Annotated in this window: 57 protein-coding genes (1 of these 57 only partly in view); 36 read left to right on the top strand and 21 right to left on the bottom strand. The window is 40.0% G+C overall.

The window, feature by feature from the left end:
• Positions 1–17 precede the first annotated feature (17 nt).
• The 7 genes from ribH to AS4_RS00445 all read left to right on the top strand — a co-directional run bounded on the left by ribH (position 18) and on the right by AS4_RS00445 (position 7,006).
• A complete protein-coding gene (gene ribH / locus AS4_RS00475) occupies positions 18–488 on the top strand; it encodes a 6,7-dimethyl-8-ribityllumazine synthase (RefSeq protein WP_004718750.1) in 471 nt (156 codons plus the stop codon).
• A 3-nt stretch (positions 489–491) separates the two neighbouring features.
• Entirely contained in the window at positions 492–941 is a 450-nt protein-coding gene (gene nusB, locus AS4_RS00470) for a transcription antitermination factor NusB (protein ID WP_004718751.1), read from the top strand.
• 11 nt (positions 942–952) lie between these two features.
• The gene (thiL, locus tag AS4_RS00465; RefSeq protein WP_096732512.1) at positions 953–1,870 is read left to right on the top strand and encodes a thiamine-phosphate kinase; all 918 of its coding nucleotides are present in this window, start codon (positions 953–955) and stop codon (positions 1,868–1,870) included.
• 22 nt (positions 1,871–1,892) lie between these two features.
• Complete coding sequence (locus AS4_RS00460) at positions 1,893–2,369, top strand: phosphatidylglycerophosphatase A family protein (RefSeq protein WP_016539097.1); 477 nt, start codon at positions 1,893–1,895, stop codon at positions 2,367–2,369.
• Between the two features lie 21 nt (positions 2,370–2,390).
• A complete protein-coding gene (glmU, locus tag AS4_RS00455; RefSeq protein WP_096732510.1) occupies positions 2,391–3,755 on the top strand; it encodes a bifunctional UDP-N-acetylglucosamine diphosphorylase/glucosamine-1-phosphate N-acetyltransferase GlmU in 1,365 nt (454 codons plus the stop codon).
• 12 nt (positions 3,756–3,767) lie between these two features.
• A complete protein-coding gene (glmS, locus tag AS4_RS00450; RefSeq protein ID WP_096732509.1) occupies positions 3,768–5,606 on the top strand; it encodes a glutamine--fructose-6-phosphate transaminase (isomerizing) in 1,839 nt (612 codons plus the stop codon).
• Positions 5,607–6,034: 428 nt separating this feature from the next.
• A complete protein-coding gene (locus tag AS4_RS00445) occupies positions 6,035–7,006 on the top strand; it encodes a cation diffusion facilitator family transporter (RefSeq protein ID WP_004718779.1) in 972 nt (323 codons plus the stop codon).
• Between the two features lie 111 nt (positions 7,007–7,117).
• Here the strand turns inward: AS4_RS00445 and AS4_RS00440 are convergent, their stop codons facing one another.
• From AS4_RS00440 to AS4_RS00430, 3 genes are all read right to left on the bottom strand, one after another.
• Positions 7,118–7,438 carry an ArsR/SmtB family transcription factor gene (locus tag AS4_RS00440; RefSeq protein ID WP_004718782.1) on the bottom strand — a complete coding sequence of 107 codons (321 nt, stop codon included), beginning with the start codon at positions 7,436–7,438 and terminating at the stop codon, positions 7,118–7,120.
• Positions 7,439–7,578: 140 nt separating this feature from the next.
• On the bottom strand, positions 7,579–7,848 hold the full coding sequence (locus AS4_RS00435) for a DUF4031 domain-containing protein (RefSeq protein WP_004718783.1): 270 nt from the start codon (positions 7,846–7,848) through the stop codon (positions 7,579–7,581).
• Positions 7,849–7,970: 122 nt separating this feature from the next.
• Positions 7,971–8,582, bottom strand: a complete 612-nt coding sequence (locus AS4_RS00430) for a TetR/AcrR family transcriptional regulator (RefSeq protein WP_096732507.1) — start codon at positions 8,580–8,582, stop codon at positions 7,971–7,973.
• A gap of 138 nt (positions 8,583–8,720) precedes the next feature.
• On the opposite strand from AS4_RS00430, the gene AS4_RS00425 reads away from it, so the two are divergent.
• From AS4_RS00425 to AS4_RS00415, 3 genes are all read left to right on the top strand, one after another.
• A complete protein-coding gene (locus tag AS4_RS00425; RefSeq protein ID WP_096732505.1) occupies positions 8,721–9,338 on the top strand; it encodes a nitroreductase family protein in 618 nt (205 codons plus the stop codon).
• A gap of 326 nt (positions 9,339–9,664) precedes the next feature.
• Positions 9,665–10,183, top strand: a complete 519-nt coding sequence (locus AS4_RS00420) for a GNAT family N-acetyltransferase (protein ID WP_096732503.1) — start codon at positions 9,665–9,667, stop codon at positions 10,181–10,183.
• A complete protein-coding gene (locus tag AS4_RS00415; protein WP_171478412.1) occupies positions 10,183–10,653 on the top strand; it encodes a DUF523 domain-containing protein in 471 nt (156 codons plus the stop codon). Before AS4_RS00420 ends, AS4_RS00415 begins: the two co-directional genes overlap by 1 nt.
• Before the next feature lie 328 nt (positions 10,654–10,981).
• Here AS4_RS00415 and AS4_RS00410 read toward each other — a convergent pair whose 3' ends face one another.
• Together AS4_RS00410 and pncA are read right to left on the bottom strand one after the other, a co-directional pair.
• Complete coding sequence (locus tag AS4_RS00410) at positions 10,982–11,935, bottom strand: bile acid:sodium symporter family protein (RefSeq protein WP_004718792.1); 954 nt, start codon at positions 11,933–11,935, stop codon at positions 10,982–10,984.
• A 93-nt stretch (positions 11,936–12,028) separates the two neighbouring features.
• Positions 12,029–12,664, bottom strand: a complete 636-nt coding sequence (pncA, locus tag AS4_RS00405) for a bifunctional nicotinamidase/pyrazinamidase (protein WP_096732499.1) — start codon at positions 12,662–12,664, stop codon at positions 12,029–12,031.
• 485 nt (positions 12,665–13,149) lie between these two features.
• On the opposite strand from pncA, the gene dapA reads away from it, so the two are divergent.
• The 3 genes from dapA to purC are packed head-to-tail and all read left to right on the top strand — an operon-like array spanning position 13,150 to position 15,427.
• Positions 13,150–14,046, top strand: coding sequence for a 4-hydroxy-tetrahydrodipicolinate synthase (dapA, locus tag AS4_RS00400; RefSeq protein ID WP_096732497.1), 897 nt, complete (start codon positions 13,150–13,152; stop codon positions 14,044–14,046).
• Positions 14,047–14,061: 15 nt separating this feature from the next.
• Positions 14,062–14,670 carry a lipoprotein-34 precursor (NlpB) gene (locus AS4_RS00395; RefSeq protein WP_096732495.1) on the top strand — a complete coding sequence of 203 codons (609 nt, stop codon included), beginning with the start codon at positions 14,062–14,064 and terminating at the stop codon, positions 14,668–14,670.
• A 37-nt stretch (positions 14,671–14,707) separates the two neighbouring features.
• Complete coding sequence (gene purC, locus AS4_RS00390; RefSeq protein ID WP_004818291.1) at positions 14,708–15,427, top strand: phosphoribosylaminoimidazolesuccinocarboxamide synthase; 720 nt, start codon at positions 14,708–14,710, stop codon at positions 15,425–15,427.
• Positions 15,428–15,478: 51 nt separating this feature from the next.
• Here the strand turns inward: purC and AS4_RS00385 are convergent, their stop codons facing one another.
• On the bottom strand, positions 15,479–16,039 hold the full coding sequence (locus tag AS4_RS00385) for a DUF4303 domain-containing protein (protein WP_227548105.1): 561 nt from the start codon (positions 16,037–16,039) through the stop codon (positions 15,479–15,481).
• A 237-nt stretch (positions 16,040–16,276) separates the two neighbouring features.
• On the opposite strand from AS4_RS00385, the gene AS4_RS00380 reads away from it, so the two are divergent.
• The 3 genes from AS4_RS00380 to AS4_RS00370 all read left to right on the top strand — a co-directional run bounded on the left by AS4_RS00380 (position 16,277) and on the right by AS4_RS00370 (position 20,195).
• Positions 16,277–16,465 (top strand): heavy-metal-associated domain-containing protein, encoded by a 189-nt coding sequence (locus AS4_RS00380; RefSeq protein ID WP_004818287.1) that lies wholly within the window; start codon positions 16,277–16,279, stop codon positions 16,463–16,465.
• Positions 16,466–16,891: 426 nt separating this feature from the next.
• Entirely contained in the window at positions 16,892–19,294 is a 2,403-nt protein-coding gene (locus AS4_RS00375; protein WP_096732491.1) for a TonB-dependent receptor plug domain-containing protein, read from the top strand.
• A 367-nt stretch (positions 19,295–19,661) separates the two neighbouring features.
• Complete coding sequence (locus AS4_RS00370) at positions 19,662–20,195, top strand: hypothetical protein (protein ID WP_096732489.1); 534 nt, start codon at positions 19,662–19,664, stop codon at positions 20,193–20,195.
• A 1-nt stretch (position 20,196) separates the two neighbouring features.
• Here AS4_RS00370 and AS4_RS00365 read toward each other — a convergent pair whose 3' ends face one another.
• The 4 genes from AS4_RS00365 to AS4_RS00350 all read right to left on the bottom strand — a co-directional run bounded on the left by AS4_RS00365 (position 20,197) and on the right by AS4_RS00350 (position 25,499).
• Positions 20,197–22,545, bottom strand: coding sequence for a glycerophosphodiester phosphodiesterase family protein (locus tag AS4_RS00365; protein WP_096732487.1), 2,349 nt, complete (start codon positions 22,543–22,545; stop codon positions 20,197–20,199).
• A gap of 144 nt (positions 22,546–22,689) precedes the next feature.
• The gene (locus AS4_RS00360; protein WP_096732485.1) at positions 22,690–23,964 is read right to left on the bottom strand and encodes a replication-associated recombination protein A; all 1,275 of its coding nucleotides are present in this window, start codon (positions 23,962–23,964) and stop codon (positions 22,690–22,692) included.
• Positions 23,965–24,034: 70 nt separating this feature from the next.
• Complete coding sequence (locus AS4_RS00355) at positions 24,035–24,964, bottom strand: alpha/beta hydrolase (protein WP_167468920.1); 930 nt, start codon at positions 24,962–24,964, stop codon at positions 24,035–24,037.
• Between the two features lie 82 nt (positions 24,965–25,046).
• Positions 25,047–25,499, bottom strand: a complete 453-nt coding sequence (locus AS4_RS00350; RefSeq protein ID WP_004718814.1) for a YcgN family cysteine cluster protein — start codon at positions 25,497–25,499, stop codon at positions 25,047–25,049.
• 189 nt (positions 25,500–25,688) lie between these two features.
• Between AS4_RS00350 and AS4_RS00345 the strand changes: the two genes are divergently transcribed.
• The 8 genes from AS4_RS00345 to ahr all read left to right on the top strand — a co-directional run bounded on the left by AS4_RS00345 (position 25,689) and on the right by ahr (position 30,922).
• Positions 25,689–25,847, top strand: coding sequence for a DUF1328 domain-containing protein (locus AS4_RS00345; RefSeq protein ID WP_004718815.1), 159 nt, complete (start codon positions 25,689–25,691; stop codon positions 25,845–25,847).
• A gap of 183 nt (positions 25,848–26,030) precedes the next feature.
• The gene (locus AS4_RS00340) at positions 26,031–26,768 is read left to right on the top strand and encodes a dienelactone hydrolase family protein (protein WP_096732481.1); all 738 of its coding nucleotides are present in this window, start codon (positions 26,031–26,033) and stop codon (positions 26,766–26,768) included.
• Positions 26,769–26,831: 63 nt separating this feature from the next.
• The gene (locus AS4_RS00335) at positions 26,832–27,200 is read left to right on the top strand and encodes an HIT family protein (protein WP_096732479.1); all 369 of its coding nucleotides are present in this window, start codon (positions 26,832–26,834) and stop codon (positions 27,198–27,200) included.
• Between the two features lie 135 nt (positions 27,201–27,335).
• Positions 27,336–28,370: an A/G-specific adenine glycosylase gene (mutY, locus tag AS4_RS00330; RefSeq protein WP_004718819.1), complete on the top strand. Its 1,035-nt coding sequence runs from the start codon at positions 27,336–27,338 to the stop codon at positions 28,368–28,370.
• 76 nt (positions 28,371–28,446) lie between these two features.
• Complete coding sequence (locus AS4_RS00325) at positions 28,447–28,995, top strand: M23 family metallopeptidase (RefSeq protein WP_004818257.1); 549 nt, start codon at positions 28,447–28,449, stop codon at positions 28,993–28,995.
• Between the two features lie 30 nt (positions 28,996–29,025).
• The gene (locus AS4_RS00320; protein WP_056517037.1) at positions 29,026–29,271 is read left to right on the top strand and encodes a hypothetical protein; all 246 of its coding nucleotides are present in this window, start codon (positions 29,026–29,028) and stop codon (positions 29,269–29,271) included.
• A 42-nt stretch (positions 29,272–29,313) separates the two neighbouring features.
• Complete coding sequence (locus tag AS4_RS00315; RefSeq protein WP_004818255.1) at positions 29,314–29,868, top strand: DNA-3-methyladenine glycosylase I; 555 nt, start codon at positions 29,314–29,316, stop codon at positions 29,866–29,868.
• A 31-nt stretch (positions 29,869–29,899) separates the two neighbouring features.
• Positions 29,900–30,922: an NADPH-dependent aldehyde reductase Ahr gene (gene ahr / locus AS4_RS00310; protein ID WP_034614740.1), complete on the top strand. Its 1,023-nt coding sequence runs from the start codon at positions 29,900–29,902 to the stop codon at positions 30,920–30,922.
• An 85-nt stretch (positions 30,923–31,007) separates the two neighbouring features.
• On the opposite strand, the gene AS4_RS00305 is transcribed toward ahr, so the two are convergent.
• Positions 31,008–32,444 carry an aminotransferase-like domain-containing protein gene (locus tag AS4_RS00305; RefSeq protein ID WP_004718828.1) on the bottom strand — a complete coding sequence of 479 codons (1,437 nt, stop codon included), beginning with the start codon at positions 32,442–32,444 and terminating at the stop codon, positions 31,008–31,010.
• A 110-nt stretch (positions 32,445–32,554) separates the two neighbouring features.
• Here AS4_RS00305 and AS4_RS00300 point away from each other — a divergent pair, with 110 nt between their 5' ends.
• On the top strand, positions 32,555–32,962 hold the full coding sequence (locus AS4_RS00300) for a hypothetical protein (protein WP_096732477.1): 408 nt from the start codon (positions 32,555–32,557) through the stop codon (positions 32,960–32,962).
• On the opposite strand, the gene AS4_RS00295 is transcribed toward AS4_RS00300, so the two are convergent.
• On the bottom strand, positions 32,922–33,812 hold the full coding sequence (locus tag AS4_RS00295) for a LysR family transcriptional regulator (RefSeq protein WP_096732475.1): 891 nt from the start codon (positions 33,810–33,812) through the stop codon (positions 32,922–32,924). The genes AS4_RS00300 and AS4_RS00295 overlap by 41 nt on opposite strands.
• A gap of 123 nt (positions 33,813–33,935) precedes the next feature.
• Here AS4_RS00295 and dkgB point away from each other — a divergent pair, with 123 nt between their 5' ends.
• A complete protein-coding gene (gene dkgB, locus AS4_RS00290) occupies positions 33,936–34,748 on the top strand; it encodes a 2,5-didehydrogluconate reductase DkgB (protein WP_096732473.1) in 813 nt (270 codons plus the stop codon).
• A gap of 276 nt (positions 34,749–35,024) precedes the next feature.
• The gene (locus AS4_RS00285) at positions 35,025–36,200 is read left to right on the top strand and encodes an MFS transporter (RefSeq protein ID WP_096732471.1); all 1,176 of its coding nucleotides are present in this window, start codon (positions 35,025–35,027) and stop codon (positions 36,198–36,200) included.
• A gap of 172 nt (positions 36,201–36,372) precedes the next feature.
• On the opposite strand, the gene AS4_RS00280 is transcribed toward AS4_RS00285, so the two are convergent.
• Both AS4_RS00280 and dapB read right to left on the bottom strand, forming a co-directional pair.
• On the bottom strand, positions 36,373–37,023 hold the full coding sequence (locus AS4_RS00280; protein WP_096732468.1) for an START domain-containing protein: 651 nt from the start codon (positions 37,021–37,023) through the stop codon (positions 36,373–36,375).
• Between the two features lie 57 nt (positions 37,024–37,080).
• Positions 37,081–37,896, bottom strand: coding sequence for a 4-hydroxy-tetrahydrodipicolinate reductase (gene dapB / locus AS4_RS00275; protein ID WP_004718838.1), 816 nt, complete (start codon positions 37,894–37,896; stop codon positions 37,081–37,083).
• 288 nt (positions 37,897–38,184) lie between these two features.
• Here dapB and AS4_RS00270 point away from each other — a divergent pair, with 288 nt between their 5' ends.
• Positions 38,185–38,376 carry a hypothetical protein gene (locus tag AS4_RS00270; RefSeq protein WP_096732466.1) on the top strand — a complete coding sequence of 64 codons (192 nt, stop codon included), beginning with the start codon at positions 38,185–38,187 and terminating at the stop codon, positions 38,374–38,376.
• A 446-nt stretch (positions 38,377–38,822) separates the two neighbouring features.
• Positions 38,823–39,011 carry a hypothetical protein gene (locus AS4_RS00265; RefSeq protein WP_227548104.1) on the top strand — a complete coding sequence of 63 codons (189 nt, stop codon included), beginning with the start codon at positions 38,823–38,825 and terminating at the stop codon, positions 39,009–39,011.
• Between the two features lie 68 nt (positions 39,012–39,079).
• Here the strand turns inward: AS4_RS00265 and dnaJ are convergent, their stop codons facing one another.
• The 4 genes from dnaJ to AS4_RS00245 all read right to left on the bottom strand — a co-directional run bounded on the left by dnaJ (position 39,080) and on the right by AS4_RS00245 (position 45,048).
• On the bottom strand, positions 39,080–40,192 hold the full coding sequence (gene dnaJ, locus AS4_RS00260) for a molecular chaperone DnaJ (protein WP_004718844.1): 1,113 nt from the start codon (positions 40,190–40,192) through the stop codon (positions 39,080–39,082).
• Positions 40,193–40,284: 92 nt separating this feature from the next.
• Positions 40,285–40,662: a hypothetical protein gene (locus AS4_RS00255; RefSeq protein ID WP_004718846.1), complete on the bottom strand. Its 378-nt coding sequence runs from the start codon at positions 40,660–40,662 to the stop codon at positions 40,285–40,287.
• Between the two features lie 136 nt (positions 40,663–40,798).
• Positions 40,799–43,945 carry an efflux RND transporter permease subunit gene (locus AS4_RS00250; protein ID WP_096732462.1) on the bottom strand — a complete coding sequence of 1,049 codons (3,147 nt, stop codon included), beginning with the start codon at positions 43,943–43,945 and terminating at the stop codon, positions 40,799–40,801.
• 2 nt (positions 43,946–43,947) lie between these two features.
• Entirely contained in the window at positions 43,948–45,048 is a 1,101-nt protein-coding gene (locus AS4_RS00245) for an efflux RND transporter periplasmic adaptor subunit (RefSeq protein ID WP_004818239.1), read from the bottom strand.
• A gap of 145 nt (positions 45,049–45,193) precedes the next feature.
• On the opposite strand from AS4_RS00245, the gene AS4_RS00240 reads away from it, so the two are divergent.
• From AS4_RS00240 to AS4_RS00230, 3 genes are all read left to right on the top strand, one after another.
• The gene (locus AS4_RS00240) at positions 45,194–45,814 is read left to right on the top strand and encodes a TetR/AcrR family transcriptional regulator (protein ID WP_096732460.1); all 621 of its coding nucleotides are present in this window, start codon (positions 45,194–45,196) and stop codon (positions 45,812–45,814) included.
• Between the two features lie 226 nt (positions 45,815–46,040).
• Positions 46,041–48,731, top strand: a complete 2,691-nt coding sequence (gene ppc / locus AS4_RS00235; protein WP_096732458.1) for a phosphoenolpyruvate carboxylase — start codon at positions 46,041–46,043, stop codon at positions 48,729–48,731.
• A gap of 335 nt (positions 48,732–49,066) precedes the next feature.
• Positions 49,067–50,368, top strand: coding sequence for a solute carrier family 23 protein (locus AS4_RS00230; RefSeq protein WP_096732456.1), 1,302 nt, complete (start codon positions 49,067–49,069; stop codon positions 50,366–50,368).
• Positions 50,369–50,418: 50 nt separating this feature from the next.
• Here the strand turns inward: AS4_RS00230 and AS4_RS00225 are convergent, their stop codons facing one another.
• Both AS4_RS00225 and AS4_RS00220 read right to left on the bottom strand, forming a co-directional pair.
• On the bottom strand, positions 50,419–51,135 hold the full coding sequence (locus tag AS4_RS00225) for a nucleotidyltransferase domain-containing protein (protein ID WP_096732454.1): 717 nt from the start codon (positions 51,133–51,135) through the stop codon (positions 50,419–50,421).
• Positions 51,136–51,316: 181 nt separating this feature from the next.
• Positions 51,317–52,447 carry a TDT family transporter gene (locus AS4_RS00220; protein ID WP_096732452.1) on the bottom strand — a complete coding sequence of 377 codons (1,131 nt, stop codon included), beginning with the start codon at positions 52,445–52,447 and terminating at the stop codon, positions 51,317–51,319.
• 207 nt (positions 52,448–52,654) lie between these two features.
• Between AS4_RS00220 and ribF the strand changes: the two genes are divergently transcribed.
• The 4 genes from ribF to AS4_RS00200 all read left to right on the top strand — a co-directional run bounded on the left by ribF (position 52,655) and on the right by AS4_RS00200 (position 57,568).
• Positions 52,655–53,656, top strand: coding sequence for a riboflavin biosynthesis protein RibF (gene ribF / locus AS4_RS00215; RefSeq protein ID WP_004718869.1), 1,002 nt, complete (start codon positions 52,655–52,657; stop codon positions 53,654–53,656).
• A 61-nt stretch (positions 53,657–53,717) separates the two neighbouring features.
• Positions 53,718–56,558, top strand: a complete 2,841-nt coding sequence (gene ileS / locus AS4_RS00210; RefSeq protein ID WP_096732450.1) for an isoleucine--tRNA ligase — start codon at positions 53,718–53,720, stop codon at positions 56,556–56,558.
• On the top strand, positions 56,551–57,090 hold the full coding sequence (gene lspA / locus AS4_RS00205) for a signal peptidase II (RefSeq protein ID WP_004718873.1): 540 nt from the start codon (positions 56,551–56,553) through the stop codon (positions 57,088–57,090). Before ileS ends, lspA begins: the two co-directional genes overlap by 8 nt.
• The gene (locus AS4_RS00200) at positions 57,083–57,568 is read left to right on the top strand and encodes an FKBP-type peptidyl-prolyl cis-trans isomerase (RefSeq protein WP_004818226.1); all 486 of its coding nucleotides are present in this window, start codon (positions 57,083–57,085) and stop codon (positions 57,566–57,568) included. Before lspA ends, AS4_RS00200 begins: the two co-directional genes overlap by 8 nt.
• Positions 57,569–57,640: 72 nt before the next feature.
• Here AS4_RS00200 and AS4_RS00195 read toward each other — a convergent pair whose 3' ends face one another.
• A protein-coding gene (locus AS4_RS00195) for an aspartate/glutamate racemase family protein (protein WP_096732448.1) crosses the window boundary here: on the bottom strand, positions 57,641–57,671 show its 3' end. The gene runs 659 nt beyond the window's last position; only the last 31 of its 690 coding nucleotides appear in the window; its start codon lies off the right edge, out of view; it ends in the stop codon at positions 57,641–57,643.

The following is a 57,671-nucleotide window of genomic DNA, read 5'->3' as shown; positions in this document are numbered from 1 at the left end:
AAATTATCGAGGTTGCCATGGCGATTCGCCGAATTGAAGGTTTATTACATCTCGCGAGCGAAGACCGTTACGCGATTTTAGTTGGTCGTTTTAACAGCTTTGTTGTTGAACATTTATTAGAAGGTGCAATTGATACATTGCATCGTCATGGTGTAAGCGACGATAATATCACTGTCGTTCATGCACCGGGCGCATGGGAACTTCCAGTTGTGGCTAAAAAACTAGCAGCTTCTGGTAAATTCGATGCAGTGATTGCACTTGGCGCAGTGATTCGTGGTAGTACGCCACATTTCGACTTCGTTGCAGGTGAATGTGCCAAAGGTTTAGGTGTGGTTGGTTTAGATACTGGCCTACCTGTAATCAATGGTGTATTGACTACGGATAGTATTGAACAGGCGATTGAACGCTCTGGTACAAAAGCAGGTAATAAAGGTGGTGAAGCTGCCCTTACTGCTATTGAAATGGTTAACCTGTTAAAGGCAATTTAAAGCATGTCGCAAACACTCCAAGCTACTTATGCAGCAAAACGTAAAGCACGTCGCTTTGCTGTACAAGGGATTTATGAATGGCAAATGAGCCACAACCCAGTGCATGAAATTGAAGCACGTACCCGTGTTGAAAACGCAATGCATAAAGTGGATCTCGGCTATTATCATGAGTTGCTCACAGCCGTGATCGCAAACCATGAAGCATTGGATGCTTTACTTGTTCCTGTTCTGGATCGTGAACTGAGTGCATTAGATGGTGTAGAACTTGCTACATTACGTTTAGGTGCATACGAACTCAAAGACCATCTTGAAGTCCCTTATCGAGTTGTACTCGATGAAGCCATTGAGCTGGCAAAACACTTTGGTGGTGCTGACAGTCATAAATACATCAATGGTGTATTAGATCGTTTAGCAACAAGCCTGCGTGAAGCAGAAAAGCAACAAAGCAAATAAGTTGTTTTTACATGGCTGAGTTTTCAATTATTGAGACCTATTTCAATCGTCAGCAGCAAAATGATGTTGATTTAGGCGTCGGTGACGACTCAGCTCTGCTCTCCCCACCTTTGAATCATCAATTGGTGATTTGCACAGATACCCTTGTCGCTGGTCGACATTTTCCCTTAGAAACTTCTCCACATGCGATTGGCTGGAAATCTGTTGCTGTCAATCTGTCAGATATTGCTGCAATGGGTGCGAAACCCCACAGTATTTTACTCGCATTGAGCCTATCCCAAATTGATCATGACTGGCTAAAACAATTTAGTCAGGGTTTATATGATTGTTGCGATCAATTTGGCGTACGTTTAATTGGTGGTGATACCACGCAAAGTCCACATCTCACCATTACCGTCACCGCACTGGGCTGGATTGAAACAGGCAAAGCCATTACCCGTTCTGGCGCACAAGTCGATGATTTAATTGTAGTCAGTGGCTCGATTGGTGACGCCGCTTTTGGGCTAAAACATTTAGGACATCCCCTACAACAACGTCTAGATTACCCAACACCGCGCTGCGAATTAGGCGCCATGTTAAAAGACTTGGCGTCCAGTATGATTGATGTTTCAGATGGGCTTGCTCAAGATCTCGGGCATATCTTAGATGCCTCTGGTGTCGGTGCAAAAATAAATTTAAATCAACTCCCGATTCAGCCAGCTTTAAGGCAACTCAGCGACAATGAGCAATGGAAATATGCTTTAGCGGGCGGAGATGATTATGAGTTATGCTTTACAATAACTATGCAAAATTATGCTAAACTTTTGCAATTAAAACCAAATGTAACCACTACAATCATCGGCCAAGTTACACAAAAATCTGGGATTGTATTTGAGAAAGATGGCTTAGACCATCCACTTCAACTTCAAGGGTACCAACACTTTGCATAAACCTCCGATTGTCTTTAAAAGTATGACATGGGCTGAACGCTTTATTGTGTTCTGCGGTGTGGGCTTTGGTTCAGGCTTAGCGCCTAAAGCACCAGGTACATTTGGCTCAGCATTTGCGCTTTTGTTTATTCCGATTTGGCTTGCAATTGGTTTTTATGGCTCCATATTGGCCATCATAATCATGTCATTGGTCGGTATTTGGATTTGTGGGAAAACCGCAGAGATTATCCATGTGCATGATGATGGGCGTATTGTTTGGGATGAATTTGCTGGGCAATCAATCACCTTCCTGCCTTTGATTTATTTAGGGCAAATGAATTGGATTTGGGCACTGGTTGGATTTGCACTGTTCCGTTTATTTGATGTCTGGAAACCATGGCCTATTCGTGTCATTGACCAAAAAGTTGATGGTGGCTTTGGGATCATGCTTGACGATATTATTGCAGGCCTCTGGGCAGCAATATGTATCGTGATTTATTTATATTTTAAAATGGCTTAAGCCAGATCTGTTAGGTGTGATATGTCTACAACTGTGATCATTCTTGCTGCAGGTAAAGGAACACGTATGCGTTCTAGTTTACCCAAGGTACTCCAACCGTTAGCAGGACGCCCACTACTCGGTCATGTGATTGAAACAGCAAAACAATTACAAGCAAAAAATATCATTACAATCTTTGGTCACGGTGGTGATCTGGTTCAAAATGCATTTGCTCATGAAAATATTCAATGGGTAGAGCAAACAGAACAACTTGGTACAGGTCATGCAGTTAAAGTGACTTTACCAGTTTTACCCCAAGACGGCATTTCTTTGATCCTTTCTGGTGATGTGCCTTGTGTACAACAAAGTACCCTACAACGTTTGCTTGATGTATCCAGTCAAACAGGCATCGGTTTAGTCACATTAACGCTTGAAGATTCTACAGGCTACGGTCGTATCGTACGTAAGGATCGAAAAATCCAAGCGATTGTTGAACATAAAGATGCTTCTGATGAACAACGTCAAATTAAAGAAATCAACACAGGTATTTACTGTGTCAGCAATGCCAAATTACATGAATGGTTACCGAAACTCAGCAATGACAATGCTCAAGGCGAGTACTACCTGACCGATATCGTGGCAATGGCTTTAGCGGATGGTATGGAAATCGCATCCATTCAACCAGAATTGGCTTTTGAGGTTGAAGGCGTAAATGATCGCATTCAACTTGCAGCATTAGAGCGAGAATTCCAAAACTATCAAGCCAAATCACTGATGCAGCAAGGCGTGCATCTGATTGACCCTTCACGTTTTGATTTACGTGGTCAACTCACGGCGGGTACTGATGTTCGTATTGATATTAATGTGATTATTGAAGGTCAATGTACTTTCGGAAATGGCGTTGAAATTGGTGCAGGATGTATTATTAAAAACACCCAAATTGCGGCAGGAACCAAAGTTCAACCGTATAGTGTTTTTGAAGATGCGGTAATTGGTGCAGATGTACATATTGGTCCTTTTGCACGACTACGTCCAGGTGCAAAATTGGCAGATGAAGTTCATATCGGTAACTTTGTTGAAGTGAAAAACTCTTCTGTTGGTCTAGGTTCAAAAGCCAATCATTTCACCTATTTAGGCGATGCAGAAATTGGTGCGGGTTCAAATATCGGTGCAGGTACAATTACCTGTAATTATGATGGCGCCAATAAACATAAAACCATCATTGGTGATAATGCCTTTATTGGAACCAACAACTCACTGGTTGCACCGATTAAAATTGGTCATGGCGCAACCACAGGTGCGGGTTCAGTGATTACCCATGATGTAGCAGACAACAGTCTTGCATTTGAACGTGCAAAACAAATTTCGAAAGAAAATTATCAACGTCCCCAAAAGGTCAAGAAATAAGAGGATATTATTATGTGCGGTATTGTTGGTGGCGTTGCTGAACGAAGCATTACAAATATTTTAATTGAAGGCCTAAAACGTCTTGAATATCGTGGTTATGACTCTGCGGGTGTTGCACTGGTTGATCAGGGGCAAATCTTACGTGAACGTCGTGTTGGTAAAGTTGCAAATTTAGAAGGCGCGGTTGCAGAGTCGAATATTTTAGGTTCTGTGGGTATTGCACACACACGTTGGGCAACCCATGGTAAACCAACTGAAAATAATGCCCATCCGCATATTTCTGGCCATGTTGCAGTGGTACATAACGGTATTATTGAAAACTACCAAGAGCTTAAAGATGATCTTGAAGCTTTGGGTTATGTGTTTACATCACAAACCGATACTGAAGTCGTTGCTCACTTAATTACTGAAGCACTGAAATCATCACCAAATCTATTAAAAGCCGTTGAAGAAATCGTACCTCAACTGAAAGGCGCTTATGCACTGGGGATTGTGCATACCGATTACCCAGATGAATTAATTGCTGTTCGTGAAGGCTCACCTTTAGTCATTGGTGTCGGTATCGGTGAGAACTTTATTAGTTCAGACCAATTGGCACTATTGCCTGTGACCAACCGTTTTATCTATCTTGAAGAAGGTGATATTGCGCGTTTAACTCGTGAAACGATTGAAGTTTTTGTTAATGATCAATTGGTTGATCGTCCAGTGAAAGAGCTGGATGCAACCGTGAGTAATGCCTCTAAAGGTGAGTATAAACACTACATGCTCAAAGAAATTTTTGAGCAACCTGAAGCAATTCAACAAACGATTTCTCAAGCTTTGAATGGCAATACTCTACGAGAAGATTTCTTACAAAATGCAAACATAGATTTTAAAAATGTTCAGCAAATTCAGGTGCTTGCTTGTGGTACCAGCTACCATGCTGGAATGATTGCAAAATATTGGTTTGAACAACTGATTGATTTACCTTGCCAAGTTGAAATTGCCAGCGAGTTTCGTTATCGCTCGCCTGTGATTGTAGATAACACCTTGTATGTCTGTATTTCCCAATCAGGTGAAACTGCAGATACCTTGGCTGCATTACGTGATACACAAAAGCGTGCTAAAGCAAAAGGTTTAAATATCTACACCATGACGATTTGTAATGTCGCGACCTCGTCTATGGTTCGTGAAACAAATCATCATTTATTAACTCTGGCTGGTCCTGAAATTGGGGTCGCATCAACCAAAGCGTTTACCACACAGCTCGCAGCTTTGATGCTATTGACCCTTAAACTTGGTCAGGTTAAGCAAACCATTTCAGCTGAACGTCTTGATGAAATCACTTCTGCGCTGTGGCATATCCCTAAAGTCATTTTGGATACCTTACAAAATGATGCAGAAATTTTACGTTTGTCTGTTCTGTTTAAAGAGAAACAGCATTGCTTGTTCTTGGGTCGCGGTACAGAATTCCCAATTGCACTTGAAGGCGCATTAAAACTTAAAGAAATTTCATATATTCATGCTGAAGGTTATGCTGCAGGTGAATTGAAACATGGCCCACTGGCATTGGTCGACAATGATATGCCTGTGGTGATTCTTGCACCGAATGATGACATGCTGGATAAACTTAAATCCAATATGGAAGAAGTCCAAGCACGTGGTGGTGAACTGTTTGTTTTTGCAGATGAAAATAGCGGTATCGTGGCTAAAGATCGTCAACATGTTGTCTATATCCCAACAGTAAATACTTGGTTAGCACCGATTGCTTACAGTATCCCAGTACAGTTACTGTCTTATCATGTTGCGGTATTACGTGGTACTGACGTAGACCAACCAAGAAACTTAGCAAAATCAGTTACGGTTGAATAATCAATCAGTTACTTATTGTAGTGTATGAAATAAATTAAGTTTCATACATATATCAATAGCTTAAGTAATCCACACAAAGCATGCGCTAAAATTGCATGAATGTGTGGATTTTTTATGCCTAATTTTTATAGATACATCAATTTAAAATAACCTAAACAGAAACCATCTTCTTAAACTTGAACCAACAAGATCCTTTAGCGAAAAATAGCCTCCTTTTTTACTTCACATCAAAATGAAAATAAATAAGTTCGAAAGTGAATAGTCTGTTTTAAAAACTTTATTCTGTTTTATTAAACCTAAGTGCCTTATGGCATCAGTTTTTTGAATTTTTTGATTCACAATGCAATAAAAAATTAACATGAAGCTATTTGACAAAACAAACATATGAACATATATTCATATGTAAATAATCCAATTCAGAGGTCCTTATGGGACACAATCATAATCACCCCCATAATAGCCATAGTGATCACAACCACGCACATGTACCTGAAGCAACTACAGGAAATGAAAGAAAAATTCTGATTTCTTTCTTCATTATTTTCAGTTTTATGCTTGTTGAAGCTGCTGGGGGAATCATATCTGGTTCACTGGCACTGTTAGCTGATGCAGGCCATATGATGACGGATGCACTTGCATTAGGATTAGCATATGCAGCGTTTCGCTTTGGGCGTCGTACTGCGGATAAATCACGTACTTTCGGCTATATGCGCTTTGAAGTAATTGCAGGTCTGATCAATTCTCTAACTCTGTTTGGGATTGTTGGATGGATCGTCTATGAAGCGATTGTACGCTTTCAATCACCTCAACCCGTACTTGCAGGACCGATGTTTATTGTCGCAATTGTTGGTATGTTGGTGAATATCTTTGTTTTATGGTACCTCACACGAGATGATACGGATCATGTAAATATCAAAGGTGCGATTCTGCACGTGATGGGTGACTTATTGGGTTCTGTTGCTGCAATTATTGCTGCAATCGTCATCTGGTACTCAGGCTGGACACCGATTGATCCTATTTTGTCTGTGCTTGTATCATTACTTGTATTGCGCAGTGCATGGTCTTTGTTTAAACAAACCATTCATATTTTATTAGAAGGTGCGCCTGCCAATGCGAATACAACAGATATCACCACTCACTTATTAAAATCAGTTCAAGGCATTCAGAAAATTAGCCATATTCATGTATGGATGATTACTTCAGGAAGAGCAATGGCAACATTACATGTCCAACCTGAAGCAGGTGTTGATATCAAGACACTCACCGAACAAATTGAACATGAATTAAAAACCAAATTTGATATTGAACATCCAACTGTCGCGATTGATTGGCAAGGTGATAGCAGCTGTAGCCTTGAAAAACCGACAAAAATTGATCCTCATGCTGGACATAGCCATTAAGATCAATATGGGTCAAGCACAAATTGCCACAAGGTCATTGATTGTTGCCTTGTGGCATCCACATTTTGAAATTTACTTTGCTTTTGATAATCGATTTGAAAAATAGAAAATTTAACCACACTGCTCTTCTGCAATATGTTTTGCCATATCAGACAAAACATGACTGACATGCGTATCAGCGATTTCATATAATACTTGTTTGGCCTGACGCTCACTTTTCACCAAGCGTGCTGAACGTAATAAACGTAAATGATGACTAACCAAAGATTGCGACAAATCGAGTGCTTCACAAATATCACCAACTGGACTAGGTCCACGCATACAGAATAAAAGAATTCTGAGACGTGAGGCATCTCCTAAAAGTCGAAAAGTTTCAGCCAGAATAATAATCTCGTCTTGCGATATTTCTGTTGAGCCGTCTTTAAAAGTCATATATTAATCACAATCGTTGTTCATAATTTTTCATCATAAAAGATTCTACTCTTGTGCTTCTCATAAGGACAAGACTTAATCGCGATAAAGTATTTTTCTGGAGGTGCGGTTTTATCAAGCTTAAATAAAAAACCAATATTTTATAAAGATTGATTGAGTTGTAGCTTCAGCTTTTTTCCACAGGCAATAATGGTTTTTCGATCGGCATCAATTGCGCCATAAGCAATCGCCATTACACGCATTTGCAGGGTAATATCATAATGCGGATAAGAAGCTGAGCGATGAAATAAACGGGCATCGATTTCCAGCATTTGCGCAAAGTGATGTAATTCCTCCAGTGTATCTGCCATCAAATGACACCATTCTTGGCCTTTAAACGGAACTTTTGCGCGATCGACATACACACTCATAACAAGATTCATTTTCCCTATTTCAGATTGATTATCCCATGAAATTCATCCATAAATGAATAAGGACAACTCATATGGATAATAGGTCAATAAAACTGAACTAAGTTGGGACTTTAGACGACCTAACGAGTTGTATGTTCTTCCCAATTCCGCATGATTTCAGTGATTGCATCATGAAGTACTTGATGAGATAAACCATCACGAGCCAAGACCGTAATCCCTTGTAGAAAACCATTAAATACCGCAGCAAAGGCTTCAACCTTGGTTTCGACTACAAGCTCACCTGAATCAACTGCACGTTGAATACATTGTTCAAATCCCGCTCGTGTAAGTGCACGTTGTTCAGCCAATAAGCTTTGAACATGCTGATGTTCAGGTGAACAGGTATTTGCTGCAATTACAATAAAACATCCTTTAGGATGTGTTTTCTCTGTCTGCATTTTGGCAGAACGTCGTAAAGCCAGTTCAATCGCATCACGAGGTGGTAGATCTTGATCCCATAAGCTGAGATTGACCTGACCATAAGTTGTTGTGTAACGTTCAACGACTTCCTGAAACAATTTCTCTTTTGAACCAAAAGCTGCATAAAAACTAGGAGCTGTAATCCCACCCCCAATATTTTCTTTTAATAAAGCCAATGAAGTAGATTCATAACCATACTCCCAAAACAAATGCATCGCCTGTTGAATCGCCTCATCTCGGTCAAACGCACGGGGACGGCCCATTTTAGCCATTAAAAGCTCCTACTTCTATCCACTTATATACTAATCGATATAAAAGTTATTGACAACTTGAGTAACCGCACTTACATTTATATCGTTCGATACATAATTAATTAAAAAATGCTCAGCTCCCCAATGAGAGGAATCATCATGACTAACGACATTATCAAATCTATCATGAGTCGTACAACAACTAACCTATACGACCCAAGCATCACCTTGAGCGATGAACAAATTTATGAACTGGTAAAAATCGCCACGACTGCACCGACATCTTTTAATTTCCAGAACTGGCGTTTTATTGCAGTACGCACAGCCGAAGCCAAAGCTCGGCTGCGTAAAATTGCTTGGGATCAGCCTAAAATTACTGATGCTGCTGTGACGTTCATCATTTGTGGTCAATTAATCGATTACCGCATACTGCCAGAGCGTCTAACACCAGCCGTAGAAGCTGGTTTCATGCCAGCAGAAATGGTATCGGTGCTGGAAAATGCTTCACGTGGTCTATATTTTGAGCAACCGCAGCGTCAACGTGATGAGGCCATACGTACTGGGAGTATTGGTGCAACAGCACTTATTTATGCAGCTCATTCACTGGGCCTAGGCTCAACACCCATGATCGGTTTCGATGCTGATGCTGTGACCAAAGAATTTTCCTTATCTGATAACGAAATCCCTGTTCTACTTCTTTCTGTAGGTAAAGCCCTCCCTGAAAACTGGCCACAAAAACCACGTCGCCCAGTTAACGAAGTGCTGGATTTTATTTAATCAAATAGGTGAGAAACCATTATTACCATGATATATGTATTGCGTATTTAAACTAATAGTCTTCATCCTCCTCTGTTGCTATACAGTGAGGTGAAATGATAAGTCTAATGAGCGACAACGTGGATTGAAGCCCACTTCTAGGATCTAGAGCGATAATATAGTTTTGGTTGGTCATAGTAGAAAGCTCTGCGAAATAGATCTTTCTTGGAAAGCGCTAGTCACACTTCCTGAAGCCGATATAATCAGCTAAGATTATCCCATGAAATTCATCCATGATTGAATACAAATTCAAGCTATAGCAAAGCGTCATTTGATGACAAAATATAATGAAAATTTATCCAGCCACACCAACCCATCTCAAGCAACTCAATCAGCTTGCTTGCACCACATATCGCCAACATTTTGCTGATCTTTGGTCAGAACAAGGCCTACAAAACTTTCTCAATCAAAATTTTAGTTTAGAAAATTTGTCCGAATCTCTGCGAGATCCTGATCAAATTTGGTTATTGCTTGAAAATGAACAAGGGCAAATTATTGGATTTGCCAAGTTAAATCTCAACCAATATGAACCACATTTAGATATTACTGGTACAGAATTACAGAAAATTTACTTGCTTAAAGAAGCGGTTGGGAAAAATTTTGCATCTTCACTTATGCAAAATGCGATTGATATTGCACGTGAACATCAACAAGCTTCTGTATTTTTGGAAGTATTAACAACCAACACCCGTGCAAAAAAATTCTATCAAAATTTTGCTTTTACAGAGAAATTAAGCATCGACTTTAAAACAGATTTATATGATATTGGTATGGATTTAATGCAACTCGAATTAACCTCAAGATAATGAAAAAATATCTGATTAGTGCATGTCTTGTAGGTGAAAATGTTCGCTACGATGCTAAGAACTGCCTACAACACAAGCTTAAACAACTACTAGACACTCAACAAGCCGTGGTGATTTGTCCTGAAGTTTCAGGCGGCTTAAGTACACCTCGACAGCCTGCTGAAATCGTAGGTGGTGATGGTTATCAGGTTTTAAGGGGACAAGCCAAAGTAAAAGATGCCAATGGTGATGATGTTTCAGCTGAATTTATTCTAGGTGCAGAAAAAACCCTAAAACTCGCCCAATACCATCAAGTGACACATATTATTTTAAAAGCCAACAGTCCTTCTTGTGGTTCACAGATGATTTATGATGGATCATTTTCAGGACATAAAATATCAGGCAAAGGGGTTACTGCAGCCCTACTTGAACAACATGGCTTTAGCGTACTCACTGAGGATGAATTTTTAAAACAGTTAGCGCATGAATAAGCACTATAAATAAAAAGAGAGCCAAGGCTCTCTAAATGAAAGGTAAATTTTAAAATAGTATTAGGGTCTGTTGACAATTCGTCTATGTTTGCGACTACGTGTGTTTTTTAGGCGATACTAGGCGCGAAATACGAAATTTAGTTATTCTAAATGAGTGGTTCGTAACGACGTAGCAGCAAAAAACACGCTAGTCCCGAAGGGTTGTGGCTAAAATTATCTCAGCCTTCGTTATGAAACTCGAAAATAGTCTCGCTATTCTCTTCGTTTCATGCCTTGCCTGCTCAATTTTAACCTACAACGCAAGCCATTTATGAAATGTCTACAGACCCTATTGTTTATTTTCAGCCATTTTATCTGCTTTCGCTGCCCAATACGTGGCTAAAACAGGCCCTGAAATATTATGCCATAAACTAAAAATAGCACTTGGCACTGCGGTTATTGGAGATGCAGCAAAATGTATCGCTGCTAAGGTCACACCTAAACCAGAATTTTGCATTCCCACTTCAATCGCAACAGCTTTGGAGTCAGGGTAAGATAAGTTGAATAGACGACTTGCCCAATACCCTAATAAAAAGCCTAAACCATTATGTAAAATCACCACACCCAAAATCAGCAAGCCCGATTGCAAAATTGAAGCCTTACTGGCTGCAATAATTGCTGCCACGATCACCACAATGGCAACCACAGAAATCAAAGGCATCACTTGAATATATTGCTCAGTCTTTTGTTTAAATAGGCTTCTTAAAATCACGCCCAAAATAATTGGAAAAATCACCACTTTAAGAATATCGATAAACATTGAACCCGCATCAATCGGAATCCACTGGCTGGCTAACACATAGAATATTGCAGGTGTCAAAATAGGCGCTAAAAACGTTGAAACAGATGTGCATGTGACGGATAAAGCTGTATTTCCTTTGGCCATATAGGTGATGACATTGGATGCTGTCCCTCCAGGGCAACAGCCGACAAGGATTACCCCTACCGCAATTTCGGGTGGTAAATTAAAAACTTTACAGAGAAAGAATGCCACACTGGGCATCACCACAAAATGTGCAACGACACCGATCACAACTGCTTTGGGATTTGACAAGACATTCTTAAACTCATCTACGGTCATGGTCATACCCATTCCCAGCATGATAATCCCTAAAACCCATGGAATATATGCTTTCATCCAGACAAATGCTGCTGGAAAACATAAGGCAATAAAGGCAAAGACCACGACCCACAGGGCAAAAGTTTTTTGTACAAACTGACTAAAACGTAAAATTGCTGACATTGTCCCTACCCAAGCAGATTGAGGATTTCGGCTTATCTTAAAGCAAGATGTTTTAAAGCAGTAATATTTCTCAAATGATGCAAGTCTTGGTGCTTATACTGCGTTGAGAATCTCTTTTGAGATCATGCGTTTTACACCGACAGCCAGCATTTCCTGCCATGCGTGTTGTAAAGAACCGTGTAAATCAATCGCTTTGGTCGCGTCCGAAATCACAAAGGCTTTAAAGCCTAACTTGGCAGCATCCATGGCCGTCCATGCGACGCAGAAATCTGTTGCAATCCCCACGATATACACCGTATCTATACCGCGTTCTTTAAGATAGCCCGCCAAGCCTGTAGTGGTTTTATGATCGGCTTCCATAAAGGCTGAATAGCTGTCAATTTGAGAACGAAAGCCTTTACGAATGATCAGTTGTGCAGTTGGTATGTTTAGATCAGGATGAAATTCAGCATCTTTACTCCCTTGTACACAGTGTGATGGCCACAATACTTGCGGGCCGTAATCTAACTGAATCAGCTCATAAGCTTTACGGTTGGGATGATTCTCAACAAATGAAATATGGTTTTCAGGATGCCAATCTTGGGTCAGTACAATATTGTCAAAATGTCGTGCCAATTGATTGATGGTAGGAATGATTTGCTCAGCATGGGCAACTTCTAAATTTCCACCAGAAGTAAAACCATTTTGTACATCAACAACGATCAAGGCGCTACGCTCAGATTGCAACATTTCCCTACCCTTATATTGGCCAAATGACTATTATTTTAATCGTAAAAATTTAAACACTCGATGACTCAACATACAATATAACAGCGTACATTTGCGAGCGTCTTATCAAAATCAACCAAGAAATCATCTAGAACGGTTCGCTAGATTCTAAACGGCGAGACTCCGCTACCCAATAGAAAATTGTTTTCTAGTGCGAATAGATTTTATCCGGCATTGGGATTAAAACCGCACGCTGTTCATGTTTGATAAAAAACTGAAAATTAAAAAAAATTGCTTGGAAATGTGAGTGATTTGTTGCTTTTGTTAAAGAATTTCTAAGCTTTGACTAAAGCATATTGTTCTGACACGCTGAATCAGTCATAATTTGCATAAGCATTAGGCAATCTTTAAGATGATTGTTTCACGCTCAAATCAAAATACTGCAACCATCCCAATCCTTGTTTACTCAAACGCATGTGGATGGAAAAATAGGATATTTTTTTAAAATGACTCAGCAAGCACAGACCATTCAAGGCTCAATTGTCGCAATCGTCACCCCTATGTTTGAAGATGGCAGCGTAGATTGGAAGGGTCTCGAGAAGCTCGTTGAGTGGCACATAGAACAAGGCACTAATAGTATTGTTGCTGTCGGTACAACTGGCGAAGCATCTACTCTTAGTATGGCAGAACACACAGAAGTAATTAAAGAAATTATCCGTGTTGCCAATAAACGTATTCCAATTATTGCCGGTACTGGTGCAAACTCGACACACGAAGCGATTGAACTCACCAAAGAAGCCAAACAACTCGGCGCAGATGCCGCACTTTTAGTTACCCCTTATTATAACAAACCAACGCAAGAAGGTTTATTCCAACACTATAAGGCAGTTGCCGAAGCTGTTGATTTACCTATCATTCTTTACAACGTACCTGGTCGTACTGGTGTAGATCTGCACAACGACACCGCGATTCGTTTAGCAGATATTCCTCAAATCGTAGGAATTAAAGATGCGACTGGCGATGTTCCCCGTGGTAAAGAGCTGATTGATGGCTTAAAAGGCAAAAACATGGTGGTGTATTCAGGTGATGATGCGACTGCGAGTGAATTGATTCAGTTAGGCGCCCACGGCAATATTTCAGTAACAGCAAATATTGCACCGAAAATCATGAGCGAACTTTGTGCTGCTGCAATTGCAGGTGATGCTGCAACAGCGAAAAGCAAGGATGACCAAGTTGCAAAATTAAACAATATTCTATTTTGCGAATCGAACCCAATTCCAGTGAAATGGGCACTTCATGAAATGGAATTAATTGGTACTGGCATTCGCTTACCATTAACTCCCCTAGCAGAACAATACCGTGCACCGCTGCGTGAAGAACTCAAAGCAGCGGGTCTCATTTAATAAGAGCTTAGTATTATGCAATTACGTTTAGGTTTAACTCTTGCCATTTCAGCTTTAAGCTTGGCGGGTTGTAGTTCCCTTGGAATCAACAATGGTTCTTTAGATTATAAAAACACGACCACCGTAGAGCCACTTAGCTACCCTGAAGGTTCAACAGTTAGACCTGCAACGCCAATGTATCCAGCTCCTATTGTTGACCCTCTTGCACTTCAGCATGCACCAAAATTTGAAAATAAACGAGGCAACCGTTATGAGGTTCCTCGTCCAGATGTTGCTCAAATCAGTGCACCTGCTGATGAAGTTTCTGCATCAACTGAAAGTGTTGGTCGTCCTCAAATTTTAACTGATGGAAATGGCAATCCACTGATCAAAATTGATGGAAATTCTGCTACAATTTGGCAGTACGCACTTGCGACCCTCAGTAGCTTAAATCATAAGGTTATCGGCCAAAGCAAAAATGCCAATGAGGCAACTGTAAAAATCGATAATTCAACTTATGTATTGAAGCTTAATTCTGTAGGTTCAAGTAACACACTTGCTGTGTTTAACGCCGATAATAGCTTTGCAGACAAAGAAAAAGCTGCAGAACTATTAACCCAGATTTACCAAAACTGGCCAGCCTAGTCGTTCTAGGCAATTTTTTTTTGCAAAAGGTTCCCCCATGTTAAAACAAACCTTGCTCTATACTGGTAAAGCGAAATCTGTGTATGAAACAGATAGCGCGGATCATCTAATTCTAGTTTTCCGTGACGATGCTTCTGCATTTAATGGCGAAAAAATAGAGCAACTAGACCGTAAAGGTAAGGTGAACAACCGTTTTAATGCCTTTATCATGGAAAAACTGGCTGCAGCTGGTATTGAAACACACTTCGAAAAACTTCTTTCTCCAACTGAAGTTCTAGTGAAAAAATTGCAAATGATCCCTGTTGAATGTGTAATGCGTAATTATGCTGCAGGTTCATTATGCCGTCGTTTGGGTGTTGAAGAAGGTTTAGAGCTTGTTCCACCAACATTTGAATTGTTCTTCAAAGATGACGCTTTAGGCGATCCTATGGTGAACGAGTCTCAAGCAATTGCATTGGGTTGGGCAAATGCTGAACAATTGGCGCAAATGAAAGAATTGACTCAAAAAGTCAATGTTGTGCTGAAAGATTTATTCGCTCAAGGCAACATGCTTCTTGTTGATTTTAAACTTGAATTTGGCGTGTTCCATGACCGTATCGTTTTGGGTGACGAATTCTCTCCAGACGGTTGCCGTCTATGGGATAAAGACACCAAGAAAAAACTCGACAAAGACCGTTTCCGTCAAGGTTTAGGTGGTGTTGTTGAAGCTTATGAAGAAGTGGCTACTCGCATTGGTGTAGATCTTTCAGATATCTAATTTTAGATACTGATTCTTCAGAAACCGAGCTTTTTAGCTCGGTTTGTTATTTTAAGATGCTGATTTTTCTAATAGGTAATCATATAAATTTTCACCAGCTTTTTTCTGAAAGCGGTTTTCAAATAAAGGCACTAAAAACTCAGGATTAATTTGTGGGAAACTGATGTCCTCAAAATCTTCATCGGATGAGTCTGCATATTGAATAATGACAATAATTTCTTCACCCTGTTGGTTTTTTAATTTTCCTTGTGTTCTTAAATCTTGTAATGCTTGAATAATGGTCTTTTGATAGTGCGCTTGCAATTCGCTATATTGCTCATCTGTATAATCCTCTCCCAAGTCCTGATACAAAGCCGTGATTGCATCGTGAACACGATTATTGGCAGTACTTGAATAACTCCATTCTGAAATCCACCATGCTTCATAGACGTCTTCAAAAGTTTTTAATTGTTCTAATGTGCATCCTACATAAAAGAAACCACAGAAATCCTCAACCATTCCCAAACCAATAGCACATAGATGCTGATCTTGTGTAAGCTGCTGAATCTCAGCGAAAGCATCTTGAATGTCTTGGTAAATCACTGAATATAAATGGTCTTTGTTCATCATCATGTTCTTATCATTCACAATTTCAATGCAGAGTTTACTATCAAAGCATAAATTCTGTATATAAACCATTCGCCTATGTTGGCATTTAGCATTCGTAAAAAATTGAGCAATCGATGGCTTAAAAATACTGTAAATTATTTTTGAAAAAGCGTTGCGATGAAACTTTAAACATTAAAACTTGACCTTACAATTATGGTAAGGTTTATCTTAAGTTTAAGTCTTCTTAGAGCAGGGTGAGATATGGAATTTTATATTGAAAATATGACCTGTGGTGGTTGTGCACGTGGTGTAACCAAAGCAATTCAATCTGTAGATGAAAATGCTAAGGTGATTGCCGATCCACCAAGTCACAGTGTTAAAGTTGAAACAACAGCAACACAGCAACAAGTGGTTGATGCTTTATCAGAAGCGGGCTTTCCTCCACGCTAAGCTGATTGGATAAGGTGAAAAGGGCTATCAATTTAAGGTAGCCCTTTTGCATTAAAGCAAATATAAACTGATCAAACTGGGCTCTGTCATGGGATTTATATGTCTATATAGCATTGATCAAACCCAGCTTTTGCTGATGTGAATTGTTGATCATCACTATATTTCATCAACTTAATTCAATATCACAGCCTCATCACTGAGCCAATCAAAATCATACGCTTTATCAATAATTTCAAAAGATTGTGTATCAAACTTCCCATAAAACATTGCATGATAAAATCTAGATTTCTAAACTGAGAACACTTTAAATAACCATACACTTTGCAGATTTTATTCTATTTATATTTTTAAAAGTTGTTTTCTAAATAATCTCAAGCTCACTATGATCACAACAAACCGTTACAAAAAGAGCTACAAAATAGAGTTATGCGTACATTATCAAAACGATATTCATTAAGCCTGACCGCCAGCTTAGTTTTTACATTTCTGTATCCACATGCATACGCTGCGGAACAGATTCCAGCCACCCAAGAAGTTAAAACACTTGATACCATTGTTGTTACAGGTACACGTTCGCTAAAACGTTCTAAAACAGATTCCTTACAACCGATTGATGTGATTAGTGCAGCGGAATTGACAGAACGTACAGGTTCAAGTGAGTTAGGTACGGCGCTGGCTAAAATTATCCCCTCGATTAACTTTCCTCGTCCAACTGTTGTCGATGGAACAGAACTCGTTCGCCCAGTGCAACTAAAAGGGCTTTCTCCTGATCAAGTTTTGGTTTTAGTGAATGGCAAACGTCGCCATACAGGGGCATTTATTAACCTTGGGGGCACCATTGGACGCGGTTCAGCACCGACCGATTTAAATGCCATTCCGATTTCTGCCATCAGCCGTATTGAAGTACTTAGAGAAGGTGCGTCTGCTCGCTATGGTTCAGATGCAATTGCTGGTGTTGTCAACATTATCTTAAAGTCTGATCCTAAAACAGGTGATGCAGGTATTCGCTACGGTATTTATGACAAAGGTGATGGTGAACAAAAACAATCCTATGTTTCGGGCGGTACTCAACTGGGCAATTATGGTTATGCCATTTTTTCTGGTGAATGGCAGGACAATGAAGCAACCAATCGCGCAGGTTTAGACCTTCGTGATCCAAACGCCACTACATACGGACAAAGAACTTTTCGTTTTGGTGATCCAAAATCAGATGAGGTAAAAGCTTCTGTTAATGCTGGTTTTGACCTTAGTGATACTGTTGAATTATATGGTTTTTCAACCTATAGCCATCGCAATGCAGAAACTGCTGGATTCTATCGTTTGAGTAATGCCTCGAACAATGTACCTGCATTATTTCCAAATGGTTATTTACCCCTGATTCGCGGTCAATTAGATGACTTTAGTGCCGTTGCAGGCTTACGTGGGGAAGTCGCAGACTGGCGCTATGATGTTTCAGCCAATTATGGCTTAAACCAATATGATGTAAATACAAAAACCATCAATGTCGATCTATACAAAGATACAGGTTCAACACCAAATTCATTCCATAATGGACAGTTAAAGAATACTCAAGCTGTTTATAATATTGATCTGTCAAAAGAATTTGAGATCTCTGCTTTTGCAAGTCCATTAAATGTCGCGTTTGGTGCTCAGTATTTAAATCAACAATATCAAATCAAAGCAGGCAATCCTGCCTCTTATTATAAAAGTGGTTCTTCAGGTTTATCAGGCTTTCGTCAAGCCGATGCTGGGAAATGGACACGTGACAGTTATGCAGGATATCTTGATTTAGAAACAGATATTACCCAAAAACTTTCAGCATCTACAGCCTATCGTTATGAGAAATATGATGACTTTGGGGACACCAATAATGCATCTCTTTCGTTACGTTATAAGCTTTTACCTCAAGTTGCGGTACGTGGCTCAGTTTCTACAGGCTTTCGAGCACCGAGTCTGGCACAACAATATTTCACTCAAACTTCTTCGCAATTGGTCAATGGACAGTTTGTTGAGGCTGGAACATTTCCAAGTTCTTCACAAGTTGCACAATTGCTCGGCGCAGAAGACTTAAAAGCTGAAAAATCAAAGAACTATAGCCTTGGCTTGGTATTTACCCCGACTAAAAACCTATATGTGACTTTGGATGCCTACCAAATTGATATTGATGACCGCATTAGCTTATCTTCAAATATCAATGCCAGCAGCCCCGCTGTTCGCGCTTATTTAGTATCTAAAGGGATTACCGATACCAATTTCAGCACGGTTCGTTTCTTTAATAATGCCAGTAATACCCGCACTCGTGGTGTAGATTTAGTTGCCAATTACCAATGGCAAAACCTGCCTTATGGCGAGTTAACCACATCTTTGGCATATAATTTTAATCGCAATAAAGTCACCGATGTCGATAAAAACCCTGAGATTTTAAATGCCTTGGGTGTCAACCTCACCCGTTTAGACCGTCGTGAACAATATGGTCTATTGGCAGGAAGCACGCCTGAACATAAGTTCAGTTTAGCCAATGATTATAAAATTGGAAATTTTGGTATCAATACCAATATCACGCGTTATGGTAGCTTCGAAACTTACAGTAACTCAGGTGCTGCCAGTGATCAGAAATTTTCTGCAAAATGGCTGTTGGATTTAGCACTGACATACCAATTAAACAATTGGAAATTTACTGTTGGGGGAGACAACATTACCAATGTTTATCCTGATAAAGATGTTTATGACATCAACAAACCTACTGGCGGAAGTTTGCAATACAGCCAGTTCTCACCGTTTGGCTTTAATGGTGCGTTCTATTACGGCAAAATTAATTATAATTGGTAGGAGTTAAAGTTAACCAGGGGCTTCAAACCGAGTTGAATGACTCGGTTTTTATGCTTATCGTTATTGGGTATATCCCCAACCTGTTTAGAAACGCATAGACTAGAATATAATTTTCTTCATTCATAATTTTAATAAAATCAATTCTATGGGCAAATAAGTTGTTTAATTTTAAAAACATTCATTGCACACTTTGCTTTGAAAGTTTAAATCAATTTGCGTAGGAGCTGCCTAACTTTTCAGAAATGAACAGAGACGAGTAACAAAATCTCCTGTTGGATCAGCGAGTATCGGTAAGCTTGGATTGCTGATGAACTTTTTTTAAGAAACTTATATACTCAAAACAAACGATATTCAGATTTAATCCAACATGATAAAAACAATTTATGCTGTCATTTTATTCTTGATCATTTTAAATCCTGCACAGGCTGAAGAGTTAAGCTGTCAGCAAGATTATCCTAAAATTATTGCGCCTGACTTAGATCAATTAGGACAAGATTTAAAGAAAAATGATTATTCATTTATGCAACAAAAAACCCATCCATCTCTGATCAATTATGTTGGTGGTGCAGAAGCTTATCAACAGCTGCTTCAATACGCTCAAAATCTGCTTACCAAATCACAGGTAGAAATTGTCAATGTACAATCAAAGCCGCCACTTTATAGCTATATCGTAGATCGTGAAGAAATTTGCTTTGTACCCAAAACCATCACCATGAAAGTTGCGGGTCAAATTCAAGCAGCATCGCTCTCATTTATGGTCGCCATTCGTTCACTACAATCACATCAATGGACCTATCTGGACGGTGCAGGACTAAAGAATAATCCTCAAATGTTGTTTACACTTTTTCCAAATTTCCCCAAAGATGTAAAACTCCCATTTCAAACAGATGCCATAAAATAAGCTACTGGATGATGACCTTTATAGGGGCTGAAAAGATTTGATAGTAGTTTTGTGCATCAATCTGATATTTATAACCTGCCAAAACATATGCAGTGCCCTTTTCAGAGAAACTCAACTGACCATTTTTAATCTCATGTTTTGCAGAACCAGATAAAACGACAAAATTACTGAGTTGTTGATTGAGTTTCACGCCATCTTGCTGAACCAATTGCGCATTGAGTAATACCGGCTGTTCAGCTTTTACTTTGACATTTTTGGGTGCTTGAATATCAACGATGTATTTTGCATAAAGTTGCGCAGAATTGGTGGTTATCCCGTAGGTCCCTGCAATATATAATTTTTTAAATGTTTCATCATTCAATGCCCAAGGCCAAAAACTGATTCCACGGTGCTTGGTCGTTTCTAAAAGATTGATCAAATCAGCACGATAAGCAGGGTTATACGTTGAATTATATTTCTGAACATCGGCATTGATTTGTTTGGCGGCAATTAAAGTATTGCGACTATTGGGCATGCTTCCAACCAATAACCCTCGCGGTATCTCAGACAATTGTGACTGTGCACGTGCAACTTGATCTGCATTAAATGAGGTCGTGACGACTTGATTTTCAACTTGGTGCTTTTTAATTTCATCCTGCATTTTTGCAACCAATGCTGGATTGGCACTTTTCATTTCGATCATCAGTACAAAGTTTGGATTGTGCTTAAATGTAGTGAAATATTCTGCAAGGGTCGGTATTGGATAAGCTTTGTTTTTAGATTTTAATTGCTGAACCTGCGCAAGGCTCATTTCTTCAATTTTACCTGTTGAACGCGTAGTGCGATCCACTGTTGCATCATGCATCACTACAAGATGCTGGTCTTTGGTTAAATAAATATCGTTTTCAACAATATCTGCACCCAAAGCAACTGCATGTTTTGCACTTTCTAAGGTATTTTCATCTTCTAAACTGGGTACACCACGATGCCCAATAATAAAGGGTTTACGTAATAGTGTATTTTTTGGAAACTGCTTTAAAACACTGGCAAATAGCGTACTTTGTGTTGTAATAATCCCATTCACACCTGAAGTCAAAATACTGGCGACATCCTGTGGATCATTTGCTGGTGTATCAACCCACACTATCATTAAATGACGTTGAATAAAGCTGACACTCGGTTTGTTGGCAAGGCTATGCGGAAGAACCACGATGCGTGCATAGGCCTGATTAGTACGACGCATAATTTCAGAAAGACCGACATGACTCTCCTTTAAATTTTCGCGACTTAAATCTAATGCTGTTCGAAGCGTAGGTACAATTTGATGCGCAGACTTGAGTAAATCATCACTTTTGGACAATACAGTAATATCACTAATATCATGAGATTTAGAGAGTAATTTTAAGGCTTCAATGCTTTTGGGATCTTTGATTTCTAAAACAGGAATGGTATTGCGCTGTGGATTCACCAAATATTGTTGTAATGTTTCAACCACCTGCCCTGTCTGATCAAGCAAGTTTAAATTGGCATCTAATTGATAATATAACTGATTCGCTGAATTTAATGGACTGCTGGTATTTTTAACTTTTTGAATCAGCGTCGGTGCTAAAGCGACATTAGTTTGAATTTCTTGCACTTGGGTGACTTTATTGGCTAAGTCTGGCAATGCACTGGTTTGTTCAGAGACTTGAATATTTTTAACTTTTAAGACTAGGCCTGTTGCTGAAAGCCCGATGCCGCCTTTGGCAGATCCTTGGTCAAGTTCTACATCTTGCATTAACTGGTGGTTTAAATAGTGTTGTACCCGTTGTCCAGAGACCACAATGCTGGCTTTATACCATTGATTTGCTTTGATGTTCTCCGAAAATGCTTTCGTTTCAGAGACCTCCCACTGCCCGTTACTTTTATGACGACCAAACTCCGTACCATTTTTTGCAGTGGTATCTGTTCTGAGGGTAAATTGATAATAACTGCTTGGAATCACCCCCTGAGTTTCTGTGACATCATAAATCACACTGCCCCAACGCGAGTTATTGACAGCTTGGTCTAAAGTAAATTCGAGATCAATGCGATAATTTTGCTGTTTTTCAAGATTTTGCGGTAATAAAATTGAGGTCGGACTGACTGAATTTGCTCGACCATCAATATGAAGCATCCCATTCTCAACATAGACATTGCCGGCATTGTTGCCAGGAATACGCCAGCCTTGAGGAATTGTTTTTTGCTGAACAAAACTTTGTTGATAAAGTGTTTTAAGCTGTTGCGAAGCAAGTTTAGGCTGATTTTGGGTCGAAATTTTACTTGCAAGCTCAGCATGGCTCAACATCGGCAAAGAAATTAAAACAGCAAAAGATAAAACGGATAATTTCATAAAATTTCTAAACCATTTAGAAGCACTTTGCTCAAGCGTATTTCTAAAATGGTGTCAGCCTAATTTAAATTTTGCCGATATTTTAAACCTTTATATAAAATAGAACATCTATTTAAAAGATGCCTAAGCAAATAAACTTCACAACTATTGTTGCTGCTGTTCTTGTTGCCAACGACGTTGCTGTAAACGCTCACCTTCAACTTCACGCTTATTACGAGCAGACTCATATAATTTTGTGCCTTTCAATTCAGGTGGTAAATATTCCTGTAGCACAAAATTTTCAGGGTAGTTATGAGGATAAAGATAATCCACACCATAGCCTTGTTGTTTCATGAGCTTGGTCGGTGCATTACGTAAATGGAGTGGCACAGGTAGGTTAGACGTTTTTTCTGCAAGATCTAAAGCTTTATTGATCGCCAAATAAGTGCTGTTACTCTTTGCACTGGTTGCCAGATAAACTGCGCATTGGCCTAAAATAATTCGACACTCAGGCATGCCTATCGCTTGAACCGAGCGGAAACATTCGCCCGCTAAAAGCAAGGCATTTGGATTTGAGTTACCAATATCTTCTGAAGCAGCGATCAACATACGACGAGCGATAAAAACCGGATCTTCACCGCCTTTAAGCATACGTGCCATCCAATACAACGTTGCATCAGGATCACTACCTCGAATAGATTTAATAAACGCAGACACAAGATCATAATGCTGCTCACCTGACTTGTCATAGCGTGCAATGTTCTGTTGCGCAACTTTGACCACGATCGCATTGGTCACAATATTTTCAATATCGGACTCAAAGGTACTGGCAATTAAATCGATTAAATTAAGTGCCTTACGTGCATCACCCGCAGCAAATTGAATCAATGCATCAAATTCTTCAATCTGGATATGGCGGTCTTTTAAAAATTTATCTTGTTGAATCGCGCGTAAAATGAGTTCTTGAATCGCCTCATTACTTAATCCATTTAAGGTATACACCTGACAACGAGACAGCAAAGCACTGTTGACTTCAAATGAAGGGTTTTCAGTGGTCGCACCGATCAGGGTAATTTTGCCTTTTTCAACCGCATTCAATAAGGCATCTTGTTGCGACTTATTAAAACGATGAATTTCATCAATAAACACCACCGGTGTTAATAAATCACCGCTGTCAGCAATCACCTCACGGAGCTCTTTTACCCCTGTATTTAAGGCAGATAAGCTAATAAATGTACGATCGACTGCTTGAGCCAATAACAATGCGATGGTGGTTTTTCCAACACCAGGCGGCCCCCAAAAAATAATCGAGGGTAAATGCCCTTGATCAATCATTTGACGGAGTGGTGCTGCAACACCGAGTAAATGATCTTGCCCAATAATTTCAGACAAATCACGTGGACGTAAACGTTCTGGAAGCGGAATTTGAGTGTCTGACATACTGCTTTTTTAATTGATGAATGCTGTCCTTAGTCTACTATGGAAAATCATCAATATTGCACTTTCAGCTTTAAAATAATCGATTCTGCAAAACATCCATTAATGAGGCCTGAAATACTTGACCATGACTGAGGTGTGGATAAAGCATTAATTTTGCATCTACGCCTTTACTGGCCAAATCTAAAACCAATTGACGGTTATTTTGAATCATGTCCCGATCTGCATTTGGGCTGATTGGTCCAGTTGTAGACTGAATAATGTCACCTTCCATCACCCATAATTTTTTATTTTTTAATTGCTCAGGTGGGGCTTTTTCAACGGCTTTGAGTAATCGAGAATCTGCCCATGTGAGAGATGGACTGGCTGAAAAATAGTGTGAAAACTTATTATCTGTGCTTTGACTATTTAAAAGGGTATCTAAAACAAATAAACCAGCATAAGAATGTCCCCATAATGCGGTACGTTGCTTATCCAGTTTTACTTGCGTATTGACCCACGGCATAATTTTTTCAAACAGCACCTGTCTAAATTGTGCACTACCGCCTGCCATACGTTCAGGATTGCGTGGGTCAGCCGACACTTTCCCAGATTCATCGGCAGGTGTGTAGTCTACAGACCGTGAAGCGGACTCAAACGGTAACTGGGTTTGATAGCCTATAGCTACCAACACGGGGCTGTCTTGTTCGGATAGTTTTTTTAACAGTGACTCATCTAAACGCGCCATAGCAGAGTTGCCATCTAACATATAAACAGCAGGTAAGATCTTATTTTTATTGATGTGTTTAGGGATACCGACCCAAACTTTATAATGCCGTTGTTGATCTGCGGATTGAAAATTTTTTACTTGAAATTGATAGTAACTGGAGCCTTGCTCCGCAATATTTGGCCCTAAAGCTTGCAAATCTGGTTTTGCATAAACATTGGAGTGAATACCGAAACTCAGGCTGATTACACATACACAGAATGCACTTTTTTTGAATAACCAAGATAAAGCAAACATTTTAAAACACATCAAATTGAAGAGTTTGCCTATCATATTACTATTTGATAATGATTATCAATTCAAAATTGATTCAAATGATTTACCGCACCCATCTTACTATGTATTCATCAATTTCTTCTTCATTGACTTCTGTTTCTGAGATACAGCGCCCAGCAGCAGATTTTCTGGCTTTAATCACATTGCTTCTTGAGCCTGTGATCAGATAGTGCCATGCCGGTAAATTTTTACCTTCATTCACCCGACGATAAGCACAACTTGAAGGCAACCAATGAATATTGGCTAATTTTTCAGGGCTTAATTGAATACAGTCAGGTACATAATCTAAACGATTAGGATAGTCAGAACACTGCGCGGTAGTACAATCGAGGAGTTTACAAGACACTTTGGTATAGGCTATTTCATGTGTGTCATCATCTTCTAATTTTACCAAACAGCACAGCCCACAACCATCGCACAACGCTTCCCACTCGGTCGGATTTAACTCAGACAGTGTATAATTCTTCCAAAACTGGGGGCGGATCTCAAAGGTCATGGCATAACATTAAAGTCATTTAAGGCGAAATAATTATATCAGTATATAAGCAGAAATTAGAAAATTTAAAACAGAACAAACCTTTACATATTGCTTTATTAATCACACTTTTTAAACACAACTTCACAAGTCCCTTAGATTTTTCTGCCTATACTGAAAATACATAACAAAAATATGGAGATGAATCTTATGTTTCGTTGGGCAATTATTTTCGCTGTGATCGCCTTAATCGCAAGTTTATTTGGTTTTGGTGGTGTTGCGGGAATGTCTAAAGACTTCGCAGTCATTCTTCTCGTCGTCGCAGTAATCCTCGCGATTGTTGGTTTTATTTCGAGAGGAAAAGTTTAGCTTTTCCTGATCAATTTTCATGAAAGAGAAGAACCTTGGTTCTTCTCTTTTTCATTTGAAAACGACCTTTTTCATTCATAAATTTTCACATTTCTATTGTAAATATTCGAAATTTAGTCATTTGAATCTTATATATTTATGCTTTAATCAATCTCATTCTCGCCGATACACAAGGATTAACAGATGGCTCTTGCAATCAAAACTCGTGAAATTCAATACCAAGCAAAAGATGGAACAACTTTAATCGGTTATTTTGCTGCGCCTGAATCCGCACAACCAGTTGCAGGTGTAATTGTTGGTCCAGAATGGTGGGGCCGAAATGAGTATTCTGAACAACGTGCTCGAGAGTTGGCACAACATGGTTTTGCTGCACTGGCAATTGATATGTATGGCGATAAAAAAACTACGGCTGTTGCGACTCAAGCCCATGAGTGGATGATGCAAACCTTCCAACATGAGCAGACCATTGTTGAACGTTCAGCTGCGGCTTTGGCTGCTTTAGCAGCACAACCAGAAGTCGATGCAACGCGTTTGGCTGCGATTGGATTCTGTTATGGTGGTAAAGTGATATTAGATTTGGCACGCTCAGGTGCTGACTTAAAAGCTGCGATTACTTTCCATGCAAATTTATCTGCGCAAAAAGCAGCGGAAGCAGAAAAATTTAAAGCGCAAGTGTTAGTGCTACATGGTGAAAAAGACAGCATGGTGTCTTTGGCAGATGTCGAATCGTTTAAACAAGAAATGCAGCATGCTCAGGTAAAATCTGAAGTGATCATCCTCAAAGATGCTAAACATGGCTTTAGTAACCCACAAGCAGATGAAAAAGCAAAAGCCAATGGCGTAGATCTAGGTTATAACGCCGAAGCAGAAAAAGCCGGATTAGCAGCAATGTATGATTTATTAGATCGTACCTTGGCTTAACCTACTCTGGCTTAATTAAAATACGTTCTACGTCGATTAAGACAACAAAACGAGGGATTAGAAATGACTGAAAAAGTATGTCCTTATTGTGACTTTGAAGAATTTGATATCATTGATAAAAATGAATTTGGTGCAATTTTGCCTGAACATAACCCTTTGTCTAAAGGTCATTCAGTGATTATTCCTTTGCGCCATATTGCTTCTTTTTTTGAAGTTTCAGAGAAAGAACGTAAAAGCCTTTCCTCTTTATTGGAACTGGCACGTAACGAGCTTAAGATTCGCCATCAACCAGAAGGATTCCATATCGCCTTTAATGATGGTCATGTGTTTGGTGAAGATCAAAGTGAACATTTCCATATTCACATTATCCCACGTTATAAAAACCAACCGCTTAAACTGGATAAGCGTTGGGGTATCATCAACGAAAACTAAGTTGTGGCTATAAACGCATTTGAAAAGACGCTTTGGCGTCTTTTTTTATGCAGATTACTGCTCAAGTTTAAGATAATTTTCCGCAATAAATTTATCTTGGTTATACTGAGCATCCAATTTTTACGCTAGATTGTTATGTCGCAATTTTCATTTTCAGATGCGCTATTGACTTGGTTTGATCAACACGGGCGCCATGATTTACCGTGGCAAGTGGCTGATGATCCATACAAAGTTTGGGTGTCTGAGATTATGTTGCAACAAACACAAGTCAAAACTGTACTGCAATATTTTGATAAATTTATCCAACGCTTTCCGACTGTCGATGATTTGGGTAAAGCCTCATGGGATGATGTTGCCCCCTATTGGGCAGGATTAGGCTACTACGCCCGTGCACGCAATTTGCATAAAGCAGCAGGCGTGGTCAGCCAGCAAGGGCATTTCCCACAAAGCTTAGAACAATGGGTGGAACTTTCAGGTATTGGTCGCTCTACTGGTGGCGCACTGATGTCGCTTGGCTTACGTCAATATGGCGTCATTATGGATGGCAATGTAAAACGTGTTTTGGCCCGTTTCTTTGCCATTGAAGATGACCTGAGTAAACCCATCCATGAACGAGCCATGTGGCAACTGGCGGAAAGCTTATGCCCAACTGAACGCAACCATGACTATACCCAAGCAATTATGGATTTGGGCGCAACCATTTGCACGCCCAAAAAGCCACTCTGCTTATACTGCCCTATGCAACAACATTGCCAAGCCCATCAACAAGGGCTAGAAACCGAACTGCCTTATAAGAAAGCTAAAAAGCCTGTTCCTGTTAGAACTGGCACAGTGTTATTAATTGAGTCAGATCAACAATGGTTATGGGAACAGCGTCCCAACAGTGGTTTATGGGGAGGCTTATGGAGTTTACCGATTTTTGAAAATGAGCTCGCGTTTCAACAGCTTTGTCAAAGTCTAAAACTTATTTCAACTGTTGAACCTGTCCAAATCTCGCATAGTTTTACCCATTTCACATGGATTTTAAATGCGCATATTGTTCGAGTTGAATCAGACCAAAAAGAATACCTCCAGGCTGAACTTGGGGGCGAATGGTTAACACCACAAAAAGCTACACAAATGGGCATCCCTACAGCCATGAAAAAATTGATCTCAGCAGTAAAAATATGACATAGTCAGACACGTGTATTCGAAGCATATTTCAATTTTAATTTGCCCTTTTGAAACTTGAAAAAAAGGATTTCTCGTGTCACGTAGCATCCAATATTGCTTGATGGCCTTGCTTGCCATTATTTTAACTGCATGTACTACTGCACCTAAAAAGCCAAGCTCATCTAAGCCTCAGCTTCCACAAGCTCAAATTAACCGCCTAAAAGCAATGTCAATGCCAACCCGATTGGCAATTCCTGTAGATGGAGTAAAACCACAAAACCTCACAGATACTTGGGGTGCATCTCGCAGTGCTGGGCGAGCACATGAAGGAATTGACATCATGGCTTCACGTGGAACCAAAGTTTATAGTAGTACTGAAGGTGTGATTACCAGTTTAAAGAGCAATAATCTGGGGGGTAAAGTGATTTGGCTCATCGGACCAGGTGGTGTTTATCACTATTATGCTCATCTAAACGATCACAAACGTGGTCTACAAGAAGGTGATTACGTTAAAAAAGGTCAGTTAATCGGCTATGTGGGCAATACGGGAAATGCACGACATACTGCACCGCATTTGCACTATGGACTATACTTAAGGGGTAAAGGCCAAGGTGCAGTCAACCCCTACCCTTATTTACGTTAATTTTAGATTGAATCAATTTAGGAATATTCCATGTCAGAAGCATTGCTTGAGCGTTTAGTTGAATTTGCAGAATCAGGCAATCAACAAAAAATTGCCCTCAATGGACAAAATCATCAAGGCTGGATTATGGAAATCACCGATGAAGCATTAATGATCAGTACTGGCTTTGCAGACAAAGCGGGTAAAGATATTTGGGTAAATTTTAAAGATTTACAACATGCGCAACTTTCCTATTGGGACAACAAACAAGATCAATGGGTCGAATTTAAACTTTAGACAATTAAAACTTAAATCAATCAGAACAATGGTAGATCTTTTATGACAAATAAACGCTGTGGTTGGTGTTCAGATGATCCTCTTTATATTGAATATCATGATCAAGAGTGGGGTAAATCCAATCGAGATGAACAGCATTTATTTGAAATGCTTTGCCTAGAGGGGCAACAAGCAGGTTTATCTTGGATTACTGTTTTAAAAAAGCGTGAAAGCTATCGCGCCCAATTTTTTAACCACCCGATTCAAACCATCGCCAATTTTACTGAACAAGAGCTTGCGCTAAAATGTCAGGATGCTGGGCTGATTCGACATATCGGGAAATTAACGGCAATTCGTGACAATGCCATTGCATGGCAAAACATGAAAGCTCAAGAGATTGATATGGTGAACTGGTTATGGGATTTCGTCGACCAGCAAGTACAACTCAATGATGTCCCTGATTATAAATTAGCGCCTGCACAAACCGAAACCAGTCAAAAGCTTTCCAAAGCGTTAAAAAAGAATGGTTTTAAATTTGTTGGTCCAACCACTTGCTATGCCTTTATGCAAGCAGTGGGTATGGTCAATGACCATGAAAATGATTGTATATCCCGCTAAAAGTTTAACTGAGCAAACAGGAAGGATTCACATGTCAAATAACACGTTTCATGCTTATGCTGCCTTAGAGGCAGGTGCAGCACTTGTACCCTATCAATTTGATGCAGGTGAATTACAGCCTCATCAGGTCGAAGTCAAAGTTGAATATTGCGGTTTATGCCATTCCGATGTTTCAGTGATTAACAATGAATGGGGAAATTCAGTTTTTCCAGTGGTTGGCGGTCATGAAATTATCGGTACCATCACTCAGCTGGGTTCAGAAGCGAAAGGATTAAAAGTCGGTCAACGTGTCGGTATCGGCTGGACTGCGGAAAGTTGTCAGCACTGTGATCCATGTGTTAGTGGTCAACAAGTGCTTTGCACTGGGGGTTCAGTTGCAACTATCGTTGGTCATGCAGGCGGGTTTGCAGATAAGGTCCGTGCAGGTTGGCAGTGGATTATTCCTTTTCCTGAAGATTTAAACCCTGAAAGTGCTGGCCCTTTATTGTGTGGCGGTATCACTGTTTTTGACCCAATTTTAAAACATCAAATTCAAGCAGTTCACCATGTTGGTGTTATTGGGATTGGTGGCTTAGGTCATATGGCCATTAAAATACTCAAAGCGTGGGGCTGTGAAATCACCGCATTTACATCGAGTTTGGATAAAACAGATGAACTTAAAGCGATGGGTGCAGACCATGTGGTCAATAGTCGCGATGCCAATGCGTTAAAAGCGCAACGTGGCAAATTTGATTTATTGCTCTGTACGGTAAATGTGAGTTTGGACTGGAAAGCATATCTGAATACACTGGCGCCAAATGGCACAATTCATATGCTAGGTTTAGTCCTCGAACCGATGCCGATTCCTGCGGGTGCTCTGATTGGCGGTGCGAAATCAGTGACTGGTTCACCCACAGGCTCCCCTTTTGCATTACGTCAATTATTACAATTTGCCGCACGCAAAAACATTGCACCACAAATTGAAGTTTATCCAATGTCAAAAATTAATGAGGCTTTGGAGCGACTTCACTCTGGAAAAGCCCGTTATCGTATCGTATTAAAAGCGGATTTCTAATTTAAGCCTGACCATCCATTCAGGGTTTATCAAGAACCGTGAATGGAATAAGCCTGTCATGGTATGCATTTGCTCACAAATCAGTTTAAGCCACACTCTTGGCGGACAATTCACCTCTTACCCAATCTGCCAATAACATAATTGCATCCTGAATTTCCTGAGACAATTCATGCCCTGCATTTAAGCGAATACAATTGTTATAACGGTGATCCTCACCAAAAATAATCCCTGGCACAATATTGATACTGTATTGCTGTGCATAGTAATACAACGCCAAGCTATCAATCTGTTCTGGGAACTGTAACCACAAGGCATAACTTCCCTGCGGTTGATTTAAACGAATCTCTACCCCATAAAAAGCATGTTGAATAAACTGTAGATATTGTGCAACTTGAGCCATCAACTTAGGGCGTAACTCACTCAAATGCTGACGATAGGCTCGGCTATAAATCAAATCGGCAAGCCCCAATTGCAATGGTGTATTGACCGAAACATTTTGTAAAATCAACTTGGCATGTAAGTGCTGTAAACGTTGTGGCAAACAGAACCAACCGACCCGATAAGAGGTCGACAACGACTTGGAAACCGATCCGCAATAAACCACATAGCCCTGTTGATCCCAATATTTAATCGGTAAAGGGCGTTTGGCATTAAAGCTACATTCAGCATAAATATCATCTTCAATCACGTAACACTGATACTTCGCTGCCAGCTGTGCGATTTTTTCTTTCTCGGCATTCGTCAAACAGAAGCCTAAAGGATTTTGAAAATTGGCGGTTAATAAACAGACTTTTGCGCCTGAGTTTTGCATCTCTTGTTCTAAACGCTCCAGATCAAAACCTTCGGTATTGGCAGGGATTTCAATAATTTTTCGTTTGAGCAACGCCAATAATTGCAACTGACCATTATAGTTTGGCGTGGGCACAATCACACTGTCACCGATTTGGCTAAGACTTTGAATCATCACAGACAATGCCGGCATACAACCATTGCTGATATAAATATCTTCTTTGGCAATATAAAAACCATCTTCAGCCCAATGTGCTGACAAAGCCTCTCTTAACTGCAGGTGCCCTTGGCGGTCATTATATAAAAAGTCTTCTGGCTTACTGTGCTTTAAAGCACGTTGTATTGAACGGCGTAAGGCCTCTACAGGAACGAGATTAGGTGATAACTGAATCGAACCTAAATGGATCAGCTTATTATTGATTGCTGCTTCATGAATTTGAATTTGTAAATCCAAATTTGAAACCTCACGCGCCCTCGACTTAAAATCAGGATGGTCAGGCACAGCAATCTGTGGGGCTTTTTGCTGTGATTGAACAAAATAGCCAGACTTTTCTTTGACGTAAATCAAGCCTTGCGCTTCAAGCAATTCATAACAACTCTTTGCTGTATTCAGACTAATATTTTGCAATGCTGCAAATTTTCGCAAAGAACTGAGTCGTTGCCCAACGGCCAACTCACCACAATAAATTTTCTGTGCAATTTGTTGTGCTAATGTTTGATATTGAAAAGCCATATCTGTACTCAAATTTTAATATTTGTTGTATCTGTATCTATAAAGTTAACAGATTTATGCTTCATTCACAGCCAATTTTTACAAACAAATTGATTTGAAAGGAGAAAAAAATGAGAACGATCGCTTTAATCAGTATTGTTTTTGGATTAACTGCTTGTCAGCCGCAGCAGGTCAATCAAGCTGCTCAGAAACAACATTTTGTATGTAAATCTTTGATTGAAGGCTTTTTAAAAGCGCAAAGTTTAGGTGAATATCAACTTGATCATCTAGAACCGACCCTACACCAGACTGCAGCTGTCCGAAACTACCGCTACCATGCCAGTAGCGATCAGCGCATGAAAATTAATATCCCTGTGCAAAAAGACTTACAGTTCAAATGTCTTCAGACAGAAACGGATCATTTTGAAATCCAATTGATCAATCCACAGCAACCCAGCAGCCAAACTTTACTGAGTCTAGATTTACCGCCACAAAAGACTATCGAAACTTTGACAGCTTTTGCATTAAAAACTCAATAAATAAACGGACACGCTTTGGTAAATGTTCCTGTTGATAATACACCGCATGGATATGTTGTTCGTAAAGCTCTATTTGATCTTCAAATAGAGCGATCAAACGTCCTTGCCTTAAATCTTTTAAAATCTCAAACTCAGACAATCTCGCAATTCCATGTCCGCGTAAACACAGTTGGCGGACAGTTTCACCACTGGATGCTTTGATTTTTGGTTTAACAGTAAGCCTTTCCCCATTGACTCGAATCGGCCAAGTATTTAAACGACTGACTTTGCTAAAGCCAATTTGGGTATGATTTAAAATATCTTGCGGTGTTGCTGGATAACCATGTGTGGCTAAATACTCAGGACTGGCAACGATATATAATCGGCTTTTACACAACAAACGCGCATGTAAGCTCGAATCATTGAGATCACCAAAACGTATTGCAACATCTGTTTTATGTTCCAATAAATCAATGATCTGATCGTTACTGTTTAGCTCTATTTCAATCTCAGGATACAGCTGAGAAAACTCTTGCATCAACGGTGCAATCACATGCAATACAAAAGGTGTTGCGGAATCCACACGAATCAGCCCAGATGTATCACTGTCAGATTTTAATAAAGCATCTTCTGCTTCATTGAGGTCATGCACAATTTTTCGGGCTTTTGCTAAAAATAATTGCCCTTCTTGAGTCAACTTAAGTTTACGTGTTGTCCGCTCTAATAAGGTGACATTCAGTTTAGATTCAAGTCGTTGCAAGGCTCGACTTACACCTGAAGTGGTTTGTTCAAGATGCGTTGCTGCTGCAACAATCGAACCACTATCAACAATATTAATAAAAGCCTGTAATTCTTCGAGTGTAGATTTCATTGCTGTCAGCGCTCTGCTTATTGTTGATTTCTAGTCAACAATATTTTGCATATTCCTGTATTTTTCCGCAACAATTAAAGTAGCAGAATAGAGGCAATCTTAGAAAATAAAGTGAAATCCAGCATGACAAACATCGTTCCTCAATTTGGTGTCGGTACTTTCCGTTTAACAGGACAAACTGTGATTGACTCGGTCAAAACAGCCTTAGACGTTGGTTATCGTGCTGTAGACACTGCTCAAATCTATGGCAACGAAGCAGAAGTCGGTCAAGCAATTGCAGAAAGCCATATCCATCGTGATGATTTGTTTATCACAACAAAGATATGGACAGATCATTATCCAGCCGACAAACTTATTCCAAGTCTTAAACAGAGCTTGCAGAAACTGGGTACTGATGCAGTCAACTTAACCTTGATTCACTGGCCAGCGCCAAGTCTAGGAATTTCTGTTGCAGAAATGATGCATAACCTGTTAGAAGCGAAAAAGCTGGGCCTAACTGAACATATTGGAATTTCAAACTTCAATATCGACTTATCGCAACAAGCCATTGCTGCTGTAGGACTTGAAAATATTGCCACCAACCAAATTGAACTTAGCCCTTATTTGCAAAACGCAAAGTTAGTGGATTTTTTACAGTCACAAAATATTGATGTGACCTCTTATATGACCTTGGCATATGGCAAAGTTTTAAATGACCCAACATTAACTGAAATTGCCAAACAGCATCAGGCTTCTAGCGCTCAAATTGCATTGGCATGGGCATTGCAGAAAGGCTTTGCTGTCATTCCGTCATCCACTAAACGTGAAAACTTAATCGCCAACTTAAAAGCACAAGAGATTCAGCTATCTGCTGAAGAAATGCAATTAATCGCGCAATTGGAACGTAATGGCCGTGAGGTTGATCCTGAAAACTTAGCACCTCAGTGGGATGTTTAATTCACTGCTGGAGTAAAAGTGATTTAAAGCAGAGCAAATCTTGGCTTAGGCTTTGATTAGCAAAGTTGGGGTACTAAGTTTTACTTACTGGGCTTCGAAACAGGCTTTACCCCCTTTTGATCATGACTTAGATTGCTTCGCAAGATTTTTTTCTTGCGAAGCTTTATTTTGTCACTTCATCAAAATAGCGGCTGAAAACTAAATGACCATCCTCATGATTGCCCGAACACTGTTACATTCCATCATTTTCAATATGCTGTATATTTGAGATTTCTCATGAAATTAAATTTTCCCTTACTCGCATTGGCGATTGGTGCTTTTGCAATAGGAACAACAGAATTTTCTCCTATGGGCTTTCTTCCCCAAATTGCAGAAAATTTGAATATTTCAATCCCTACCGCAGGTATGCTGATCACCGCGTATGCACTCGGTGTCATGATTGGTGCACCGTTTATGACCTTATGGTTTGGACGGTTTCCACGACGTAAAGCGCTTATTTTAGCCATGATTATTTTTACCATTGGCAATATTCTTGCTGCAATTGCTCCCAATTATTGGGGCTTAATGGCCGCTCGAATCCTGACCAGTCTCAATCATGGGGTGTTTTTCGGGATTGGTTCCATTGTTGCAACAAGCGTCGTACCTAAAGACAAACAAGCCAGTGCAGTTGCCACCATGTTTATGGGCCTCACTATTGCCAACATCGGTGGTGTTCCTTTAGCCACATGGGTTGGGCAGAATATTGGCTGGCGTATGTCATTTGCAGCAATCGCCTTACTCGGCGTGATTACTATGCTGTCACTATGGAAAGCCTTGCCTGAAGATAAAGCAAGTCAACGTCCTGATGTCAAAGCAGAATTAAAAGTGCTGACTCGGCTGCCTGTGGTTCTTGCATTGCTCACCACGGTGATGAGTGCAGGTGCAATGTTTACCCTCTATACCTATATTGCGCCTAGCCTACAAAACATCACCCATGCCAGCCCGATGTTTATTACCTTGATGCTGGTACTGATTGGAATTGGTTTTTCAATTGGTAATCACTTAGGTGGGAAATTTGCAGACTTGTCACTGACCAAAACATTGACCAGTTTCTTGCTGTTACTGATGGTGAGCATGTTGCTGTTCCCAATACTGGCTCAAACTCAAATTGGTGCAGCATTGGCACTAGTTGTCTGGGGAGCAGCAGCCTTTGCAGTGGTTCCACCTTTACAAATGCGTGTCATGTCTGTTGCTCATGAAGCACCTGGATTGGCGTCCTCTGTGAATATTGGGGCATTTAATTTAGGCAATGCTTTAGGTGCAACAGCTGGTGGCGCAGTATTGAGTATGGGCATGAATTATGCTGCGGTGTCTATTGCGGGTGCGGTACTCACAGCTTTAGGGCTAGTGCTGGTTTTTATTCAAATGAAAATGAATAAAGCACCTGTACAACAATATAGCCATTCGGCTTAGCGATTAACAATCGTGACAAAGACTGCAAGTAACCTTTCTTTCTAAATCAATACCTTAAGAAAGGTTACTTTCAATATTTAAATGAGCGGAAAGATCTGCCAAGCATTATTTTTTCGAATATAGCGTTGTTTCGTCAATAGAGTCTGCTTCAGGATTATTGATCAAACAACGTCTATTTTAAAATATCAGGCAAAGCTGCAAAGGGTTTATTCTTTGCCAATTCTGTTTTCATTTTCTGCAACATCTGATAAGGCTGCTGTTCGACCAAAATATTGGTTAAGCTAGCAGGAATAGAGCCTTCTGGATTGGCGTGTCCAGAGGTAATGACTTTGACTTTATTGGCACCCAGTTTTTGAAAGGTCCAATCACCTGAATAATCTTTTAAACGCACATAGTCAGGATTCAGTGCTTTACCTTGCTGAATCGCAGAATTTTTAATAAAAATACTGCCATTTGCATCTTTAGACATGGTTCCTTTAACCACCATATCGCGATCTTTTAACGGAAAGGGAAAATCTAAAACCATATAAATGCTGAACTCACCTTTTTTATCATCGCGAGATAACACTTCAGCTTTGGCAACATTGGGGACCCATTTCGGTGAGTTTTTGACATCCAATACCAAAGCAACAGCACGATCAATCGGTACGTCTAATGTTGTTTCAGCTTTATAAGACAACACAGAATTACTGGCATCCTTGTATGTCCATACCTGAATGTTATTTTTATTTAAACTCAATTTGGCATTGCTTGGTAAAGCAGCTTGTGTAGTCAGGCCAAAAGCACTGATTACACAAGCAAATAACATCACTGTTTTTTTCATTTTCTAATGTTCAAAATTTGACTAATTGTTTTAATTCTATCGCATCAGATTTTAAGCTTAAATATCATTTAAGCCTAAAACGTCTTTCATATCGTATTTTTTTGCATCTTTGCCGACAACCCAAGCGGCTGCACGTACAGCACCAGCAGCAAAATTCATACGATTCGTGGCTTTGTGTGTCACTTCCACACGCTCACCTTCGCCAATAAACATCACTGTATGTTCACCCACAATATCACCGCCACGAATCGTTTCGAAACCAATGGTTTCACGTTCACGTGGACCTGTATGACCTTCACGACCATAAACAGCAACTTTCTTTAAATCACGACCCAATGTGTCAGCAACAGCTTCACCCATCATCAGTGCAGTACCTGATGGTGCATCTACTTTATGGCGGTGATGTGCTTCAATAATTTCAATATCCACAGTATCGCCAAATACTTTAGCCGCTAACTCAAGTAATTTAATCGAAACATTCACACCTACTGAATAATTTGCAGCATAAACAATTGGTGTCTGAGTCGCAGATTGATTTAACAGCTCTTTTTGTTGATCCGAAAAGCCAGTTGTACCAATCACCATTGCAACACCAGCAGCACTGCATAGTTTTAAATTATGTTCAGTTGCAACAGGCGCAGTAAAATCAATTACCACATCTACATCTTTGAGGATCTCTTCCAAGTTGCCAACCACTTTGATTCCCACAGCACCAATTCCTGCAAGCTCTCCTGCATCTGCACCAATTAATGTGCTTTCTGGGCGCTCTACTGCAGCAGCAAGTTGAAAACCTGCTTGTTGTACAGCTTGAATCAATGTACGGCCCATACGGCCACCTGCACCTACAATACCAATGCGTGGAGCTGCTGACATACGATCTTCCTAAATCTGAATTTGAAAATTTGGCTCTACTATAACAAAACTCGGTTCTAAGACGACGTTTCAATATAAAAAATACTGTGATCTTTTTGCTTGCTTTGGGATCTGATGCGCTCATTGGTCCGGAATAGCCTGAACGAATAAATAGATTAATTTTATAAAATATATCGGTAAAACTTTGAAAAATTTACAACTTTTCAAATTTATTTCATCAAAATGCAAGAATCCCTCAGCAGACTACATGCCACGAATGAAAAGAATATGGCTTATAAGGAGATCAATATGCATTCGAATAAAATGGCTTTCGCTCTAGTACTCGGCATGATGATGACAAATGTTTGGGCTGAATCAGCGCCGACAACAACATCAGCAACAACTGAAGAAAAAACACTTGTTCAATCCAATAGCAGCACAGCATCTGAACCTCAAACAGAAGTTCGTGTTGAAGATATTGATGCACCGATCATCGAGTAATAAGCACCTATTTTTCAGCGGTTGAGGGTATGTCCAATATCTTCGACCTGTCTTTTTTTAAAATAGCTCAATTCAATTGTAATCATCATTATAAAAATCAGGCTTTATCGCTAAACATCAACAGTTATATTATTTTTAAATCATCTAAAAACTGCTTGAAATGTGTATTAAATTACAGCTAAAAATAACTAAAAAATAAAAATTAAATTTTTCAGATCTGTAAGGTCTGTTAATAATTCGTCTATGTTTGCTACTTTGCATTTTTTTAGCTGATACTAGGCACGAAATACCAAATCTAGTCTTTCTAAATAATGAAAAACATCGTTTTGCAATATAACGATGTAGCAGTAAAAATACGCTACACTAAAAGCGCTTGGACGCAATCATAAAAAGCAAATATCAAAGGAAATACCATGCAACTCAAAAAAATCATTATAGGATTGGTGATGACAACAACTGTTTCACTCGTTTGGGCCGAAGACACAACGCCTACATCCTCTCCCGCCCCATCATCAGAATCCTCGACACCAGCAACACATCCCGCGGTGATACTGCCCCAAGATGATAATTCAATAGATGCTGCCCCAGATGACAACGAATTTGATTTATCACCATCGGATCAAGCATCAAAATAAAAAAACGGAGCAACACGATCTGTTGCTCCGTTTTTACATATTCAATGTTTAGCTTGCTAAATACTCAATTAGTCAAATAAACGATCGAAGAAAGATTTTTTCTTCGGTGACGATTTATTGTCATCACTTTCCATCGTGGCTTGAAGTTCTTTCAATAGCTCACGTTGGCGGCTGGTCAAATGTACAGGTGTTTCCACCACAATACGGCAAAGTAAGTCACCTTGCATACTGCTACGCACAGGTTTTACCCCTTTACCACGTAGTCGGAACATTTTACCCGTTTGTGTACCTTCAGGCACTTTCAAACTGACTCGACCATCCAATGTTGGAATTTCAAGTTCTTTACCTAAAGCAGCATCTGCGATACTGACTGGCACATCCATATATAAGTCTGCACCATCACGTTGGAAGATATCGTGCTCACGCACTACGACTTCAACGTATAAATCACCAGATTGACCATCACGGATCGCTTCACCTTTGCCTGTTAAGCGAACGCGGTCACCATTATCAACACCTGCAGGAATAGTAACTTCAAGGGTCTGCTGACGATCTGATACACCTGAACCATGACATTTGCTGCATGGATTTTTAATAATTTTACCTTGTCCACGACAGGTACTACATGTCTGCTGAACAGAGAAGAAGCCCTGTTGCATACGCACTTGACCTGCACCATGGCAAGTCTTACAGGTTTCTACATCATTTGGATTTTTTGAACCTTTACCATCACACACATCACAAGGTGCTGGTGCAGTAAAGGTAATAGTTTTCTTAACGCCTCTCACCGCTTCTTCGAGTGTTAATTCCATGACATAACGCAGGTCGGAACCACGACGCGCACGTTGCTGACCACGGCCACCTCCGCCAAAAGCGCCACCAAAGATGTCACCAAATTGACTGAAAATGTCTTCGGCGCTAAAACCACCACCAAAGCCACCGCCGCCCATACCACCTTCAAAGGCGTTATGACCCATACGGTCGTACATGCTACGTTTTTCACCATCAGAAAGAATTTCATATGCTTCCGCACATTCTTTAAACTTTTCTTCAGCTTCTGAGTTGTCAGGATTACGATCTGGATGATACTTCATCGCCAACTTACGGTAGGCTTTTTTAATTTCATCATCACTAGCGGTTTTAGCAACACCTAAAACCTCATAATAATCACGTTTAGCCATGATTGGCGATGCTCCACAAAATTTGATAATACTTCTATGCAGAGTAAATTGGGGGCGATGTTATTTTTTACAAGCGTGAAATGTGGTTTTTTTTAAAAAACAGCTTTTTTCTGTAAATATTTAGTAAAACCTTTGAGCCATGTATTGAGTAAATATAACCACGCAATGGCACTAAATACCACACCAGCCACAGTGCACGCTTTTACCCAAATGAAACTGTCCCAATAGAAAAAGATTAACGGAATAAACCATAGCGCAGCAAAGGCTGCCAAAATCAAAAAAATGAGAGCATTGCGCATAATCCACAACGCTTGCGCATGTATCCATACCTCTGCATTATCTGCCACTGCTACTTTACGTGCTAACCAATACGCCAACACGGCTGTAATCACCGTAAACAATGCAAGAAACATAAACAAATAAGAGCTCGTAATAAATTTACGATGCTGTTCTGGATTTGTTTGCCCCATGGGTGTTTTTGACCTCAAATTTATTGCATACCGATTTACTTATTATGCAATAAAATTTCCTATGTTATTTTCTGTTAAAGATTAAGTGCTACTATATTGAAGTTTTCAATTTTTCGCACCTAATATTCTCAACAATTTATGTATTTTCTGTAGTTTTTTTAATCTTAAACCAAGTCGCATACAACGCTGGTAAGAAAAATAACGTTAAAAGTGTCGCAATAATTAAACCACCCATAATAGCCACTGCCATTGGTCCAAAGAAAATACTCCGAGAAAGCGGAATCATGGCCAATACCGCTGCCAAGGCGGTGAGAATAATGGGACGGAATCGACGAACTGTAGCATCCAAAATTGCATCCCATTGATTCTGCCCAGCTCGAATATCTTGTTCGATCTGATCAATCAGAATCAGTGAGTTACGCATAATCATTCCAGATAATGCAATGGTGCCCAGCATCGCCACAAAACCAAAAGGCTTATTGAATAAGAGTAGGAATAACACCACCCCAATTAAACCTAACGGCGCTGTCAAAAATACAATGAATGACCGCGAAATACTCTTTAACTGCAGCATCAGCAAAGTAAATACCACCGCAAGGAATAATGGCATACCTGCATTTACAGAAGTTTGCCCTTTTGCCGACTCCTCTACCGCGCCACCAACTTCTAGCAAATAACCACTTGGTAAGGTTGTACGAAGCTGATCCATTTTTTCAGCCAGCTCATTGACCACGGTTGCAGGCTGTAACTTGGTCCGAATATCTGCACGTACAGTAATGGTCGGTAAACGATTGCGGTGCCAAATCAAACCATCTTCAAATTTATATTGAAGTGTAGCGATTTGCGCCAAAGGTACGGTGGTGCCTTTACTTGTCGGAACAGCAAGACTGGATAATGCTTCAACATTGACACGCTCAGCCTGATCACCGCGGATACGAACATCAATCAGCTCACGTTTTTCACGATATTGATTGATAATTGCACCCGATATTGAACTGTTTAAAAAATTCGCCAAATCTTCTGAAGTCACACCCATTTGACGGGCACGGTCTTGATCAATCACCAACGAAATAATTTTACTTTGCTCACCCCAGTCCAAATGAACATTTGCGGTATTTGGATTTTCACCCACCAGTTGAGCAACTTTTTGCGCCTCCTGACGAACAATTGCAATATCTTCACCCGATACACGAAATTGCAATGGATAGCCGACTGGAGGACCATTTTCTAATAAAGAGACACGGATACGTACCTGCGGCAATAATTGGCGAATTTGGGTATCTAAGGATTTACGAATTTCATCACGATCATCCAATGACGATGCTAAAACCACAAATTGTGCAAAACTGGCTTGTGGCATCTGTTGATCTAAAGGCAGATAGAAACGTGGTGTACCTGTTCCTACATAAGCAACATAATTATCAATGCCCTTTTGCTTGGATAAAAATGCCTCGACTTTCTTCACCGCATCTTCAGTTGCAGTCAGTGATGCACCTTCTTCCAATTTTAAATCGACCAAAATTTCAGCACGGTTTGAAGACGGGAAAAATTGTTGGGGTACAAACTTAAACATCACCACAGACAGAACAAAAACCCCAACCGTAATTGAAATGACGGTTTTTCTATAAGTCACACACCAGTTCACCAATTTTCTAAAGCTTTGATAAAATTTAGATTGATATGGATCAAAATGCTCACCAGTATGATGAATCACGGGCTGAGGTTCTGGTTGCTTACGTAATCTTGCGAGAAGACGCTGATACCACGGTGCTTTTTGTGGCACTTTGTTAAAATCTGGAAGTAACTTATCACCTAGATAAGGAACGAAAACCACAGCAGCAATCCATGAGACAATTAAGGCAATGGTCACCACTTGGAAAATTGAACGGGTATATTCCCCTGTGCTTGATGCGGCTGTAGCAATAGGTAAAAAACCTGCTGCGGTAATTAATGTTCCTGTCAGCATCGGAAATGCGGTACTGGTCCATGCAAAACCAGCTGCCTTCATCCTGCTATAGCCTTGCTCCATTTTGATGGTCATCATTTCGACGGCAATGATGGCATCATCGACCAATAACCCTAAGGCCAGAATCAAGGCTCCTAGAGAAATCTTATGCAAGCCAACATCAAATAAATTCATGCCTGCAAAAGTCATCGCAAGCACCAGTGGAATCGAAAATGCCACCACCAAACCTGTACGGAAACCCAGCGAAAAAAAGCTCACCAATAAAACAATAATGACTGCTTCTGCAAGAACTTTGACAAATTCATGAATACTGCGTTGAACAGCCACAGGCTGATCTGAAACTTTTTTCAGTTCCATACCTAAAGGCAGTGATTTTTGTAAGGTTTTAAATTCCGTTTCTAGGTTTTTGCCCAGTGCGATGATGTCACCACCTTTACGCATAGAAACCGCTAAACCAATTCCATTCTCGCCCATAAAACGCATGCGAGGTTGTGCTGGCTCACTAAATCCACGATAAACGTCAGCAACATCGCCCAGTTGAATGGTTCGATTTCCCACCAACAAGGGCATTTTTTTCAAATCATCGACACTTTTTAAAGCACCACTGACTCGCACTTGAATACGGTCAGTGCCTGTTTCAAAAAAGCCTGCACTGGTCACACTGTTTTGCTTTGCCAAGGCTTCTTGGATTGCAGTAACTGGTACGCCCATTTGCACAGCTTTGGTGTTGGAAAGCTCAATCCAGATTTTTTGATCTTGTAGACCCACCAGATTGACTTTACTGACATCTTTTACCCGTTGTAAGCGAAGCTGTAAACGATCTGCATATTCTTTTAACGTTGCATAATCAAAATCTTTACCTGTTAAGACATAGATATTCCCGAAGGTGTCACCAAATTCATCATTAAAGAACGGCCCCTGAACACCAGAAGGTAACTGTGTTTTGATATCGCCTACTTTTTTACGCACTTGATACCAAACATCTGGAATTTGGTTAGACTTTAATGAGTCTTTTGCCATAAACATGACCATAGACTCACCCGGACGCGAGTAAGCCATAATCTTGTCATAGAGCCCTGTGCTCATCAGTTCTTTTTCAATTTTATCGGTAACTTGTAAAGAAACCTCTTGAGCTGTTGCACCAGGCCAATAGGTTTGTACTACCATGACTTTAAAAGTAAAGGGTGGATCTTCACTCTGAGAGAGTTTTGAATAGGAAAATAGCCCGACAATACCCAATAGGATCATAAAATAAAGTACTAATCCTTTATTTTTGAGTGCCCATTCTGACAAGTTAAAGGAATTAAATGGACTCATGATCATGCTCCTTTTTGAACAGTTACAGCACGATTTTCACGGTCTACCGGTTTTATTTTTTGCTTTTCACGAAGTAAATGTACCCCTCCTACAACCACCCATTGTCCAGGATTTAACCCTTTCACGACAGTAACACTGTCACGACCATAGCTGCCCAGAGTCACTGAAACTTTAGCAATCGTTTGGTCTGGATTCACCACCCAAATATAGGCTTGATTATTATTTGCTGAGACGCTAGATAAAGGCACACTCAATACATTTTGAATATTTTGATTAAAGAATACCCGCGCACTTTGCCCAAGTTGAATTGCAGACTGCCCTTCTTTTAAAGCCACTTTAACCATAAATGTACGTGATTGATCGGCTGCTGGAGAAATTTCTCGAACATAGGCAGCAAATCGATCTTGAGGTTTAGACCATAAAGTCACCCATGCATTTTGACCGACTTTAATCTCTGCAATGGCTTGTTCAGGTACACCTATCACCACTTCACGATCACCATCAATCGCCAGTTGGTACGCCGCCTGCCCTGCTGAAATCACTTGCCCAGTTTCAATATTACGTTGGGTAATCACCCCATTTTTATTGGCAATCAATTGGTTATAACCCGTTTGATTGGCGCTCACATCATAATTAGATTGCGCTTGTTTTAAACTTGCCTGAGCAGCATCATATTGATTTTTGACTGAATCATATTGTGAGCGACTCACAGCATTGATCGGTAAGAGCTGCTGAAAGCGTTTAAATTCATCTGCTGCAGCCTTGGCCGCAGATTGCGCACTTTCAAGTTGTGCTTTGGCTGAGTTCAACTGTAGCTGGGCATCTTTCACATCAAGCTTTGCTAAGACTTGCCCAACTTTGACACGAGCCCCAACATCGACATAGCGTTCTGTAATTTGTCCCCCGACACGGAATGCCAATGCTGTTTGCTGTCGGGCCTGAACATCCCCCGCATAACTTTTTTGATCTTCATGTGATGTTGCAGGCTGGGTGACCATCACCAAGGGAATTTGTTCCGCTTCAGGTGCTGGTTTGCTACACCCCACTATTGTTACACTACACAATACCAATAGGCTCGTGATCATTAAATTTAAACTACGCATAGGCAAGGCTCTTAATCAAATGCATTTTTTCGGGCAAAATAGAATGAGTATATTTATTTGCTCATTTTTTAATTAATATACTGCATGGTACAGTAATTGTGAATCGTGTATAGAGTAATTAACCTATTTTTTTTTGGAAATTATTGTGCAAACAACCGCTGGACGTCCAAAGGACTTAGAAAAACGGAAACACATTTTGGAAGCCGCCAAAAAGCTCTTTCTAAAATTGGGTTATCATGGTTCAAGCATGAACCAAATTGCCAAAGAAGCAGGCGTCACAAAGCTGACGGTATATAACCATTTTCAAGATAAAGAAACTTTATTTTGCTGTGCCATTGAAGCAACCTGTGAAGCGTCTATCGATGCTCGACCATTACGACTTAATCTTCAAAGTGATTTTTATGCGCATTTTTTTCAGGCGTGCGAGTTGGCACTCACTGTCATTAGCCTACCTGAAGCCATTAAACTTGAGCATTTGTTGTTAGAACTTGCCGCAGAGAAAAATCCTTTGGCTTTACAGTTTTATAATTCTTCCCATCAAAGAATGTGTGCAGTCTGGCAAGATTTTTTCCAACAAGCGGGAACGCTTAAATTTATTCAAGCAGATAACATTGAAAAACAAATCAACCTGATTCTGTCATTATTATTGGGTGTTCGACACCACGAGGTTTTATTGGGGATCCGCCCAATTCCTACGGAAGATGAAAAACAACAAATCATCACCGAAAGTATTGATTTATTTATGATGAAATATAAAGCCAACTGAAATTATTTAAAAACAAAATAATGCCCAATTGTTGTTTAAGGCATACTCAATGCATATCGCATAGGCTTGTTGATATCAAAAGGGCAAAAACTAAAGCTAAATATCCAAATTAAAATTAAGTCAAAGTCGACTTCTTGCACAGTCATTTACATACTTTTGTAGGGAGTCACTTGGATTGTGGTGGAATCACGTTATATTCGAGATAACAAGAACTGGAGAGTAACAAATGGTTCAACAAATTGATGCTCCGCTGCGTGAAGATGTACGCTTACTCGGAAACCTTTTAGGCGAAACGCTAAAGGAACATGCAGGACAAGATTTGTTTAATCAAATTGAACAAATTCGGGCTTTAGGTAAAGGCGCTCGAGATGGTCAAATTGAAGCAGAAAAACAACTTGAACAATTATTTTTAAATTTAAAAGATGATGAGATTCTGCCACTCACTCGCGCCTTTTCACACTTTCTAAATTTTGCCAATATTGCTGAACAATATCACGTTGTGCGTAGTCGTCGACAAAGTGAGTGCGATGAAAACTCACCATCACCCAATGTGCTGGATCATTTATTTAGCAAATTCAAAGATCAACAAATTTCAGCAGAAACGCTCTATAAACAAATTTGTGAATTAAAAATTGAATTGGTTCTTACGGCGCATCCAACCGAAGTCAGTCGTCGTACTTTAATCCAAAAATATGATGGCATTAATCATTGCCTGTCTACTTTTGATCAGCAAAAACTGACACCTAAGCAACGTGCAGATGTGTTAACCGATTTAAAACAACTGATCTGTTCCGCATGGCAAACTGACGAAATCCGTCAGCATCGCCCAACCCCGATAGATGAAGCAAAATGGGGTTTTACCACGATTGAACAGACCTTATGGAATGCGGTTCCAAAATTTATCCGTGAATTGGATGATCTCGTTCAGGACAATTGTGCAAAAGCTTTGCCTTTGGATATTTCTCCAATTCGTTTTGCATCTTGGATGGGGGGTGACCGTGATGGTAATCCGAATGTCACCCATAACATTACTCAAGAAGTTTTGTGGTTGTCACGCTGGAAAGCGGCTGACCTTTACGTGCGTGATATTGAAGATCTTCGTTGGGAACTCTCGATTGAAGCCTATTCCAATGAGCTACTTCAAGCTTTGGGTTATAGCCATCCTGAACCTTACCGCGAATATTTGCGTGCGACCCGTGAACGCCTCAAAGCAACCCGTCAATGGTTGGCAGATAAATTACGTGGTCAGCATTCAGATGTAGATCGCAGTTTAATCATTCGCCATAAAGATGAATTATTACAACCGTTATTACTTTGCTATCGTTCACTGATGGCATGTAATTTACCTGAGATTGCCAATGGTAAATTGCTCGACTTTATCTATCGGGTAAATTGTTTTGGTATTGAATTGCTTAAACTGGATATTCGTCAAGAGTCTGGTCGTCATCGCCAAGCTATCTCAGCAATTACCGAATATCTCGGTTTGGGTAATTTTGAGACATGGACAGAACAAGCGCGTCAAAATTTCTTATTGCAAGAATTACAAAGCAAACGCCCGTTATTGCCTAAACATTTAAATGAGCCTTCAGGTAGTCTGATTGAAAACCCAGATGTTCAAGAAGTCTTTGCAACCATGCGTACTTTGGCTGAACAACCCAAAGAAAGCTTAGGTGCTTATATCATTTCAATGGCGGAATATCCGAGTGATGTTTTGGCGGTACTTTTACTACAAAAAGAAGCGGGAATTGAGCATCCATTACGTGTTGTTCCTTTATTTGAAACCTTAAAAGACTTGGATGGTGCTGCAAGTACCATGAGTACCCTGTTCAATATGCACTGGTATAAACAGCATATCCAAGCTAAGCACGAAGTCATGATTGGCTATTCGGACTCGGCCAAAGATGCTGGCTTTATGTCCGCAAACTGGGCCCAGTATCGTGCGCAAGAAGAGCTGACGGCAATTGCCAAACAACACGGCGTTCAACTGACTTTGTTTCATGGTCGTGGCGGTTCAATCAGTCGCGGTGGTGCACCAACCCAACAAGCATTATTTTCTCAACCGCCGGGCTCAATTTCAGGTGCAATCCGTGTAACTGAACAAGGTGAAATGATTCGCTTTAAATTTGGTCTAGAAGAAATTGCCTTACAAAATTTGGAAATTTATGCTGCTGCAACCTTAGAAGCGACATTATTACCCCCCCCTGTGCCAAAACAAGCATGGCGAGATTTGATGCACAGCATGACGGATTTATCTGTTCAGGTGTATCGTCAGACCGTGCGTGAAAATCCTCATTTTGTTAAATATTTACGCACCGTCACCCCTGAGCTTGAGTTACAAATGCTGCCGCTTGGTTCACGCCCTGCAAAGCGTAAAGTCAGTGGTGGGATCGAATCTTTACGTGCCATTCCTTGGGTTTTTGCCTGGACCCAAATTCGTTTAATGCTTCCTGCTTGGCTGGGTACTGGCGCAGCGATCAACCAAGTGATTGATCAAGGTCAAAAAGCAGTATTGGATGAAATGTTAACGGAATGGCCTTATTTCCAAACCTTAATTGATATGTTGGAAATGGTTCTCTCTAAAGCCGACTCAAATATTGCATTGTATTATGAATCTCATCTTACCGATGATGAAGACTTAAAAGTACTCGGTGCTGAATTACGCCAACGCTTACATGATGCAGTACAAACCCTGTTGGCGATGAAAGGTGAATCACAGCTGTTAAGTTCCAATGATGTGCTTGATCAAGCCATGAAAGTACGTAAGCCGTATTTATTACCCTTGCATTTATTGCAAGCCGAATTGATGAAACGTCGTCGTGCATACTTGGCTGAATGTCAGGCGGAGCATACCCCTGTAGATCATGCACTGATGGTCAGTATTGCTGGTATTGCGGCAGGTTTACGTAATACGGGTTAACCACACCATATAAAAATTATTTTTAATTCTAAAGTGGGGAGAATGCGATCTACCATTCTCCTCGCTTTTTATAAAAATGCGAAACAATTCACATATTATAAAACACCAATAACTTTTTTTGACCAATCGCAAAATCACAATTTTTTTTAATTTTCACACGCAATTTTTTTTAATACTTTGATTTTATGCACTAACATTATTTAATTATTTGACCAAATGGTACAAAACATCAATTTTCCCCTAATAAATGCAAGTGCTTAGTTTGACTAAAATGATTAAAACTCTCGAAAAGAAAGCGTATGATGTGTCCAATTTGTTTTTTGAGTGCTCAATTTATGTCCAACTGGTTTCCCAAATGGCGTCCTTATTCTGGCAGCATTGATGCAAGACCTGTCGGTACCAATGAGTATTTACCTCCTGCGCAAAGTGTCGTTTTAGGGATTCAACACGCATTTGCCATGTTTGGCGCAACTGTACTCGCACCCTTTTTAATGGGCTTTGACCCAAACCTGGCCATTTTAATGTCAGGGATTTGTACCATCTTATTCTTTATTGTTACGGGTGGTCGTGTTCCAAGTTACCTAGGTTCAAGCTTTGCCTTTATTGGGGTCGTAATTGCTGCAACTGGCTATGCTGCATCAGGCACAGGTACACCAAATGCAAATTTAGCTGTTGCAGCTGGTGGGATCATGGCATGTGGTGTGTTGTATGCAATGTTCGGCTTGCTCGTGATGGCAACGGGGACCAAATGGATTGAAAAGCTCATGCCACCAGTAGTGACTGGTGCAGTGGTCATGATCATTGGTTTAAACCTTGCGCCTGTTACGGTGAAAGGTGTCGCTGGCAATGACTTTAATATGTGGATGGCCTTGGTCACTGTACTGTGTATGGGCTCAATTGCTGTATTCACAAAAGGTCTATTACAACGCTTATTACTATTAGTCGGATTGTTATTGGCATATTTGATCTATTTCATTGTTGCAAATGTAATGGGAAATGGAACACCAATTAATTTCACGCCGATTCAACAAGCTGCATGGTTTGGTACACCCACTTTCCATTCACCTATTTTTGATCTCAATGCAATGTTAATTATTGCGCCGATTGCTTTAATTTTGGTGGCAGAAAACTTGGGCCACATCAAAGCAGTCAGTGCCATGACTGGCGAAAACCTAGATCCACAAATTGGTAAAGCTTTTGTTGCAGATGGTATTGCAACCACGCTTTCTGGTGGTGTCGGTGCACCAGGTATGACCACCTATGGTGAGAATATTGGTGTAATGGCCGTTACCCGTGTTTATTCTACGATTGTTTTTGTTATTGCGGGTATTTTTGCAATTTTCTTAGGGTTTTCACCTAAATTTGGCGCAGTTATTCATACCATTCCAACGGCGATTTTAACAGGTGCTTCAATCGTGGTCTTTGGTTTAATTACCATTGCGGGTGCGAAGATTTGGATTGAAAACAAAGTCGATTTTTCTCAAAATAAAAACTTGATGGTTGCCGCAGTAACAATCATTTTAGGAACGGGTGACTTTGCCCTTCAATTTGGTGATTTCAACTTGGGTGGTATTGGTACGGCAACGTTTGCAGCATTGATTCTCAACTGGTTCTTTAGCTTAAAAGATAAATCATAATTATAAATTTAACCTATTTTAAGCAGCCAAAAGGCTGCTTTTTTTTATTTTTATATAATGTGAGCATCTATCCACAAATAAACGTTTTTTATTTCTTGGAGAGAGATCTCACTCGATACATTTGAGTGATCAAGTTCGTTTAACAAGTATTGAAACGCTGCTTTTTGTTCAGGATATACATCTATCGCTTGTGCCACAGTATCGTTTAAATTGCATGGCCATCCTTCTATATTGTTCAATGTCAAAGGAAGCAATCGTATTATCCGTTTAATTAAAGATTTTTTAAGGTTGATTAATTCTTTTGCTGTTTGATCAGATGCCTCTAATATGCGCAAATAACCTTGTATATCTGAATCATAACCACTATTTATCGCCTTAATTACATCTCGATCAATCTGAACATCTTTAAAAAGCGCAGATAAATCTTCTCCATAAATATGCTGACAAAAGAATTTGATCCATGCTCCCCAACTTTGTAGTGAATGCTTATTTAAAACCTCGTCTAGAAAACCAATATCGACATCAACTTTAGGCAGAAATGGGTGTAAAACCTTAAGATTTGCGCTTATTTCAGCAATCTTTTCATTTAAATTTTTAGGTTTATTTTTAAAAATAACACAAAGGTCTAAATCTGACTGACCGATAATTGCAATGCCTTGAGCGACACTGCCATAAACATAGATACTATGTAAATCTTCGGCAAAGCTGCGACTAAAAGCGTTAATCACCTCTTCTAGCACGGGCTGAAATGCTTTTTGAATCCTCATTGATTGCAACATTCATCCATTTTTAAATTTTCTCAAACCAACATCATACTGCTTATATAAGATTTATTTTGTATTTCAATATTAAAAAAGCCCAACTGTAATCAATAGACAATTGGGCTTGGGCGATTTTATCATTGGTTCTTAATGATTATTTTATAGACTGACCAACAAGGTTTTCTGTTTATTCACGTTCTAAAAAAGTCTTTAAACAAGGAGAAAAGAACAAATTCCCTTGATACATTCCCCGCAAAGTTTTGCTCATCACCATCATCCACAACATCATTAAAATTACAGCAAATGCTAAGCCTGTATCTACAATAAAACTGAGATTTAATTGGTGACCTAAACTCAATATTGCCAAGGTAAATACACCCAGTGGGAAAGTTAGCCCCCACCAACCAAGATTAAATGGTAGCTCGGTCGCCGCATGTTTGAGTGTGGTTAGAACTGCGATTGCAACCCACCACACACCAAAGCCAAGCAAAATAAAACTTGCTACAATCCCAGCATTTTGAAAGAACATACCTAAATTTTCTAACTGAATCAATGCCAAAACTTGAGGAGCCTGAGCACCTAGAACTAGGAGTGCCAATGCACCTGTACCAATTGGTCCTAAAGCTAACCAGCTTGTAATTGCCAACTCTTTGCTCGGCAATTGATGTACAGCCAAACGTAACATCAGAATGGTGAGAATCCCAAAAGCAGGCAATACAGACATCCCCCACAGCATATAACTGGCGAATAAAATAGCCACTGCCTGTTGACTCGCATGCATATGCGCTAAAAGTAAGCCGCCTGATGTTGCTGCAACTTCACAGGCCACAATTGGCAATAACCACATTGCAGTCATTGTATGCAATTGATGATCTTGTTTATGGAACATACAAAAAGGTACCAGCACCCCGATACCCACCGCTAAAACCACATCGACATACCACAACAACTGCGCAATTTGGAACGCAACATCACCATAAATGGCTATGCCATATTTTAAAAAGCCATTTAATACCGTTGCCAACCCCATTGGAATTGCACCTAAAAAGAGTGCCATTGCGGGATGGGAAAAAATCTGCTTCGCTTCTTGAGGATAGATGAGCCAGCGTAGAACATACAGTATGATAAATACAGTAAACAGTAGTGTATTGAACTGCCACAAAATAGTTGCCAGCTGCCATAAAAAATCAGATGCAAACGGAAATTCAGGCAAGATCAGTGCAACAACCCCTGTTCCCATGGTCATGGTGAACCAGTTTGGCGTAAACTGTCGAATCACATCACCTGTTTGTTCAAGTTGGTAAAATGGCTTTTTCATCGCTTCATCCTCATTTCAGCAGATAAATTGATTATAAAAGCATCTTTTAATAAATAAAATTGATTTAATTTCATAAAATGAATCAATTTTACTGATATAAAAGTATTCTCAGTCATTTTTTTCTGGATAAAAACACAACAACAAAGACGAAACTGTGAGATTATGGCAATATATAGTCCTTTCAAATTTTAAGCTTATTTTGAAACCATGCAGCTGTTACGTCTAAATGCCTTAGCACCAAATTTTCAATTGCCCCAAACCGCTGTGACGATTGGCAATTTTGATGGTGTCCATTTGGGACATCAGGCGATGGTTTCTCAACTCAAAGAAGTGGCTAAAGCCCAAAATTTAAAAACCTTGGTGATGATTTTTGAGCCGCAACCTTTAGAGTTTTTCAAAGGTTATGAAGCACCACCACGGATTTCATCACTCAGAGAAAAAGTAGAATATTTATCTGAATTGGGTGTTGATTATATTGCTATCGCTAAATTTGATAATCAATTCCGTAGCTTAAGTGCTGAAAACTTTGCAAGCCTGTTAAAAAACAAACTCAATGCGCAAAGTTTGATCTTAGGTGATGATTTTCACTTCGGTAAAGACCGTCAAGGCAATAGTGAATTTTTAAAACAATATGGTTTTGATGTCACCAATCTCAATACCATTGAATTTAATGGCGAACGTGTCAGTTCAACCCGTATTCGCCAAGTTCTCCAAGCGGGTGACTTATCACTTGCAGCAAAACTATTGGGTCGTCCATACAGCATGATTGGTCGTGTGCAATATGGTGATCAAATTGGTCGTACTTTGAATTTTCCTACCATCAATGTTCGACTTGGCCGTCATAAACCCTGTTTAAGTGGTATTTATGCTGTTGATGTTATTTGCGAAAGTACCTCATTGACACAGAAAGTCAAAGCTGAGAACCCCGATAAAATAGGTGTTGCTGGCTATCAAACAGATGCGTTATTTGGTGCGGGCCATGTGGGAACACGCCCTGCAATCAAACAAGAACATCCAGAATGGCGATTAGAAGTACATTTTCCAAATGTTTCTGCTAATCTGTATGGTCTGTTAATGCGAGTCACTTTCCTCGACTATTTACATGGTGAATTAAATTACCCATCACTTGAAGCGCTTCAGGCGGGAATTGATGATGATGTCGAGCGTTTGCTTGAGTTTCGCAAAAACACCCCCAAATTTCCTTTTTAACTTAAACTTTTATTGTAAAACGCGTCAGCAATGGTGCTGATAATATTGGATGACAACTTGCATGAGCGATAAGCAAACTTCTGAAAATGCAGTGGATTATAAAGCCACGCTAAACCTACCAGGTACTGAATTTGCAATGAAAGCAAATCTCGCAGTACGTGAAGCAAAATGGTTAGAAGAGTGGTATGCCGACAACATTTATCAGCAGATTCGTGCTTCGCGTATTGGCAAGAAAAAATATATTCTGCATGACGGTCCTCCATATGCAAATGGTTCATTGCATTTAGGTCATGTCGTCAATAAAGTTTTAAAAGACATTATTGTTAAAAGTCGCACTTTAGATGATTTTGACGCACCTTATGTTCCAGGTTGGGACTGTCATGGTCTACCAATCGAGCTCAAAGTCGAAGAAAAAATCGGTAAAGTTGGCGTAAAAGTTGACGCATCGACTTTCCGTAAAGCCTGCCGTGAATATGCATATACCCAAGTCGAATTACAGAAAAAAGACTTTGTTCGTATGGGCGTGTTTGGAGATTGGGATAATCCATATCTCACCATGAACTTCAAACAAGAAGCAGATATTGTTCGCGCGCTCGGTGAAATTGCCAAAGCAGGTCATATCGAACCTGGTCTAAAACCAGTGAACTGGTGTATGGATTGTGGATCATCACTTGCTGAAGCAGAAGTGGAATATGAAGATAAAAAATCTGATGCAATTGATGTGGGTTTCGGTGTTGTAGATCTTGCTGATTTGTCTGCAAAAGTGGGTGTCAGCGTTAACAATCCAACAGATATCGTGATTTGGACAACGACACCTTGGACATTACCTGCGAACCAAGCGGTTGCCTTACATGCAGATATTGCCTATCAATTGGTGGAAGTTCAGTCTGAGCGTGGCACACAAAACTTAATCTTAGCCAAAGATTTAGTTGAATCTGCATGTGAACGTTACAAACTTGAACAACCAAAAGTATTGGCTGACTTTGTTGGTGCGACGCTCGAAAACTTACAATTACAACATCCATTGATTGTAGATCGCCAAGTGCCTGTGATTTTAGGTGAACATGTCATCGCAACCAGTGGTACAGGTGCTGTGCATACTGCACCTGGACATGGTGTGGACGATTATAAAGTTGGCTTAATCTATAACTTAAAAGTTGAAAACCCTGTAAGTGGTAATGGTGTATATTTACCGACTGCGCCTCTTTTTGCAGGCGAGCACATTTATAAAGCCAATCCAAAAATCATTGAAGCATTAACAGATGCTGGCAAACTCTGGGCGCATCTGCCAATTAAGCACAGTTACCCGCATTGCTGGCGTCATAAAACACCAATCATCTTCCGTGCAACCCCACAGTGGTTTATCAGCATGGATGCGAATGGGTTACGCCAAGATGCTTTAAATGCAATTGAAAACGACATCGACTTTGTCCCTGATTGGGGTAAAAACCGTATCAAGTCAATGATTGAAGGCCGCCCAGACTGGTGTATCTCTCGTCAACGGACTTGGGGTGTGCCAATTCCATTCTTTGTACATAAAGATACCAATGAATTGCACCCTCGTACCGCAGAGCTCATTGAAGATGTGGCGAAGCTCATCGAAAAAGAAGGCATTGATGGTTGGTATAACCGTGAAGCCAAAGCATTTATCGGTGATGATGCTGAACAGTACAATGCTGTTCGTGACACGCTTGATGTATGGTTTGACTCAGGTACAACGCACTATGCAGTATTGCGTGAACGTGCGGAACTGCAAGATCCAGCTGACTTATATCTTGAAGGTTCTGACCAACATCGTGGTTGGTTCCAGTCTTCATTGCTCACGTCGATTGCGATCCATAAACGCGCACCTTATAAAGCCCTGCTTACGCATGGTTTTACCGTGGATGAAAAAGGTCGTAAATTATCAAAATCATTGGGTAACTTTATCCCACTTGAAGACATCATCAAGCAGTTAGGTGCGGATGGTTTACGTTTATATGTTGCATCAAGCGATTATCGTTATGAAATTGCCGCAAGTAACGAAATCTTTAGCCGTGTAAGTGACAGCTATCGTCGTATTCGTAATACTTTACGTTTCTTATTGGCAAACTTGAACGGCTTTAAACCATCAACAGATGCGTTACCTGTAGACCAATTGATTGCATTGGATCAATACATCTTACAACGTGCAGCAGACGTACAGAAAACCATTCAGCAAGCTTATGAAGATATGAACTTCCATGTCGTCACCAATGCTTTGACCAGTTTCTGTATCAATGATTTGGGTGGTTTCTATTTAGACATCATCAAAGACCGTCAATACACCACTAAAGCAGATTCAACAGCACGTCATTCTGCTCAAACTGCGTTGTATCATTTGGTTCAAGCCTTTGTTCGTTGGATGAGCCCTATCTTAAGCTTTACAGCACAAGAAGCGTGGCCATTGATCCCAGAACAAACTGAAAAATATGTATTTACAGCGCATTGGTATGATATTCCAGTGGCATCAAGTACCAACTTGATCTCTGAAGCAGATTGGCAAACCTTAATTGAAGTCAAATCTGCGGTTAATAAACAGATTGAGACAGCGCGTAATGCGAAATTGGTCGGTAGTAACCTGTCTGCTAAAGTTGAACTTTGGGCAAATACAGACCTACAAAACGTCTTGAAGCAATTGGGCGATGAGCTTCGTTTTGTCTTGATCACCTCTCAAGCGATTGTTTATGACTACGCTGAGCAAGGTGAAGCAACAGAGCTTGAAGGCCTACGTGTTAAAGTTTCTGCTGCTGAAGGCGAAAAATGTGCACGTTGCTGGCATGTCCTTCCAGATGTGAATACACATCATGCACATCCAGGGCTTTGTTCTCGTTGTATTATTAACCTTCCTACAGGTCAAGGTGAAGAGAGAAAATATGCCTAATCCGCAAAATAAAAAGGGCTTATTACAGTTTTATCCGCATAATTTGATGTGGCTTGGACTTTCTGTCCTTGCCATTATCATTGACCAATGGACAAAAAATATTGCAAGTGCAGAGCTGACTTATGCTCAACCTGTACCTGTACTGCCCTTCTTAAATTGGACATTACTGCATAATTACGGCGCAGCATTTAGCTTCTTGTCTGATGCGGGTGGTTGGCAGCATTATTTATTCACAGGCCTTGCAGGCGTTGTATCGATCATCTTTATTTTTTGGCTGATGCGTATGCCAAAAACCACGCTGATCTTACCTGCTGCAATCGCATTGATTCTTGGCGGCGCATTGGGGAATTTAATTGATCGTGTGACATTAGGTTATGTGGTCGATTTTATTCATTTGCATTACCAAGGCAGTAGTTTCCCTGCATTCAACATTGCCGATAGTGCGATCACTCTCGGTACGATTTTATTGTTAATTGATACCTTCTTTTTAGAAAAGCATCGTATTCAACGTGCGGAAGCGCAAAATGACTGAACAAATGATTAACCCCAATGACGAAACGCGTGTTGCGGATGGCTCAAAAGTAGAACTGCATTTTTCTGTTGCTATCGAAAGTGGTGTTGAAATTGATAACACACGTAGCCGTGAAGAGCCTGTAAGCTTAGTGATCGGGGATGGCAGTTTATTGCCAGGTTTTGAAAAAGCCTTATTTGGTCTTCGTGCAGGTGACCGTCGTACTGTTAGCCTTCCACCAGAAGATGCTTTCGGTCCATGGAATTCTGAAAATGTGCAAAAATTCGATACAGTAAAATTCGAACAACGTCCTGTTGAAGGCCACATGATTGAGTTTGAAGACAAAGCCAAACAAAGTCTATTTGGCGTGGTTAAAACTGTCGGTGAAGACATCACTGAAGTGGATTTCAACCATCCTCTCGCAGGTAAAAATATCACGTTTGAAGTGGAAATCTTCAAAGTTACCCCTGCGGGTCAACAAGGTGTGAAAATTATGTAAGCCTTTGCTTATATAGTATTTAAAGCTCCTTCGGGAGCTTTTTTGTTGATACAAATACCCGTTTCAAAAAGGTCAAGACAAAGCAAAATCCACAGCAGCTTGC

The sequence above is a fragment of the Acinetobacter guillouiae genome (assembly GCF_002370525.2).
Taxonomy (GTDB): domain Bacteria; phylum Pseudomonadota; class Gammaproteobacteria; order Pseudomonadales; family Moraxellaceae; genus Acinetobacter; species Acinetobacter guillouiae.
Note: the sequence above shows the minus strand (reverse complement) of the source record. Positions and strands in the feature narration are given on the sequence as shown.

Bases quoted from the DNA above. Each gene is read 5' to 3' on its own strand.
- ribH (WP_004718750.1), top strand. From the start codon at position 18: ATGGCGATTCGCCGAATTGAAGGTTTATTACATCTCGCGAGCGAAGAC.
- nusB (WP_004718751.1), top strand. From the start codon at position 492: ATGTCGCAAACACTCCAAGCTACTTATGCAGCAAAACGTAAAGCACGT.
- thiL (WP_096732512.1), top strand. From the start codon at position 953: ATGGCTGAGTTTTCAATTATTGAGACCTATTTCAATCGTCAGCAGCAA.
- AS4_RS00460 (WP_016539097.1), top strand. From the start codon at position 1,893: ATGACATGGGCTGAACGCTTTATTGTGTTCTGCGGTGTGGGCTTTGGT.
- glmU (WP_096732510.1), top strand. From the start codon at position 2,391: ATGTCTACAACTGTGATCATTCTTGCTGCAGGTAAAGGAACACGTATG.
- glmS (WP_096732509.1), top strand. From the start codon at position 3,768: ATGTGCGGTATTGTTGGTGGCGTTGCTGAACGAAGCATTACAAATATT.
- AS4_RS00445 (WP_004718779.1), top strand. From the start codon at position 6,035: ATGGGACACAATCATAATCACCCCCATAATAGCCATAGTGATCACAAC.
- AS4_RS00440 (WP_004718782.1), bottom strand. From the start codon at position 7,438: ATGACTTTTAAAGACGGCTCAACAGAAATATCGCAAGACGAGATTATT.
- AS4_RS00435 (WP_004718783.1), bottom strand. From the start codon at position 7,848: ATGAGTGTGTATGTCGATCGCGCAAAAGTTCCGTTTAAAGGCCAAGAA.
- AS4_RS00430 (WP_096732507.1), bottom strand. From the start codon at position 8,582: ATGGCTAAAATGGGCCGTCCCCGTGCGTTTGACCGAGATGAGGCGATT.
- AS4_RS00425 (WP_096732505.1), top strand. From the start codon at position 8,721: ATGACTAACGACATTATCAAATCTATCATGAGTCGTACAACAACTAAC.
- AS4_RS00420 (WP_096732503.1), top strand. From the start codon at position 9,665: ATGAAAATTTATCCAGCCACACCAACCCATCTCAAGCAACTCAATCAG.
- AS4_RS00415 (WP_171478412.1), top strand. From the start codon at position 10,183: ATGAAAAAATATCTGATTAGTGCATGTCTTGTAGGTGAAAATGTTCGC.
- AS4_RS00410 (WP_004718792.1), bottom strand. From the start codon at position 11,935: ATGTCAGCAATTTTACGTTTTAGTCAGTTTGTACAAAAAACTTTTGCC.
- pncA (WP_096732499.1), bottom strand. From the start codon at position 12,664: ATGTTGCAATCTGAGCGTAGCGCCTTGATCGTTGTTGATGTACAAAAT.
- dapA (WP_096732497.1), top strand. From the start codon at position 13,150: ATGACTCAGCAAGCACAGACCATTCAAGGCTCAATTGTCGCAATCGTC.
- AS4_RS00395 (WP_096732495.1), top strand. From the start codon at position 14,062: ATGCAATTACGTTTAGGTTTAACTCTTGCCATTTCAGCTTTAAGCTTG.
- purC (WP_004818291.1), top strand. From the start codon at position 14,708: ATGTTAAAACAAACCTTGCTCTATACTGGTAAAGCGAAATCTGTGTAT.
- AS4_RS00385 (WP_227548105.1), bottom strand. From the start codon at position 16,039: ATGATGATGAACAAAGACCATTTATATTCAGTGATTTACCAAGACATT.
- AS4_RS00380 (WP_004818287.1), top strand. From the start codon at position 16,277: ATGGAATTTTATATTGAAAATATGACCTGTGGTGGTTGTGCACGTGGT.
- AS4_RS00375 (WP_096732491.1), top strand. From the start codon at position 16,892: ATGCGTACATTATCAAAACGATATTCATTAAGCCTGACCGCCAGCTTA.
- AS4_RS00370 (WP_096732489.1), top strand. From the start codon at position 19,662: ATGATAAAAACAATTTATGCTGTCATTTTATTCTTGATCATTTTAAAT.
- AS4_RS00365 (WP_096732487.1), bottom strand. From the start codon at position 22,545: ATGAAATTATCCGTTTTATCTTTTGCTGTTTTAATTTCTTTGCCGATG.
- AS4_RS00360 (WP_096732485.1), bottom strand. From the start codon at position 23,964: ATGTCAGACACTCAAATTCCGCTTCCAGAACGTTTACGTCCACGTGAT.
- AS4_RS00355 (WP_167468920.1), bottom strand. From the start codon at position 24,964: ATGTTTGCTTTATCTTGGTTATTCAAAAAAAGTGCATTCTGTGTATGT.
- AS4_RS00350 (WP_004718814.1), bottom strand. From the start codon at position 25,499: ATGACCTTTGAGATCCGCCCCCAGTTTTGGAAGAATTATACACTGTCT.
- AS4_RS00345 (WP_004718815.1), top strand. From the start codon at position 25,689: ATGTTTCGTTGGGCAATTATTTTCGCTGTGATCGCCTTAATCGCAAGT.
- AS4_RS00340 (WP_096732481.1), top strand. From the start codon at position 26,031: ATGGCTCTTGCAATCAAAACTCGTGAAATTCAATACCAAGCAAAAGAT.
- AS4_RS00335 (WP_096732479.1), top strand. From the start codon at position 26,832: ATGACTGAAAAAGTATGTCCTTATTGTGACTTTGAAGAATTTGATATC.
- mutY (WP_004718819.1), top strand. From the start codon at position 27,336: ATGTCGCAATTTTCATTTTCAGATGCGCTATTGACTTGGTTTGATCAA.
- AS4_RS00320 (WP_056517037.1), top strand. From the start codon at position 29,026: ATGTCAGAAGCATTGCTTGAGCGTTTAGTTGAATTTGCAGAATCAGGC.
- AS4_RS00315 (WP_004818255.1), top strand. From the start codon at position 29,314: ATGACAAATAAACGCTGTGGTTGGTGTTCAGATGATCCTCTTTATATT.
- ahr (WP_034614740.1), top strand. From the start codon at position 29,900: ATGTCAAATAACACGTTTCATGCTTATGCTGCCTTAGAGGCAGGTGCA.
- AS4_RS00305 (WP_004718828.1), bottom strand. From the start codon at position 32,444: ATGGCTTTTCAATATCAAACATTAGCACAACAAATTGCACAGAAAATT.
- AS4_RS00300 (WP_096732477.1), top strand. From the start codon at position 32,555: ATGAGAACGATCGCTTTAATCAGTATTGTTTTTGGATTAACTGCTTGT.
- AS4_RS00295 (WP_096732475.1), bottom strand. From the start codon at position 33,812: ATGAAATCTACACTCGAAGAATTACAGGCTTTTATTAATATTGTTGAT.
- dkgB (WP_096732473.1), top strand. From the start codon at position 33,936: ATGACAAACATCGTTCCTCAATTTGGTGTCGGTACTTTCCGTTTAACA.
- AS4_RS00285 (WP_096732471.1), top strand. From the start codon at position 35,025: ATGAAATTAAATTTTCCCTTACTCGCATTGGCGATTGGTGCTTTTGCA.
- AS4_RS00280 (WP_096732468.1), bottom strand. From the start codon at position 37,023: ATGAAAAAAACAGTGATGTTATTTGCTTGTGTAATCAGTGCTTTTGGC.
- dapB (WP_004718838.1), bottom strand. From the start codon at position 37,896: ATGTCAGCAGCTCCACGCATTGGTATTGTAGGTGCAGGTGGCCGTATG.
- AS4_RS00270 (WP_096732466.1), top strand. From the start codon at position 38,185: ATGCATTCGAATAAAATGGCTTTCGCTCTAGTACTCGGCATGATGATG.
- AS4_RS00265 (WP_227548104.1), top strand. From the start codon at position 38,823: ATGACAACAACTGTTTCACTCGTTTGGGCCGAAGACACAACGCCTACA.
- dnaJ (WP_004718844.1), bottom strand. From the start codon at position 40,192: ATGGCTAAACGTGATTATTATGAGGTTTTAGGTGTTGCTAAAACCGCT.
- AS4_RS00255 (WP_004718846.1), bottom strand. From the start codon at position 40,662: ATGGGGCAAACAAATCCAGAACAGCATCGTAAATTTATTACGAGCTCT.
- AS4_RS00250 (WP_096732462.1), bottom strand. From the start codon at position 43,945: ATGAGTCCATTTAATTCCTTTAACTTGTCAGAATGGGCACTCAAAAAT.
- AS4_RS00245 (WP_004818239.1), bottom strand. From the start codon at position 45,048: ATGCGTAGTTTAAATTTAATGATCACGAGCCTATTGGTATTGTGTAGT.
- ppc (WP_096732458.1), top strand. From the start codon at position 46,041: ATGGTTCAACAAATTGATGCTCCGCTGCGTGAAGATGTACGCTTACTC.
- AS4_RS00230 (WP_096732456.1), top strand. From the start codon at position 49,067: ATGTCCAACTGGTTTCCCAAATGGCGTCCTTATTCTGGCAGCATTGAT.
- AS4_RS00225 (WP_096732454.1), bottom strand. From the start codon at position 51,135: ATGAGGATTCAAAAAGCATTTCAGCCCGTGCTAGAAGAGGTGATTAAC.
- AS4_RS00220 (WP_096732452.1), bottom strand. From the start codon at position 52,447: ATGAAAAAGCCATTTTACCAACTTGAACAAACAGGTGATGTGATTCGA.
- ribF (WP_004718869.1), top strand. From the start codon at position 52,655: ATGCAGCTGTTACGTCTAAATGCCTTAGCACCAAATTTTCAATTGCCC.
- ileS (WP_096732450.1), top strand. From the start codon at position 53,718: ATGAGCGATAAGCAAACTTCTGAAAATGCAGTGGATTATAAAGCCACG.
- lspA (WP_004718873.1), top strand. From the start codon at position 56,551: ATGCCTAATCCGCAAAATAAAAAGGGCTTATTACAGTTTTATCCGCAT.
- AS4_RS00200 (WP_004818226.1), top strand. From the start codon at position 57,083: ATGACTGAACAAATGATTAACCCCAATGACGAAACGCGTGTTGCGGAT.